The sequence below is a fragment of the Bartonella sp. B41 genome (genome assembly GCF_053795765.1).
The window spans coordinates 461,371-519,041 of record NZ_CP200037.1; the positions used below are offsets into that span (position 1 = coordinate 461,371).

45 protein-coding genes, 3 tRNA genes and 1 pseudogene (2 of these 49 only partly in view) are annotated in these 57,671 nt (G+C 34.8%); 33 read left to right on the forward strand and 16 right to left on the reverse strand.

The window, feature by feature from the left end; translation table 11 throughout:
* Window positions 1-854 carry the 5' end (the start) of an excinuclease ABC subunit UvrC gene (uvrC, locus tag V4P54_RS01880; RefSeq protein ID WP_455477461.1) on the reverse strand. The gene continues 1,132 nt to the left of window position 1, outside the view, so the window shows 854 of its 1,986 coding nt (coding positions 1-854); the start codon lies at window positions 852-854; its stop codon lies beyond the left edge, outside the window.
* 327 nt (window positions 855-1,181) lie between these two features.
* Complete coding sequence (locus tag V4P54_RS01885; protein WP_455477462.1) at window positions 1,182-2,045, reverse strand: 23S rRNA (adenine(2030)-N(6))-methyltransferase RlmJ; 864 nt, start codon at window positions 2,043-2,045, stop codon at window positions 1,182-1,184.
* Between the two features lie 602 nt (window positions 2,046-2,647).
* Between V4P54_RS01885 and serS the strand changes: the two genes are divergently transcribed.
* From serS to V4P54_RS01910, 5 genes are all read left to right on the forward strand, one after another.
* Window positions 2,648-3,925 carry a serine--tRNA ligase gene (gene serS / locus V4P54_RS01890; protein WP_455477463.1) on the forward strand — a complete coding sequence of 426 codons (1,278 nt, stop codon included), beginning with the start codon at window positions 2,648-2,650 and terminating at the stop codon, window positions 3,923-3,925.
* Window positions 3,926-4,053: 128 nt separating this feature from the next.
* Window positions 4,054-4,713: a protein-L-isoaspartate(D-aspartate) O-methyltransferase gene (locus V4P54_RS01895; RefSeq protein WP_455477464.1), complete on the forward strand. Its 660-nt coding sequence runs from the start codon at window positions 4,054-4,056 to the stop codon at window positions 4,711-4,713.
* A gap of 166 nt (window positions 4,714-4,879) precedes the next feature.
* Entirely contained in the window at window positions 4,880-6,064 is a 1,185-nt protein-coding gene (locus V4P54_RS01900; RefSeq protein WP_455477657.1) for a peptidoglycan DD-metalloendopeptidase family protein, read from the forward strand.
* Window positions 6,065-6,466: 402 nt separating this feature from the next.
* Entirely contained in the window at window positions 6,467-6,934 is a 468-nt protein-coding gene (gene yajC / locus V4P54_RS01905) for a preprotein translocase subunit YajC (protein ID WP_455477465.1), read from the forward strand.
* 452 nt (window positions 6,935-7,386) lie between these two features.
* Window positions 7,387-7,773, forward strand: coding sequence for an Mth938-like domain-containing protein (locus V4P54_RS01910; protein ID WP_455477466.1), 387 nt, complete (start codon window positions 7,387-7,389; stop codon window positions 7,771-7,773).
* Between the two features lie 614 nt (window positions 7,774-8,387).
* Here V4P54_RS01910 and V4P54_RS01915 read toward each other — a convergent pair.
* The 3 genes from V4P54_RS01915 to gltX (V4P54_RS01925) form a co-directional block, all read right to left on the reverse strand.
* Window positions 8,388-8,705, reverse strand: a complete 318-nt coding sequence (locus tag V4P54_RS01915) for a hypothetical protein (RefSeq protein ID WP_455477467.1) — start codon at window positions 8,703-8,705, stop codon at window positions 8,388-8,390.
* Between the two features lie 836 nt (window positions 8,706-9,541).
* Window positions 9,542-10,837, reverse strand: coding sequence for a citrate synthase (gene gltA / locus V4P54_RS01920; protein WP_455477468.1), 1,296 nt, complete (start codon window positions 10,835-10,837; stop codon window positions 9,542-9,544).
* Window positions 10,838-11,017: 180 nt separating this feature from the next.
* Entirely contained in the window at window positions 11,018-12,445 is a 1,428-nt protein-coding gene (gltX, locus tag V4P54_RS01925; protein ID WP_455477469.1) for a glutamate--tRNA ligase, read from the reverse strand.
* A gap of 113 nt (window positions 12,446-12,558) precedes the next feature.
* Here gltX (V4P54_RS01925) and V4P54_RS01930 point away from each other — a divergent pair, with 113 nt between their 5' ends.
* From V4P54_RS01930 to gltX (V4P54_RS01960), 7 genes are all read left to right on the forward strand, one after another.
* Entirely contained in the window at window positions 12,559-14,871 is a 2,313-nt protein-coding gene (locus tag V4P54_RS01930; RefSeq protein ID WP_455477470.1) for a ComEC/Rec2 family competence protein, read from the forward strand.
* A 243-nt stretch (window positions 14,872-15,114) separates the two neighbouring features.
* On the forward strand, window positions 15,115-15,804 hold the full coding sequence (rpiA, locus tag V4P54_RS01935) for a ribose-5-phosphate isomerase RpiA (protein WP_455477471.1): 690 nt from the start codon (window positions 15,115-15,117) through the stop codon (window positions 15,802-15,804).
* Between the two features lie 155 nt (window positions 15,805-15,959).
* On the forward strand, window positions 15,960-16,517 hold the full coding sequence (locus tag V4P54_RS01940; RefSeq protein ID WP_455477472.1) for a DUF2059 domain-containing protein: 558 nt from the start codon (window positions 15,960-15,962) through the stop codon (window positions 16,515-16,517).
* Window positions 16,518-16,713: 196 nt separating this feature from the next.
* A complete protein-coding gene (gene gorA, locus V4P54_RS01945) occupies window positions 16,714-18,105 on the forward strand; it encodes a glutathione-disulfide reductase (RefSeq protein ID WP_455477473.1) in 1,392 nt (463 codons plus the stop codon).
* A 74-nt stretch (window positions 18,106-18,179) separates the two neighbouring features.
* Window positions 18,180-19,559, forward strand: a complete 1,380-nt coding sequence (locus V4P54_RS01950) for a class II 3-deoxy-7-phosphoheptulonate synthase (RefSeq protein ID WP_455477474.1) — start codon at window positions 18,180-18,182, stop codon at window positions 19,557-19,559.
* Window positions 19,560-19,684: 125 nt separating this feature from the next.
* Entirely contained in the window at window positions 19,685-21,346 is a 1,662-nt protein-coding gene (locus V4P54_RS01955) for an NAD+ synthase (RefSeq protein WP_455477475.1), read from the forward strand.
* A gap of 10 nt (window positions 21,347-21,356) precedes the next feature.
* Complete coding sequence (gltX, locus tag V4P54_RS01960) at window positions 21,357-22,745, forward strand: glutamate--tRNA ligase (protein WP_455477476.1); 1,389 nt, start codon at window positions 21,357-21,359, stop codon at window positions 22,743-22,745.
* A gap of 44 nt (window positions 22,746-22,789) precedes the next feature.
* Here the strand turns inward: gltX (V4P54_RS01960) and V4P54_RS01965 are convergent, their stop codons facing one another.
* Both V4P54_RS01965 and V4P54_RS01970 read right to left on the reverse strand, forming a co-directional pair.
* The gene (locus tag V4P54_RS01965; RefSeq protein ID WP_455477477.1) at window positions 22,790-24,178 is read right to left on the reverse strand and encodes a DEAD/DEAH box helicase; all 1,389 of its coding nucleotides are present in this window, start codon (window positions 24,176-24,178) and stop codon (window positions 22,790-22,792) included.
* A gap of 135 nt (window positions 24,179-24,313) precedes the next feature.
* Complete coding sequence (locus V4P54_RS01970) at window positions 24,314-25,087, reverse strand: NAD kinase (protein ID WP_455477478.1); 774 nt, start codon at window positions 25,085-25,087, stop codon at window positions 24,314-24,316.
* A gap of 278 nt (window positions 25,088-25,365) precedes the next feature.
* Here V4P54_RS01970 and V4P54_RS01975 point away from each other — a divergent pair.
* From V4P54_RS01975 to V4P54_RS01990, 4 genes and pseudogenes are all read left to right on the forward strand, one after another.
* Window positions 25,366-25,442, forward strand: a tRNA-Arg gene (locus V4P54_RS01975).
* Window positions 25,443-25,809: 367 nt separating this feature from the next.
* Window positions 25,810-26,669: pseudogene (locus V4P54_RS01980) on the forward strand (aromatic amino acid lyase).
* Window positions 26,558-26,950 (forward strand): aromatic amino acid lyase, encoded by a 393-nt coding sequence (locus tag V4P54_RS01985; protein ID WP_455477479.1) that lies wholly within the window; start codon window positions 26,558-26,560, stop codon window positions 26,948-26,950. Before V4P54_RS01980 ends, V4P54_RS01985 begins: the two are co-directional and overlap by 112 nt.
* A 715-nt stretch (window positions 26,951-27,665) precedes the next feature.
* Complete coding sequence (locus V4P54_RS01990; protein ID WP_455477480.1) at window positions 27,666-29,036, forward strand: amino acid permease; 1,371 nt, start codon at window positions 27,666-27,668, stop codon at window positions 29,034-29,036.
* Between the two features lie 650 nt (window positions 29,037-29,686).
* On the opposite strand, the gene V4P54_RS01995 is transcribed toward V4P54_RS01990, so the two are convergent.
* The 3 genes from V4P54_RS01995 to V4P54_RS02005 all read right to left on the reverse strand — a co-directional run bounded on the left by V4P54_RS01995 (window position 29,687) and on the right by V4P54_RS02005 (window position 31,432).
* Window positions 29,687-29,761 (reverse strand) — tRNA-Val (locus V4P54_RS01995).
* A 97-nt stretch (window positions 29,762-29,858) separates the two neighbouring features.
* Complete coding sequence (gene cpdR, locus V4P54_RS02000) at window positions 29,859-30,221, reverse strand: cell cycle two-component system response regulator CpdR (RefSeq protein WP_455477481.1); 363 nt, start codon at window positions 30,219-30,221, stop codon at window positions 29,859-29,861.
* Between the two features lie 290 nt (window positions 30,222-30,511).
* Window positions 30,512-31,432: a serine aminopeptidase domain-containing protein gene (locus V4P54_RS02005; protein WP_455477482.1), complete on the reverse strand. Its 921-nt coding sequence runs from the start codon at window positions 31,430-31,432 to the stop codon at window positions 30,512-30,514.
* Window positions 31,433-31,700: 268 nt separating this feature from the next.
* Between V4P54_RS02005 and V4P54_RS02010 the strand changes: the two genes are divergently transcribed.
* A complete protein-coding gene (locus tag V4P54_RS02010; RefSeq protein WP_455477658.1) occupies window positions 31,701-32,198 on the forward strand; it encodes an Hsp20 family protein in 498 nt (165 codons plus the stop codon).
* 231 nt (window positions 32,199-32,429) lie between these two features.
* Here the strand turns inward: V4P54_RS02010 and V4P54_RS02015 are convergent.
* Window positions 32,430-32,506 (reverse strand) — tRNA-Pro (locus V4P54_RS02015).
* 365 nt (window positions 32,507-32,871) lie between these two features.
* On the opposite strand from V4P54_RS02015, the gene V4P54_RS02020 reads away from it, so the two are divergent.
* On the forward strand, window positions 32,872-33,222 hold the full coding sequence (locus tag V4P54_RS02020) for an iron-sulfur cluster assembly accessory protein (RefSeq protein WP_455477483.1): 351 nt from the start codon (window positions 32,872-32,874) through the stop codon (window positions 33,220-33,222).
* Between the two features lie 297 nt (window positions 33,223-33,519).
* Here V4P54_RS02020 and V4P54_RS02025 read toward each other — a convergent pair whose 3' ends face one another.
* Both V4P54_RS02025 and V4P54_RS02030 read right to left on the reverse strand, forming a co-directional pair.
* Complete coding sequence (locus V4P54_RS02025; RefSeq protein WP_455477484.1) at window positions 33,520-35,829, reverse strand: NADP-dependent malic enzyme; 2,310 nt, start codon at window positions 35,827-35,829, stop codon at window positions 33,520-33,522.
* A gap of 596 nt (window positions 35,830-36,425) precedes the next feature.
* Entirely contained in the window at window positions 36,426-40,994 is a 4,569-nt protein-coding gene (locus V4P54_RS02030; protein ID WP_455477485.1) for a hypothetical protein, read from the reverse strand.
* 745 nt (window positions 40,995-41,739) lie between these two features.
* Here V4P54_RS02030 and hfq point away from each other — a divergent pair.
* The 4 genes from hfq to V4P54_RS02050 all read left to right on the forward strand — a co-directional run bounded on the left by hfq (window position 41,740) and on the right by V4P54_RS02050 (window position 46,471).
* Window positions 41,740-41,979: an RNA chaperone Hfq gene (gene hfq / locus V4P54_RS02035; protein WP_455477659.1), complete on the forward strand. Its 240-nt coding sequence runs from the start codon at window positions 41,740-41,742 to the stop codon at window positions 41,977-41,979.
* Between the two features lie 57 nt (window positions 41,980-42,036).
* Window positions 42,037-43,374, forward strand: a complete 1,338-nt coding sequence (gene hflX / locus V4P54_RS02040; protein ID WP_455477486.1) for a GTPase HflX — start codon at window positions 42,037-42,039, stop codon at window positions 43,372-43,374.
* Between the two features lie 126 nt (window positions 43,375-43,500).
* Complete coding sequence (locus V4P54_RS02045) at window positions 43,501-45,264, forward strand: hypothetical protein (RefSeq protein ID WP_455477487.1); 1,764 nt, start codon at window positions 43,501-43,503, stop codon at window positions 45,262-45,264.
* A gap of 130 nt (window positions 45,265-45,394) precedes the next feature.
* Window positions 45,395-46,471 (forward strand): COX15/CtaA family protein, encoded by a 1,077-nt coding sequence (locus tag V4P54_RS02050; protein ID WP_455477488.1) that lies wholly within the window; start codon window positions 45,395-45,397, stop codon window positions 46,469-46,471.
* A gap of 22 nt (window positions 46,472-46,493) precedes the next feature.
* On the opposite strand, the gene argC is transcribed toward V4P54_RS02050, so the two are convergent.
* Window positions 46,494-47,429 carry an N-acetyl-gamma-glutamyl-phosphate reductase gene (argC, locus tag V4P54_RS02055; RefSeq protein ID WP_455477489.1) on the reverse strand — a complete coding sequence of 312 codons (936 nt, stop codon included), beginning with the start codon at window positions 47,427-47,429 and terminating at the stop codon, window positions 46,494-46,496.
* A 378-nt stretch (window positions 47,430-47,807) separates the two neighbouring features.
* On the opposite strand from argC, the gene glyA reads away from it, so the two are divergent.
* From glyA to nusB, 6 genes are all read left to right on the forward strand, one after another.
* A complete protein-coding gene (gene glyA, locus V4P54_RS02060; RefSeq protein ID WP_455477490.1) occupies window positions 47,808-49,121 on the forward strand; it encodes a serine hydroxymethyltransferase in 1,314 nt (437 codons plus the stop codon).
* An 11-nt stretch (window positions 49,122-49,132) separates the two neighbouring features.
* Window positions 49,133-49,615 carry a transcriptional regulator NrdR gene (nrdR, locus tag V4P54_RS02065; RefSeq protein ID WP_455477491.1) on the forward strand — a complete coding sequence of 161 codons (483 nt, stop codon included), beginning with the start codon at window positions 49,133-49,135 and terminating at the stop codon, window positions 49,613-49,615.
* Window positions 49,608-50,735 carry a bifunctional diaminohydroxyphosphoribosylaminopyrimidine deaminase/5-amino-6-(5-phosphoribosylamino)uracil reductase RibD gene (gene ribD / locus V4P54_RS02070; protein ID WP_455477492.1) on the forward strand — a complete coding sequence of 376 codons (1,128 nt, stop codon included), beginning with the start codon at window positions 49,608-49,610 and terminating at the stop codon, window positions 50,733-50,735. The genes nrdR and ribD overlap by 8 nt, the downstream gene beginning before the upstream one ends.
* Window positions 50,717-51,331 (forward strand): riboflavin synthase, encoded by a 615-nt coding sequence (locus V4P54_RS02075; protein ID WP_455477493.1) that lies wholly within the window; start codon window positions 50,717-50,719, stop codon window positions 51,329-51,331. Before ribD ends, V4P54_RS02075 begins: the two co-directional genes overlap by 19 nt.
* Window positions 51,332-51,420: 89 nt before the next feature.
* Window positions 51,421-51,879 (forward strand): 6,7-dimethyl-8-ribityllumazine synthase, encoded by a 459-nt coding sequence (locus V4P54_RS02080; protein WP_455477494.1) that lies wholly within the window; start codon window positions 51,421-51,423, stop codon window positions 51,877-51,879.
* 11 nt (window positions 51,880-51,890) lie between these two features.
* Window positions 51,891-52,358, forward strand: a complete 468-nt coding sequence (nusB, locus tag V4P54_RS02085) for a transcription antitermination factor NusB (protein WP_455477660.1) — start codon at window positions 51,891-51,893, stop codon at window positions 52,356-52,358.
* A 69-nt stretch (window positions 52,359-52,427) separates the two neighbouring features.
* On the opposite strand, the gene V4P54_RS02090 is transcribed toward nusB, so the two are convergent.
* The gene (locus V4P54_RS02090; RefSeq protein ID WP_455477661.1) at window positions 52,428-52,883 is read right to left on the reverse strand and encodes an outer membrane protein assembly factor BamE; all 456 of its coding nucleotides are present in this window, start codon (window positions 52,881-52,883) and stop codon (window positions 52,428-52,430) included.
* Between the two features lie 240 nt (window positions 52,884-53,123).
* Between V4P54_RS02090 and V4P54_RS02095 the strand changes: the two genes are divergently transcribed.
* From V4P54_RS02095 to V4P54_RS02115, 5 genes are all read left to right on the forward strand, one after another.
* A complete protein-coding gene (locus tag V4P54_RS02095) occupies window positions 53,124-53,672 on the forward strand; it encodes a YceD family protein (RefSeq protein ID WP_455477495.1) in 549 nt (182 codons plus the stop codon).
* 165 nt (window positions 53,673-53,837) lie between these two features.
* Window positions 53,838-54,902, forward strand: coding sequence for a phosphate acyltransferase PlsX (gene plsX / locus V4P54_RS02100; protein ID WP_455477496.1), 1,065 nt, complete (start codon window positions 53,838-53,840; stop codon window positions 54,900-54,902).
* Window positions 54,903-54,964: 62 nt separating this feature from the next.
* Window positions 54,965-55,939, forward strand: a complete 975-nt coding sequence (locus V4P54_RS02105; protein ID WP_455477497.1) for a beta-ketoacyl-ACP synthase III — start codon at window positions 54,965-54,967, stop codon at window positions 55,937-55,939.
* 86 nt (window positions 55,940-56,025) lie between these two features.
* Window positions 56,026-56,349, forward strand: a complete 324-nt coding sequence (locus V4P54_RS02110) for an integration host factor subunit alpha (protein ID WP_455477498.1) — start codon at window positions 56,026-56,028, stop codon at window positions 56,347-56,349.
* Between the two features lie 146 nt (window positions 56,350-56,495).
* Window positions 56,496-56,999, forward strand: coding sequence for a MerR family transcriptional regulator (locus V4P54_RS02115; protein WP_455477499.1), 504 nt, complete (start codon window positions 56,496-56,498; stop codon window positions 56,997-56,999).
* A 44-nt stretch (window positions 57,000-57,043) separates the two neighbouring features.
* On the opposite strand, the gene thrS is transcribed toward V4P54_RS02115, so the two are convergent.
* Window positions 57,044-57,671: the final stretch of a threonine--tRNA ligase gene (thrS, locus tag V4P54_RS02120; protein ID WP_455477500.1), read on the reverse strand. 1,349 nt of this gene lie beyond the right edge of the window; 628 of the gene's 1,977 nt are visible here — the last part of the coding sequence; the start codon falls outside the window, past its right edge — the gene reads right to left on this strand; it ends in the stop codon at window positions 57,044-57,046.

Sequence of the window (57,671 nt, forward strand, 5' to 3'; positions counted from 1 at the left end):
GTATGAGGGTTAATATTCTGATGGCTTTGTATATGAGAGAGAGCAGACAAACGATCACGGTATGATGCTGCTCGTTCAAAATCAAGATTTTTTGCGGCTTCTTGCATAGCTTGAACCATAACATTTTTAACTGATTGGCTTTTTCCAGAAAGAAATTTTTTTGCTTTTTTTACCAGCTCTATATAATCATTATCGCTGATTTTATGAGTACAGGGTGCAGAACATTTTTTAATTTGATGAAGCAAACATGGGCGTGTGCGATTTTCAAGAACTGAATCAGTACAGGTACGTAATAAAAAGGCGCGCTGTAGAGCATTAATTGTTTGTGCAACCGCATGTGAAGAAGCAAAAGGGCCAAAATAATGAGCTTTTCGCGTTTTAGCACCGCGATGCTTATAAAGCGCGGGTGCTCTATTGTCATCAGTAATGATGATGTAGGGAAAGCTCTTATCGTCTCGTAGTAACACATTAAAACGTGGATGCAGTTTTTTTATAAGATTAGCTTCTAAGAGTAGTGCTTCTGTTTCTGTATGAGTAACAACAAATTCCATGTGGTATGTTGCACGAATCATTTGGGTAATACGGTTATTATGTCCCTGTTCACGTCCATAATTCGAAACGCGTTTTTTTAAATTACGAGCTTTTCCGACATAGAGAACATTACCGTTCTCATCAAACATTCGATAAACTCCAGGTTTATTAGGAAGATATTTAACAAATTCGTTTATAAGGTTGGTACCTTTGCATTGGTTTTGATTGTTTTCCTTGTTGACATTTTCCCATGTAATGTTAGAGAGAAAAGGCGTATTTTCTCGTTCATTTTTGAGATAATCTATGCTATTTCTCAAAACCATTCAGTCTCTCCAGAAATGCTTTGTGTTTCCCATACAAAATCTTTTTTTATTGGGTATTCCTAAATTTATATATTTTATTTTATAAATAACGTACAACCCTTGCTAAGGTTTTTTGATTTTAGGTTATTTTCTTTGTAAAAAATTTTAACATAGTATTAAAACATCTTTTTAGTTTGCTAGCTTCATCCATTAAGCGACTTAAAAAATAAGTTTATAATGTTATAGTCTGATGAGAGACGGGTCGTGTCAAAAAAATGATCCGCGCTTCTATTTATTATTCACAACGATGTGTATTTTAAGGTGAGTGTGGTTAAGAGATAAAAAAATCTAACATAACAAATTCTCCTTTTGAATCCATTTATGGACTATTTGTGCATTTTTATCTTGTCCTAGACGAGCTATAAGGAAAGGACTAAGTTTCTTGATTTCTTTTTCAAGAAGATGAGGAGGATTGATAAGAATCATTCCACTTCCACTCATTGTAGGTGATATTGAATTTTTTCGAACGCGCATTTCAAGTTGTAAAATTTTAGGAATTCCTGTGTTACGAAGAGCATGTAGAAAGTTTTTAATTTCTTGGTCATGTTTAACAGGGTACCACAAGGCATAGATGCCACCAGAAAAACGGCGATGTGCTTTCACTAATCCTTCAGTCAGACGGAAAAAATCACCGTTTTTTTCAAAGGGAGGATCAACTAGGACAAATCCACGTTTTTCTTTAGGGGGGAGATGAGAGTTCAAGGAAAGCCAACCATCTAAGTATAGAACTTTCGTTTGATAATCACCAGAGAGGTTTTTTGCTAAGGATGCGTAGTCTTCGCGATGTAGTTCGATAGCAGTTAATCGATCTTGTTTGCGCAATAATTGACGAATAAGAACAGGAGATCCAGGATAAAGTACGATTTCTTTTTTTTCTTTATTGAGTGTGTTAATAACGTCATACCATGGGTAGAGTAGGGTATTCAAATCTTCTGGGATAGGAGATGATAGAATTCGTTGGATACCTTCGCGCCACTCTCCTGTTTTATTCGCTTCTAGGGATGATAAGTCATAAATTCCAGTTCCAGCGTGCGTATCTATAACGCGAAAAGCTTTTTCTTTGCGCTTAAGATACTCCACAATACGGGTGACAATAATGTGTTTAAAAACATCAGCAAAATTGCCAGCATGATAAATATGCCGATAATTCATAAATAAGCTCTTATCTTATATGTGATTTCGTACCATTCTTCTTTAAATTAAACATAAATATAGATTTTGCATTAAAAAAGCGTCCCTTACGCAAGGATAAAAGATAGCGTGATAAAAAATTGAGATATTAACAAAATATGAATGTGACAGATTTGCAGCCATTCTCTGTACTATTTTTGTGTATACGCGTCTGTGTATTCTAATTGTATAATTATCAAGAGTTATCACTAATTACTTGAGTTTTTATCATCCTTTATATTGGATGAAGGTTTTAGCAAACTGCTATGACAACTGAGTATTAAAATGCTAAATTTAAATTAGCATCAAAAATAAAAGTTATTGATATTTTTGCTCTTTTTTATGGTGTACAGCTTCTAAATATCTGATATTTAAGTTTTTTGATAAAAACACATTGTTATATATATACACAAACGTTTTTATATGTATATATGAGTTAATACATGTCAGCATACTACATTATTTTGAATAAATAATCTCGATTCTACACTTACTGTCTAGAAAATAAAAGAAAATACCCTTAATAGAAGTTTATATCTTGTGCGATAATAAACTAATGTAAACGATGCGAATAAGGAATTTCAATGCTTGATATTAAGTGGATTCGTGAAAACCCGGAAAAATTAGATGAGGCGCTAGCGAATAGAGGTATTGAGCCGCGAGCTAAAATGCTAATAGACATTGATCTGGAGCGCAGATTGCATGTTGCGAAAGTTCAGTCTGCTCAGGAGCGTCGTAATGCGGCTTCAAAAGAAATAAGGAAGGCTTTATCTGAATGTGATCAAAAAATGGTTCAACGCATTAAAGCTGAAGTTGAAGAAATTAAAGTCTTTCTTTCTTCTGCCACAGCAAAAGAAAAGCGGTTGACTGAGGATTTGGAAAAGGCTCTTTCAGAAATTCCCAATATTCCATTAGCCGATGTTCCAAGGGGAAAGGATGAAAATGATAACGTTGTTATTAGACATTTTGGTACTGTTCCGGTATTTGACTTTGTACCAAAGGAACATTTTGATCTTGGTCAAGATCTAAAGCAGATGGATTTTGAGAAAGCAAGCCATTTATCAGGTGCAAGATTTACAGTTCTTTCAGGAAAACTAGCACGTCTTGAACGCGCATTAGGTCAATTTATGCTTGATGTACATGTTGAGGAGCATGGTTATACTGAGGTTTCTGTTCCTCTTCTTGTTCGTGGTGAAACTGTTTATGGTGTAGCTCAGTTGCCAAAATTTGCTGACGATCTTTTTCGAACTATAGATGATCGATGGCTTATTTCTACAGCGGAGGTTCCTCTAACAAATTTGGTCAGTAACGAAATTCTTGCGGTATCAGATTTGCCACTGAGATTTTCTTCTTTAACCCCATGTTTTCGTTCTGAGGCAGGTGCAGCAGGACGTGATAATCGTGGTATGTTTCGTCAACATCAGTTTTGGAAAGTTGAAATGGTATCAATTACCACTGAAGAGCAGTCTTTAACTGAGCTAGAGCGTATGACGGAGTGCGCAGAAGATATATTAAAACGGCTTAACTTGCCATTTCGTACAGTACTTCTTTCTACTGGTGATATGGGCTTTGCTGCGCAAAAAACTTATGATATCGAGGTTTGGCTTCCTGGTCAGAGATGCTATCGTGAAATTTCCAGTTGTTCATTCTGTGGAGATTTTCAAGGGAGACGTATGAATTCTCGGTATCGTAAAGAAAATGATAAAACATTACATTTTATTCACAGTCTTAATGGTTCTGGCACAGCCGTTGGTCGTTGTCTTATTGCTATTTTGGAAAATTATCAGCAGTCTGATGGTTCGATTATTGTTCCAGATGTTTTACAGCCCTATATGAGGGGCATGCGTTGTATTACTGCTTAGTTTCAGAAGGAATACCAATCTACGTTGATTATCGATGGATAGTGTGATGAAGATGTAGAGTTTTTTCATTTTAAAAATGTTTTATGTGTGCAATGAGATATTTATTCCATTGAAGGTCGGATGACACTATGGGGAAGAAAGATATTTTACGATTTCATGAAGAATTGGCAGGGCTTGTGATCAAAATGCGCAGCAAAGGAATCGATGATGTTCGTTTTTTTGCAGCATTTGAAAAAATTCCACGTCAACAATTTGTTTCTTTTCCATGGTTTGATTGTGCTTATGATAATAAGATTATTCCGATTGAATGTGGCGAATATATAGAACGCTTGGAAGAACAACTTTTGATTCTTTCTTCATTATCGCTGAAGAAAAAACATCGTGTTTTAGAAATTGGCACGGGTTCTGGATTTTGTACCGCTCTTATGGCGTGTCTTAGTGGTCGTGTAACAACGATTGATCGTTATAAAACACTTATTAATTTAGCAAGACAAAAATTTCAAACTTTGGGAATCGAAAATATAGTTATTCATCAAATTGATGGAAGTCGTACCATTGCAGACTTTGGATCATTTGATCGTATTTTAATTTGGCCATCACGTCCTGATGAGCCAAAAGGTTTTTTAGAACTTTTGGCTGAAAATGGAATTCTTATTCAAGCTATAGGGCCAGATGACGGTGTACAAATGGTTACACGTTATACAAAAATTGGCAGTAAAGTTGAGCGATCAGAAATGTTTCAAGTACGATACCAACCTTTCATTGAGGGTATTGCGGAAGTGCTGTGATTTCTTGATTAAATAGTGATGAGCAAAATATTTCTCTTCAGTTGATAATAAATTCATTTTGATCTTATTCTTAGAATATTTATGAGTAAAATACCTTATTTTAACTCTTATGTAATATTCAGGGGCTTTAATGGGAAAAGTTGGGTATTGGTGAGTGGGCAAAACTATGTATTTAAAAGTTTTGGGTAGTGTTTTTCGTCGTAATTTTTGTGAAATATCTTTTTTAGCGATAACAGTGGTGCTTGTTGGATGTGGTTCTGGTACTGAGCGTTTTTCCGGTATATTTTCTAATCATGCGGTCTCTAATTGGGAAAATACTTCTGCAACTATATCTGCAGGTTCGCAAATTTCACCATATAGCGGTAACGGTACGATACAAAGTACAGAGCTGCCACCTATAGAATCAAGCAATGATTCATTAGACCATAATAATGTTCCATATAGTTCTCCAAGATACGGTGTGGATTCTTCTTCTAATAAAAGAATCATGGGAGCACCACCACGAAGACTTGGAACACTTTCTCGTTCACAAATAAATGCCTCTTCTGTCTTTCACAGGAATTCTTACGTTGTCCAAAGTGGGGATACGCTGTCAAGCATTTCTCAACAAATAGGAGTCAACGTTGATACGTTAAAATTAGCAAATGGTATCAATGATAATTCTATTTATATTGGCCAAATACTCACGATTCCAACGCATCATGCGGCAGAGTACTCAAGTGTTCAAAAGAATAATTTAGTTTCATCAAAAACAAAACCTTCGTTTCAGTCATCAGTTACGTCTTCCGTACAACATAAAAAAATTACCCCTGTGTATAAAGAGCCCGTAATAACCACACATTCTACAAGAATTGATAAACTTGATGCGGAGCAGAAATTTTTAAAATCTAAGAAGAGGGTACCATCAAATCATGAATCTAGGTTAGGTACAGATAGAAATACAGACAACGCCATTACCCCGCAGGCTACAGGAATTTCTAAGATGCGTTGGCCAGTTCGAGGACGTTTACTAAGCCAATTTGGACAAAAGAAAGGTACAGCGGTTAATAGAGGAATAGACATAGCTGCACCTGAAGGATCATCAGTGAAGGCAGCGGAAAATGGTATCGTTATCTACGCTAGTGATGGACTAAAGGAACTTGGGAATGTTGTTATGATTCGACATGAAGATAATATTATCACCATTTATGGATACAACAGTCAGATTGTTGTCAATAAGGGGCAAAGGGTACGGCGCGGTGACGAGATTGCTAAGTCCGGTATTTCAGGGAATGTTAAAACTCCACGTGTTTATTTTGAGATACGTAAAAATTCTGTGCCTGTAAGTCCTATAGAGTATTTAGAAAATTAATTGATAATGCCCTATTTAAGAAAATTATCCTATGTGAATTTTAGGGGAAACAATCAATTTAATATAGCTTAAATAACGTTTAAATGGAAAGGCTTGACAAATTTTAAAAGAGAATGATTAATTGGTTTAATTATGAAGAGATGAGATTATTTTTCATTATCTATTTTTAATTTAACGAAAATACTCATATTTTTCAGATAAATCTGAAAAAGGAAAAATAAATCTGTTAAAATTTTTGTTCATTACCTTCTGCCTGTGAGGGGTTTATTGCCTTTTAATGTGATTATGATTACGTTGTTTAGTTGTTGTTGTACATAGTGCTTTAAAGTAAGCTTTTTTGATTTAAAGGCCTACTTCAGTAAAAGCGAAAAATACCTGAAATTTAATCTATAGGAGATAAAAATGTTTGTTACCAACGCTTATGCTCAAGCTGCGGGCGGTGTTTCTAGTGGAACCTCAATTATTACTTTTCTTCCATTTATTCTAATTTTTGGAATTATGTATTTTTTTATCATTCGGCCTCAGCGTGCGCAGATGAAAAAGAGACAAGAAATGCTTAATGCTGTGCGTCGTGGCGACACGGTTATAACCGGAGGGGGGGTTATTGGTAAGGTTACGAAAGTTTATGATGATCGTGGAGAGCTAGAAGTTGAAATTAGTGATAACATACGCATCCGTGTTCTGCGCTCAACATTATCTGATGTGCGTGTTAAAGGGGAACCAGTTCCAGAAGAAAAATTAAAACTTGATGTTAAAACAAAAGAATCACCAAAGTCTAAAACTAAAGCTAAGTCTGTAGCAAAGGAAAATGCGAGCACATCTACAAAGAAAAAAACTGCAACAAAAGAGGGGAATTTAAAAAATAATTAAATTCTTTTACAATTAGCTTTTATTTTATAAAGGGGGTGGCTTTTTATGTAAAAGCCATTTCATTATGTAAATTGTTTCATAGTTTATAGAATGTACGACGTTTCTTTGCATAGAGTTGTTTCATTTGCAAGGTATTGGAGTGTTTGTACTTTTTAGAAAATATAGTTGTTTTATGTGATATAAGATTATTTTTTAAAGCGAATGGGATTAAAATAATTTTCCTTCATTGAATAAACGGATTTGGATAGATACTGTCTTTACGTCTTTAAAGCATCTTTTGTGTCTTGTTTTGTTTGTTGTTTTATCAGGATAGTTTTTAGTTATCAAAAATTACAATAAACATTGTTATGCAGATGTTTATTTATATATCAATATGAAATGTTGATTATTTGCTAATTTTCGGAAATGGAAGAAAGATGTAATTTTTGTTTTTAATAAAGGATAATTTACTTATGTTTCAGGCAATTCAAATTCGTGAGGCTCATTTCCCAAGACGAGAACCCATTGACTCTTATGGGAATGGTGGTTTTCGTTTTGCTGATATGTCTCATAGGGGATCCATTATTTGTGTTCCATCAGGTATTTATGGAATTAATATGGTCGGTCCTGTTCCTACTCAAGAGGATATATCTCGTGTTTTAGACGAGGCAGACAAAATTGAGATTTTATTAGTTGGTACTGGAGTTAAGTTATTACGGTTGCCAGAAGAATTACGAGCACTTTTATGGGAGAAACATATTTCATCAGATACAATGAGCACAGGTGCAGCAGTCCGTACATTTAATGTTCTTTTAGCTGAAGATCGTGCTGTTGCTGCATTATTGTTTGCTGTAGAATAATGTACTGCAATGAAAATTATAAATACTAGCCTAATAAATATAAGACAATAATTTCATTATTGATTTTATTACTTTTTTATGTTGCAAACCTTCATTCCTAGGTTAACAAAAAATCTTAACTTTAAGATTTTTCCTATATAATTATTGATATATTATTCAGAATATTGAAGTATCCACATGGAATGATACTAATCTTTTGTGACCAGAAAAACAGAGGGGTATTTGTTTAAATTAAAATACCCTTCATATTTTTAATATAATCAATATAGTCAGAAATTTTCATTCTCATTTATCGACAAGATTTTTTACATTTTAAAAGAGAATTTTTCCTTTAAATATCATCTCAATTACAATTATTGCCATCTGACACGTTGTGATCGTGTTATAGATAAAATGAGGTAAAATAGGGGAACAGCAATCTGCCAAAATCTAAAATTTTTGTTCATTGTTCAACTCCTTTCACCTATTAATAGTGTTTTTATCTTTTTGTTCAGATAGTAAACCAATGTTGACGGTAAGCATAAAAGAACATAATTCAGAAATAAAAGGCAAAAAATTTCATTTTAGATCAAGTTCTTTGATAAATTAGTTTCATAGTTTACTAAAGATTTAGGTTATGATTTGGCAGCTACCATTTCAGTACAAATGCGTATAAGTGAGCGTACTATTCCTACTATAGCAGTTATTAAACTGGATCCATGTTTGAATAAGTCATGGAAATGTTCTGGAGAAACTCTAAAAAAAGGAATGTGCGTAACAACTTTATGTACTGAAGCGCTAACCTCTTTGTTGAATTTCAAATTCATTGTAGAAGAAGAAAGAATGGCAACAGCAGGTGTTGGTTCTTTAACCTCAATACGATCAAATGCATGTGCTCCAAATGTTACACTACAACAAATTGCACAGATCCCAATAAGATATTTCATATTCATGATTTTCTCCTAATGTTATATTATACACAAAAAGTATTATATATAAATTCGTTTCGAATAGATATTGTAAAAATACAACAAACACAAAAAAAACAAAAAATATTCATAATTTGAGACATTTTATCATACATTTACTGTGAACAAATGGAAGATAAACTTGAAATTTTGTTTATTTATTGAGCATATCTTGAAATAAATTTACAATTTTTATTAAAATATTCTATTTTGATAAAATGTTGTAGAGTAAAATTTAATTCAAATAGATATTTTAAATATAATTAAAGAAAATATTGTTCTTTTAATGTGTAATTGAATAAACAATATATGTATATATATTGATATCATCAATAATAATATTATATAAATTTAAACAATATTATTATGTAGTTTTATAAAAAAGAACTGTAGCAGGTATTTCATCTTTTTTATAGAATTTTCAGAAGTTGAGCAGAGGATTTTTAGGGAAGTGATTTTCTAATTTTTTTGCAATGCTATTTTAAAAATATGTAGAACAAAATTTGTGTATGATCGCGGTATTCATCAAGTGGGAAATTAGACAAATACCATATTTATTTACAGTTTTAAAAAACCGTACGCGGAATCCTTTTATCTATTTTTTATAAAATTATTCTTTCTCCAGTAAACCTATAAAGAGCGTTGTAGATGCCATTTACACCTTTTTAAAAGATATAACCTTTATCAGAATCCATGATAATATGAATATAATTGTAATTATGGATAAACAACCCAAACTAAAGTATTTTACTCTAATTTACTGATTACATGCAATAAAACTCAATTTAACTATGGAATTTTAAAATTGCTTATTTTACTTTTTATTTTGTACGCTCATCTATAGCAATATATTCACGTTTTGTATAACCTGTGTAAAGTTGTCGTGGTCGACCAATTTTTTGTGCAGAATCCTCAATCATTTCTTTCCATTGTGCAATCCATCCGATACTACGTGCTAATGCAAAGAGAACAGTAAACATTTCAACTGGAAAACCCAGAGCTTTCAATGTAATTCCAGAATAAAAATCAACATTAGGGTAAAGTTTTTTTTCAATAAAGTATTCATCATTTAGAGCAATTTTTTCAAGCTCTACAGCAATGTCAAGAAGTGGATCATCTTGAACATTTAGTTCTTTTAAAACTTCATGGCACGTTTGTTGCATGATTTTTGCCCGTGGATCATAATTTTTATAGACTCGATGACCAAATCCCATAAGACGAAAAGGATCATTTTTATCTTTTGCACGTGCAATGAATTCAGGAATTTTTTCAACAGAACCTATGTTTTGTAACATTTTAAGACATGCTTCATTAGCTCCACCGTGAGCTGGTCCCCAAAGGCATGCTACACCTGCGGCAATACATGCAAATGGATTAGCACCAGATGATCCTGCAAGACGTACAGTAGACGTCGAAGCATTTTGTTCATGGTCGGCATGAAGAATAAATATTCGATCCATAGCTCGAGCAAGAACTGGACTTATTTTGTATTCTTCGCAAGGAACAGAAAAGCACATGTGAAGAAAATTCTCAGCGTAACTGAGATTGTTACGCGGATAAACAAATGGTTGTCCAATACTATGTTTATAAGCCATAGCAGCAAGGGTCGGAACTTTTGAAATGAGACGAATAGAAGCGATCATTCTCTGTTTTTGATCTGTGATGTCAATCGAATCATGGTAAAATGCAGACATGGCTCCAAGACATGCAACCATAACAGCCATAGGATGGAAGTCGCGATGAAATCCATTAAAGAAGCGTGCAAATTGCTCATTTACCATCATGTGTTGAATAATACGATAATCAAAATCAGCTTTTTCTTGCTTTGTTGGCAGTTCACCATAAAGCAAAAGGTAGCAACTTTCTAAAAAATCTCCCTTTTCAGCCAATTGGTCAATAGGATAACCACGATAAAGTAATACTCCTTTATCACCATCAATATAAGTTATTTTTGATTCACAAGAAGCGGTAGAGGTAAAACCTGGATCGTAAGTAAAAGCACCTATTTCTTTGTAGAGAGAAGCAATTTCAATCACATTAGGGCCAATAGTGCTTTCACGAATTGGTAATTCTATTTTTTTATCGTTCACAGTAATATGTGCTTTATTGACAGACATTAAATATTCCTTTCAGATCCTTTATCCCTAAAACAAGTACTGCTATCTCAGATAGGAATATGGAGAATTGAATTTTCCTCTACCTATACTGGTGTAGATTTACTCTAAAAGTTAGATCATGCAATCTAAAAACATTTTTTTGCAGTTTTACAAAATTAGGCACACCGATAATATGTTATATCAACATACGATTGTATTTAGTTGATCATGAATGCGGCTAAGAGATTCGTTTCGGCCCAATAATACGAGAACATCAAAAAGTCCTGGTGATGTTGTACGTCCTGTAAGAGCCACACGAAGCGGTTGGGCAACAGTTCCAAATTTAAATTTTTTTGTTTCTGCATAATATCGAAGAGTCTCATCTAGAGTTTTTATATCCCAATCATGGCATGCTTTTAAAGCGAAATAAATACCTTCTAGGATGGTTCTTCCACTTTTATCTAAAAGTGTTCTTGCTTTTTCATCAAGAATCAATGGCCGTTGATTCAAAATAAAAGAGGCATTATCAATGAGTTCACATAGTGTTTTTGAACGTTCTTTTAAATGTGGTATAGCTGATAAAAATTGAGAACGGCGTTTCTCATCCAAATTTTTAAGCATTTCCAATCCATTATCAATTTCTGGCAAAATATTAAGAGCAGCATCAAAAAGGTATTTATCACTACTTGCTCGCATATAATGCCCGTTTATAGAATCTAATTTTTTTAGATCAAAACGAGCGGCACCTTTGTTAATATCATCAATATCAAACCAAGAAATCATATCTTCAATCGAAATCAATTCATAATCACCATGACTCCACCCTAAACGAACGAGGTAATTTCGCAAAGCGGCGGGGAGATATCCCATTGTTCTATAGGCATCGATTCCCAGTGCACCATGGCGTTTTGATAATTTTGCTCCGTTTTCACCATGAATGAGTGGAATATGCGCCATGATTGGAACTTCCCATCCCATAGCATTAAAAATGACTGTTTGGCGAGCTGCATTTGTAAGATGATCATCACCACGTATAATATGCGTTATGCCCATATCATGATCGTCAACAACAACAGAATGCATGTAGGTTGGAGATTCATCGGAACGCAAAATAATAAAATCGTCTAAATCTTTATTTGGGAAGCGGATATCACCTTGAACGCGGTCATGCAAAACTGTTTCTCCATCTTGCGGTGCTTTGATGCGAATGACAGGTTTGATTCCCCGAGGAGCTTTAGAAATATCACGATCACGCCAGCGTCCATCATAACGTGGTGGACGACCTTCTGCGCGGGCAGTCTTACGCATTTCAGCCAATTCTTCATGTGAGGCATAGCAGTAATAGGCCTTGCCATCTTTTACCAATTTTTTGGCAATTTGACGATGACGTTCCGCTCGTTTAAATTGAGAAATAGGATCACCATCATAATCAATCCCCATCCAGTGTAAACCATCTATGATTGCTTTTACGGCTTTTTCTGTTGAGCGTTGTCGATCCGTGTCTTCAATACGCAGAAGCATTTTGCCACCAGTATGCTTTGCATAAAGCCAGTTAAAGAGAGCAGTTCGGGCACCTCCAATATGAAGGAAACCTGTAGGTGAAGGGGCGAAACGGGTAATAACAGACACGGATATTTTCCTCTGGATTAGGATATTAGTATTTGTAGAACTTTATAAAAGTGTCATGTTAGCATAGGTAATAAGCTATGCAACAGATGCACTACAAGTAAAGTGGGGAGAAAATGTCAAATCAGAGCAAAGTTTGTGAAAATCTATCACAAAAAAAAATTCCAAAAAGAAAAAAAATAAATTTTATCTGGTATAGTCCTTTCTATATCTTTGAGTATACAAAAAATACATGTGGTAATGAACTAAAAAGAAATTCATTCACGCTTTTTGAAAAAATAAGATTTTTTTTCTGTAAATGGTTTGTGGATTGCGTAAACAAAGAGATTGTTTCTGGTCTTTTCTTTTCATTGATTTTAGTATTTTTTTCAGTAGGCATTATCTTTTATTTCCGTTTAAGTCGAGAACCAAGCTATGAACAATTTATCATATTGATTGGCATATTTATCGGATTATCGTACGTTTTGCGCTTTTATTGGAGAATATGGCTTATAACAGGATTTTTGTTTTGTATTATCTTAGGCGCTTTAGTTGCAAAAATAGAAACATGGCGTATGTCTACGCCAATGCTGAGCGGTGAGATTATTACAACATTAACAGGAAGAATCGCTTCTATCGATTCAATGCCAAGAGGAAAAGGATATCGTTTAAACGTAGATGTTTTGAGTACAAAGAATCCGGTATTAAATCATGAGCCTAAACGGGTTCGTTTAATAGCAAGGTTTTTACCACCTAAATTAGTTGTTGGTGATGGATTATTGGGAAAAGTCAAAATTCGCGCATTATCTGGGTCAGTATATCCTGGAGGTTATGATTTTAGTTTTCATAGTTATTTTAAAGGGATTGGTGCCCAAGGGATTTATTTAGGAAATCCAATTAAGATATCAGTTCCGCAATCCAATACCATCTTAGATACAATTTTACAAAAAATTGAAAATTTACGAATGAAAATGACCAAAAGGATTGAGATGGCGATTGGCGGTGAAAAGGGGAGTGTTGCATCTGCTCTCATAACAGGACAACGGGGGAGTATTACAAACGATACAAATGAAGCGCTACGCGTAGCTGGATTATCACACATTTTATCAATATCAGGTTTGCATATGGCGCTATTGAGCAGTATGATCCTCTTTAGTATTCGGGGAATTCTAGCTTTTTTTCCATTTTTTTCATCGTATTATTCTGCTAAAAAAATTGCTGCCATTGCTGCATTAATGACCACCTTTTTTTACTTGATATTGTCTGGAGCAGCCGTGTCAGCTAGAAGAAGTTTCGTGATGATTGCTGTTATGTTGATTGCTGTATTATGCAATCGCTCTGCTTTAACAATGCGTAATTTCGCGATTGCAGGTCTAATAACTTTAACTGTTTCCCCGCACGAAATATTAGGTCCTAGTTTCCAAATGTCCTTCTCTGCAACCGCAGCATTGATTGCTTTTTTTGATTGGTGGAAAAGAATCTTATCTTTTCGACGTCAAAAAACAACGCCATCTTATGTTTGTGGCAAGGTAATTCAATTTATTTTTTTATCAGTTAGCTCAACATGCATATCTTCTTTTGTTGCAGGTGCTGCTAGTGGGATTTATGCTGCTTATCATTTTTCTAATATTGCACTTCTTGGCACTATAAGTAATGCTCTTGCTTTACCCATTATATCTCTTCTTATCGTACCATTTGGATTAACAGCAGCGTTTGTAATGCTTGTAGATCTTGAATGGTTTCCTTTACAAATTATGGGCTTTGGTATTGATCTTGTGATAAAAATATCTCATGCTGTAAAAGCTATTTCTCCTATTTTAAACTTTGGGTTTATACCACCATCTGCATTAATTTTATTTAGTATAGGTTTGGTTGGTCTGACTTTTTTTAAAACACCTATTAGATTCTTTTTTAGTTTCTTTATTTTTATTAGTTTTTGTATTTGCATGATGTACTCATCTGTACAATTAATTATAGCAAATGATATGAATTTTGTGGGTGTAGTAAATAAAAAAAAATTATATACTGATCGTTATCGTATCCCTAAGTTTACGAAGTCCATATTGGAAAAATCATTTCGTGTAGATGAGACAATCAAGCCAACAAAATATGGTCCTTCATTGCGTGAGCAATTCATTTGTGATAATCATGCTTGTACATCCACATTAGAAAACGGCTTAAAAGTGGTTGTTTTATATAAAGAGATGGATCAATGTGTAGAAGCAGATATAATGATTAAGGCATTTATAACAAGCAATCAAACATGTCAAAAGAATCCAAAAATAACATTTACACTTCAACAATTGTTATCCAGAGGAAGTGTTATGATGACTAAAAGTGGGGATATCATTTGGTCTTCTGCGGGATTTTATAGACCGTGGAATATGCACAAGAGGTATTCACGAAAATTGCACAGCTTGCTACGTTCTTCATACAATTTAAATGCATAAATACAAATAAAATAAGGGACACAAATATATTTTATTTCATTATGCTGTGATATCTTATTTTACCACGCTGTGGGCAATTAACTTTATTTAGACATGACAAACTGTTAATTACTTTATTATCATTATATGTCTCTGTTGCAATCAGCACTTTTCAGTCAGAAAGTAGAGAGAAGACCTATAACAAATTGAAGTAATAGAAAATTTGTATTGGGTATTGCTGATTTGTAAAAGGATAAGGTGTTAATGAACGTTCAAGAATTAAAAAAAATAGCGGCTACTCAGGCGCTTGAGTATGTTCAAGACAATATGCGTCTTGGCATAGGAACTGGTTCTACAGTTAATGAATTCATCCAGCTTCTTGGCAAGCGTGTTGCGGATGGTCTTCATGTGACATGTGTCACTACTTCGAGGCATTCTGAGCATTTATGTCAGAGATTTAAAGTTCCTGTCACTACTTTAGAGCAAGTACCTGAACTTGATCTTGATATTGATGGAGCAGATGAAATCAGTCCAGATATGACTCTCATTAAGGGAGGAGGAGGAGCATTGTTGCATGAAAAAATTGTAGCAGCAGCATCTCGTACTATGGTTGTAATAGCGGATGAAACGAAAATAGTAAAAACGCTTGGCGCTTCAGCACTGCCAATTGAAATTAATCCATTTGGTGTACGTGCTACGCGTAAGGCTATCGAAAAGGTAGCTAATGATTTAGGACTTTCTGGAGAAGTTATCTTACGAATGAATGGAGAAAATCCTTTTGAAACAGACGGTGGTCATTTCATTCTTGATGCATTTTGGGGATGTATTTTGCAACCAAAATCGTTATCAGATGCACTTTACACAATTCCTGGTGTTGTTGAACATGGGCTTTTTTTAGGATTAGCTTCGCGTGCCATTGTAGCAATGGCAGATGGCCAAATAAAAATTTTATAGCTATCTAATTTAAAAAAGACAGTCTACATACCCATGGTCTTACATAGCAAAGTTAATAGTTTTGTACAGCAAATTTGCATGATAAAAGGGGGAATTAAAAAGTTTAAATAGAACAACAAATTTGAATCGCAACTAACTATCAGGATAATTATTAAATGGAAAAAATATTCTCTCTTCAGCGTTGTACAGCATGGCTTAGCATAATTTTCGTCTTGATTATGAACATTGGAATAATTAACGCACAAGGCGTGGGTGATAAGCATTTAACTTCAGCTAAAAAATCTATCAAGGCTCTTCGTGCAACTGACCAATTTGATAATTTTTTACCGACTGCAGCACGTGATCTCAAAAATGAATTGACGGGGGATGATCCAAATTTGGCATCTGCTATTTCTGAAATTGTCGATAAGCAAGCACTTGCTTTAGCTAAACGGCGTTCAGATTTAGAAAAAGAAATTGCTCATGTGTACGCAAAATATTTTACTCGGGAGGAGCTTGATGCAATTGCAGCATTTTATAGCTCTGATACTGGTAAAAAATTTTTGACAGAAGCTCCAAATATTGCGCGTGACTCTTATTCTATATTTGAGACATGGCGTTCTTCTATTATGCAGGATTTGGTAAAAAACGTGAAAAATGATATGTCTGAAACGCTTCGTTTGGGTAAATCTTCTTCTCCTTCGGAATCTAGTTCCTTAGGAAAATTAAAATAGTCTTTTTGTTATCATCATAGTGCTAATGACTCATTTCTTCTTTAAGACGGCGGGTTTCCCTCCGTTTTGAAGAAGGTTGTAGCTTTTAACATTACCGTTTTTATATAAAGTATTATACTTGTGTATTTAGAGATTTCTATTTGTTAATGAGTGTGGCAGTTTATTACTACAGATGTTGTATAAAAAGGAATAATTTGTGGGATCTTTTGACTTTGATTTATTTGTTATTGGGGGTGGTTCTGGCGGAGTGCGTGCTGCGCGTCTTGCTGGGGGGCTTGGTAAGCGCGTTGCTATAGCGGAAGAGTATCGAATAGGAGGAACTTGTGTTATTCGTGGTTGCGTTCCAAAAAAGCTCTATGTTTATGCATCACAATATTCTCAAGAGTTTATGAAGAGTACTGGTTTTGGGTGGGAACATACGACTCCAATTTTTCATTGGGAAAAATTAGTTAGAGCTAAAAATAAAGAAATATCAAGATTAGAGGAGTTGTATCGTGAAGGGTTAAAAAATAATAATGTTCACATCTACGAAAGTCGCGCCGTGTTTGTAGATGATCACACACTAGAGCTTGTTGCGACGGGTGAAAGAGTAACGGCTGAAAAAATTTTAATCGCGACTGGCGCAAAGACTGCACCAAATACCACTATCAAAGGTGGTGATTTATGCCTTACTTCGAGTGAAGCATTCGATCTTAAAAAATTACCAAAATCAATAATAATTATTGGTGGTGGATATATTGGTGTTGAATTTGCTAATATTTTTCATGAATTAGGTGTAAAAACAACTTTACTCCACAGAGGAGATTTGATTCTTCGTGGCTTTGATTATGATTTGCGACAGTTGCTTAGTAATTCAATGATTGAAAAGGGAATTTCTATTATTTATGGAGTAACAGCTTCTCAGATTAAAGTCGCCGGTGATGGTTATAATGTTATCTTATCTAGCGGAAATATTATTAATACTGATCAGATTATGTCTGCGGTTGGACGTGTACCAAATACAATTGGTTTAGGACTTAAACGTGCAGGAGTTGAGTTGAATGAATTTGGTGCGGTTGTTGTTGATGAAAGACTAACAACAAATGTACCTCATATTTGGGCTGTTGGTGACGTAACAGGCCATATACAATTAACACCTGTTGCTATCCATGATGCAATATGCTTTGTTAAAACCGCATTTGAGAATATCTCCAGTGTGCCTGATTATAATTTAATTTCAACGGCGGTTTTTTCACAACCAGAGATTGGAACGGTTGGTTTTTCAGAAGAAGAAGCAGCACGTCGTTATAAATATCTTGAAATTTATCGCACTGTTTTTCGGCCTATGCGTAATGTTTTATCTGGTAGTTCAGAGAAGATGTTTATGAAATTGGTTGTAAATGGTGAAAGTCGTATTGTTGTTGGTGCTCATATATTAGGAGAAGGTGCTGGTGAGATGGCTCAGCTTATTGGAATATCGCTTAAAGGAAAATTAAGAAAGGATGTATTCGATGAAACTATGGCGGTACATCCAACTATGGCTGAAGAATTGGTAACTATGTATCAGCCAAGTTATACATACAAAAACGGAGAAAAAGTAGAAAATTGAACAGTAAGTTTTGTAGTAAATAAAAACGCTCTTTGTGGTACATAATTATCAAACAGAGTTCTGGAGAAAATATAATGATAAAAAAATGGGCACCTGACTCTTGGAGAGCAAAGCTAATTAGGCAAGTTCCAGTTTATCCAGACAAATTTTCGTTAGAGAATGTTGAACGGAAGTTATGTGGTTATCCTCCTTTAGTTTTTGCTGGTGAAGCTCGTGATTTAAAAAATGAATTGGCGGCAGTTGCAGAGGGGCAGGCTTTTTTATTGCAGGGTGGAGATTGTGCAGAAAGTTTTGCAGAACATGAAGCTGATAATATTCGCGATTTTTTTCGTGTGTTTTTGCAAATGGCTATAGTTTTAACTTTTGGAAGTTTTAAGCCTGTTGTTAAAGTTGGTCGTATTGCTGGTCAATTTGCGAAGCCACGTTCTTCTGACATAGAAAGTAAGGAAGGAATTGAGCTTCCTGCTTATCGGGGAGATATTATTAATGGGATCGAATTTAGTAAAGATTCCCGTACTCCTGATCCACAACGAATGTCTATGGCTTACCGTCAATCAGCAGCAACACTCAATCTGTTGCGTGCTTTTTCACAGGGTGGGTATGCTAACTTAGAAAACGTTTATACATGGATGTTAAGCTTTGTTTCGAATAGTCCTCAAGGTGAACGTTATAAGTTGCTAGCAGAACGTATTTCTGAAGCAATTAATTTTATGCGTTCCATAGGAATTACGTCAAAAACAAACTTTTCTTTACGCGAAACGTCTTTTTATACGAGTCATGAAGCACTTTTGCTTTGTTATGAAGAGGCTTTGACACGAATTGATTCGACCTCTGGAGATTGGTATGCAACATCTGGTCATATGTTATGGATTGGTGATCGTACGCGTCAAATTGATCATGCACATGTTGAATATTGTCGTGGTATTAAAAATCCTATTGGATTGAAGTGTGGTCCTTCTATGGAACCTGATGATCTTTTGCGTTTGATTAGTGTTTTAAATCCAGAAAATGAGTCAGGTCGATTAACTCTTATAGTGCGTTTTGGCTACGATAGGATTGAAAATTATCTTCCAAAATTAATTCGTTCAGTTAAAAAAGAGGATCATAAAGTTATATGGTCATGCGATCCTATGCATGGCAATACGGTTACTGTAAATGGATATAAAACTCGTCCTTTTAATTATATTTTAAAGGAGGTGGAGAAGTTTTTTTCAATACATCATGAGGAGGGAACTTATCCAGGTGGTATTCATATTGAGATGACTGGTCGTAATGTAACTGAGTGTACAGGTGGTGCTCGCGATATTTCTGCAGAAAATTTGTCTGATCGTTATCATACACACTGTGATCCAAGGTTAAATGCAGATCAAGCGTTAGAGTTGGCTTTTCTTGTGGCAGAACTTCTTAAAAAAAATCGCGCTATCAGCCCGTTATCTGCTGTCGTAAATGGTTAAACAGAAGATTATAATAAGCATCTATGTTATTTTAGTATTCATGAGAAAATAGATTAAAAAAAAATTTTTTGATACTAGAAACAAAGCTATGGTTGTTAGATTTGTGTGAGATGATAAAAGAGCTTATGAAAAACGATTTTCGGGTAGCAATTGCTCAGTTAAATCCTGTTGTTGGTGATATTGAAGGAAATTTTTCTCTTGCAGAAATGGCATATCATCAAGCTAAAACAGAAGGGGCTGATCTTGTTTTATTTACGGAGCTTTTCATAAGTGCTTATCCACCAGAAGATCTTGTTCTTAAACCTGTTTTTACAAAAGAGTGTAGAAAGGCTGTTGAAAAATTAGCACAGGTAACAAAAGGAGGTATCGGAATTATAATTGGTGTTCCTTTAAGGTGTGGTGATAGTATCTATAATGGTGCCGTACTTCTTGATAAAGGACAGATAGTTGCTGAGATTTTAAAATTTGATTTGCCAAATTATGCTGAATTTGATGAAAAACGCGTATTTTCTCTTGGTTCGCATCCTGAAATTGTTGTTTATCATGGAATAAAATTAGGAATATTGATTTGCGAAGATATTTGGAATGATTTTTCTATTTGTACGGAACTTGGGAATAAAGGGGCAGAGATTATTCTTGTTCTTAATGGATCTCCTTATAATCGTGGTAAAACACAAGAACGTATTAAAATTGTTCGTGCACAAGCTATCCAGTCTGGCATACCAATTGTTTATGCCAATCAAGTTGGTGGGCAGGATGAGCTAGTTTTTGACGGGGGATCCTTTGCATCAGATGAACGAGGTAAAGTAGTGTGTCAAATGAAACATTTTGAGAGCCATATTGCTTTAATCGGTTGGCAACGACAATATATTGGGTGGGAGTGCATTTCTGGCCCTAAAGAAAATCTTTTTAGTGGTTTAGCAGCCGATTATCAGGCTTGTGTTTTAGGTTTAGGAGATTACGTTAATAAAAATTGTTTTAAGGATGTAGTTATTGGTCTTTCTGGGGGAATTGATTCAGCGCTTTGTGCTGCAATAGCAGTAGATGCTCTTGGTTCTAAGAGGGTGCGTACTGTAATGATGCCTTATCATTATACTTCGCAAGAATCACTGCGGGATGCTGAGGATTGTGCCAATTTTTTAGGATGCCATTATGAAGTAATACCGATTGTGCAAATCGTTGAGGCTTTTTTGAATACAGTATCTCCTTTTTTCATAGGGTTGTTATCTGATGTTACAGAAGAAAATCTCCAAAGTCGTATACGGGGTACTATTTTGATGGCTCTCTCAAATAAGTTTGGTTCAATGGTTGTAACAACAGGGAATAAGTCAGAAATGGCAGTAGGATATGCGACACTTTATGGTGATATGAACGGAGGATTTAATCCTATTAAAGATATTTATAAAATGCAGGTTTATGCATTGGCAGAGTGGCGAAATAAGCATTATTTACAAAACTTTTTGGGTCCAAAAGGAGAGGTAATACCACTTAATATTATAAAGAAAGCGCCTTCCGCAGAACTTCGGAAAAATCAAAAAGATGAAGATTTTCTTCCTCCTTACCCTATTTTAGATGATATCTTGCAATCTCTTGTAGAACATGACATGAGCATTGGCGACATTGTTAAACGTGGGCATTTAAGAGAGACGGTTGAGAAAATTGAACATCTCCTTTATTCAGCTGAATACAAAAGGCGGCAATCTGCACCTGGTGTTAAAATCAGTTCCAAAAATTTTGGTCGTAGCCGTCGTTATCCAATAGTCAATCGTTTCCGTGATAAGAGTTGAGCGTTATTAAATGATAAAAGTTCGTTTTGCCCCATCACCAACAGGCCACATTCATATTGGGAATGCTCGTATGGCATTGTTTAACTGGCTTTATGCGCAGGCGAACAATGGATCATTTATTTTGCGTTACGATGATACCGATCTTGAGCGTTCTAAACAAGAATATGTTGACGGCATTATGGTTGATCTTGCATGGCTCGGTATAAAGCCAGATGAAATTTATTATCAGTCTAAGCGAGTAAATCGATATAATGAAATTGCAGAAACTTTAAAACAGAGTGGTTTGCTTTATCCTTGCTATGAAACGGCAGAGGAATTGGAGCTACGTCGTAAAATCCAACTTTTGCGCAAACGACCTCCGATTTATGGCCGTGAAGCGTTAAAATTGACACAAGAGGATAGGTCAGCCTTAGAATCTCAAGGGCGTAAACCTCATTGGCGTTTTCTTCTTCCTAATTTTGAAGCCAATCCATTCCAGTCAAAGAGAACAGAAATTTATTGGAATGATGTTGTAAAGGGAAAGCAGACAATTGATTTATCTTCCCTTTCAGATCCCGTTTTAATTCGTGAAGATGGGAGCTATCTTTACACATTGCCTTCTGTGACTGATGATATAGACATGGCTATTACACACATTATTCGTGGGGATGATCATATCACTAATACAGGTGTACAGATTGCTCTTTTTGAAGCTCTTCATACAAAACCGCCGATGTTTGCTCATGTTAATTTATTAGCAATGGCTTCAGGAAAAGGGTTTTCAAAACGAAATGATGATCTGTCCGTTCGTTCATTACGTGAAGAGGGAATTGAATCTATAGCTGTTCAATGTCTTTCTGTTTTGATTGGAACTTCAAAAAATGTGCAGCCTTATCCCAATCAGGCAACTCTTTTAGAGCATTTTAGTCTTCAAGATACATCAAAATCGATTGCAAAATTTGATATCACGGATTTGCTTTCTTTAAACAGCCATCTTGTTCATGAATTAACTTATGAAAAAGTTAAAACTCGGTTGAAAAATCTTTCTATTGATGGTGAAGAAGCAGAATATTTTTGGAATGTGATAAGAGGTAACATTGACAAAGTAAATGATGCTGTTTTGTGGTGGAAAATTATTCATGATGATCATAGTGTTTACACAATTGCACTTGAAGATCGTGCATTCGTGCGTCAATCTGTCGATTTATTGCCTAAAGGTGTGTTGAATGATGAAAGCTGGAAAGTGTGGACAACAGCATTAAAAGAAAAAACAGGTCGTAAGGGAAAAGCCTTGTTTATGCCATTGCGTAAAGCTCTTACGGGAATGGATTCTGGCCCAGAAATGGGGCAGTTTTTACAACTTTTGGGACGTGAAAAAATAATACAAAGATTAAGTAGTCAAGTAGAGGAAAAATTATAAAGTTTACTCGCCTTTTATGTGCACTAGAAAAGCAAAGCTTCAGTTTAAGTGCGGATTTTTATAAGCATAAAAGCTGGAATATCATCTCCAAATCCAAGAGAGGTATTGTTTTTATTTTTACAATGATAGCGTTGTTCCGATGAGTTTTCCTTATTAGTTTTATTACAATCTTCTTTTTTGTCTTTAGAGGAATTTTTGGCTTGTCTAGTATGTTTTTTGGGAATATCTTTCTTCAGTGACTTTGTCTTAAAAACGACACTATTCTCCTGATCATCAGGTATTAAAGTAGATAAATCTCCATTAAGCCACTCAATTTTTTTATTACTTATTTCTTCAATAGCACTAACATATTTTTGATCCTCTTTTGCAACAATCGTAAAAGCTTTTCCACTGCGGTTTGCACGTCCTGTACGACCAATCCTGTGAATGTAATCTTCAGCATTCATAGGAACGTCATAATTGAATACATGACTCACTGCTGGAATATCCAGACCACGTGCAGCAACATCAGAAGCAACAAGAAGCTTAAATTTATTATTTTTAAAATCGGAAAGCGTGTTCGTTCGCGAGTATTGATCCATATCTCCATGAAGCGCTCCAACGCTAAAGCTGTGTTTGACAAGGGATCTAAAAAGTTCAGAGATGTCTTTCTTCCTATTACAGAAAATAATAGCGTTTTTCAATTCGTTACCTTCATTATGAATGAGATCCCGCAAAACAGCTCTTTTATTCCATGCTTTACTTCCAGATTTAACAAGCCATTGTGTAACCGTTGTGGCCGTTGAAGATGCTTTTGTAATTTCTATCGATACAGGAGAATGTAAAAATTGTTTTGTTAATTTTGCAATTTCTGGCGCCATTGTTGCCGAAAAAAATAAGGTCTGACGAGTAAAGGGAGTCAATTTACAGATTCGTTCAATATCAGGAATAAAACCCATATCCAACATGCGATCAGCTTCATCAATAACAAGGATTTCAACACCCATTAGGAGTAATTTACCACGTTCAAAGTGATCAAGAAGACGTCCTGGTGTTGCTATGAGAACATCAGCGCCCCGTTCAAGTTTACGATCTTGGCGTTCAAAAGAAACACCACCAATCAAAAGTGCAACATTTAAACGATGGTTTATCCCATACCTATCAAAATTTTCTTCAACTTGAGCTGCAAGTTCTCGTGTTGGTTCTAATATAAGAGTGCGAGGCATCCGTGCTCTTGCACGACCTTTTTCAAGCAATGTGAGCATAGGTAAAACAAAAGAAGCAGTTTTACCAGTCCCTGTTTGGGCGATTCCTAAAACATCTTTTTTTTGCAGTACATGGGGAATTGTTCCACTTTGAATAGGTGTTGGAGTTGTATACCCCACGGATTTTACTGCTTCAATAACCTTTACAGAAAGACCTAAGTCATCAAAACTGTTTGAAGGTGATACCATTTTCTTATCAATTATTCTGCTTTAAACCTAGTTATTTTAGTGAAACTAACCATTTCACATTATTAGGAATGGTTAAGACGCATTTACAAAAAAGTCAACTATAGTGACTGTATCTGCATAGTAAACATACTATAATTAATAGCGAAATTGTTCCGACAAAATTCTTTCATCCCATGAATGATTAGAATCGAAAAGAATAGAAGCTGTTACTTCAGTTGCGGATGAAATGGTAACTGAATGCACGGATTTTACTTCTACATTATCTGCTGCGGCATTTACAGGGCGTTTATCGGGTTCAAGCATATCAAAACGCACTGTTGCAGTATTTGGAAGCAATGCTCCGTGCCAGCGTCGAGGGCGAAAGGGACTAACAGGTGTAAGTGCCATAAGAGGAGCCATAAGGGGTAAAATAGGACCTTGAGCTGATAAATTATATGCTGTAGATCCTGCAGGTGTTGAAATGAGAATACCATCACAGCTTAATTCTTCCATGCGTATCTTATTATCAACACTGATTTGAATTTTAGCCGCTTGATAAGATTGGCGAAATAGAGATACTTCATTGATTGCTAGCGCTTCAATATACCCTTGAGATTGAGATTCTGCAATCATGCGTAAGGGATGTATTTGTTCTTTATGTGCTGCAGCAACGCGATTAGGTAGTTCCTTCTTATGGAATTCATTCATAAGAAATCCCACAGAACCTTGATTCATACCATAAATAGGCTTTCCTGTGCTCATAACATCGCGCACTGTTTGCAACATTGTTCCATCTCCGCCAATTGCAACAACAACATCAGCTTCTTCAAGAGAAGAATGACCATAAATGGAAATTAACTCCTTGGTAGCGTTTATAGATTCTTTTGTCTCGGCAGAAATAAAATGAAAGCGGTTTGGCAATGTGATCATTAAAAACTATTCCGATATCTCCAATTTGATTTTGTAGCTTATTTTAAAAAGATTTCGAAGCTGTATATAAAAATTCTTTTTACAAAAGAAAAGATCTTCATAAAACAATTTATTTTAAGTAAATATAAAAGCAATAAAGTATATTGGTCGGATAATAAAAATCGCATACTTTACGTTAGTATCTAGAGTATGTATTTTTTTATGAAATAGGAATTCATCATTGAAGATAAAAGCACGATCAGTTAAAAGGCCAGAATTGCTTTTATAATTTGTTTTAAGCACCCGTAGCTCAGTTGGATAGAGCGCTGCCCTCCGAAGGCAGAGGTCACAGATTCGAATTCTGTCGGGTGCACCAACAATTGTAAAAAAGTATAGTCAATTAGCCTTTTTTTGTTTTAAAACCTATCTGCCAACTCATTTTTGATGATATGAAATATTAGGATGGCTTTTGCATAATTCTTGGAAAAGTGATTATCTAAGATATTCAACGTGATACAAGAAGATTTTATTGAATAAAAAAGATATTTAATTTGATTATTATATGGTTAATAAATGCTTTATGAGATTTCATATGGAGGCTGTATTTTTGAGAAATGAAGCTTTTAGTTTAACGGATTTATGTTGCTGCATGAAGCGTTATGAGGGAATTATCCTGTTTTTTGTTTTATAGCTGATCAATGATGCTATGCATCAAATTTCAAGAAGAATTAAGAGAGAAAATTATGGCTATTGTGCTAAATCTTGAAAATGTTACGCTTCGTGAACTAGAAACTATTTATTGGAACGGTGAAGTAGGCAAACTCCATGATAATACACATGTGAATATTAAGAAGAGAGAAGATCGTATTGCTGAAGTTGTTGCAGGAGGAGAGCCAATTTATGGTAATACTGGTTTTGGTAAATTAGCTTCTGTTAAAATTGATGTAAGCGAAGTAGCAATTTTACAGAGAAATCTTATTTTGTCACATTGTTTCGGTGTTGGAGTGCCTTTAGCCAATAATATTGTGCGTTTGGTAATGACATTAAAGCTTATTTCATTAGGAGAGGGGTTTCATGTGTTTGTCTAGAGATAGTATCTTTGTTGGAAAATATGCTTGCAAATGAAGTAATTCCTATTATCCCTGAGAAGGGATCTGTTGGAGCATCTGGTGATCTTGCTCCCCTCGCTCATAGCCTATTACCTTAGAAGCAAAAGAAGGTATTGCTCTTAAATAATGGAACACAAACATCAACAGGACTTGTTCTTGCAGGCCTTTTTCGTGATTATCCTGCGTTATGTAGTGGATTCCTCGCGGGCGCATTAACAACGAATGCTATTATGGGTTCAACGGATCCATTCCATTCTGATATTCACCTGTTCCGTGGCCATTATAGACAAATTGTTGTATCGCATACACTAAAAAAACTTGCGGAAAGTTCAGTAATTCGGATTGTACATTTGTGTGATGATCACCGAGTTCAGGATCCTTATTGTATACGTTACCAGCAACAGGTTATGGGGGAACATGTTTTGATATTCTTGAAGCAGCAGCAAAAACGCTTATTATTGAAGCAAATGCAGTTACGGATAATCCTGAAATAGGATCAATTTTTCAAAGACGCGTTGCTCTTATGGTGTGTCCAGTTATTTCTTATGGGATTCCAGCTTTTTTAGCTCAAAATGCGGGTCTCAATTCTGGTTTTATGATTGCTGAAGTAACAGCAGCTGCTTTAATGTCTGAAAATAAGCAAATGGCATATCCTGCATCTGTTGATTCGATACCAACTTCAGCAAATCAAGAAGATCATGTTTCAATGGTTTGCCATGGTGTACGTCGGTTATTTACAATGAGCGAAAATATTTTTAGCATCATTGCCTATTGAAACGCTTGTTGCAGCTCAAGGGATTGAATGCCGCGCTCCATTAAAGACAAGTTCGTTATTACAGTCTGTTGTAAAGCGGTTGCGTGAAAATATTGATATCCTTGAAAATGATCGTTATATGGCTCCAGATCTTATGAGGGGCATTTACTTGTTAATAAAGGATGCTTATTATCTGTTTTACCAGAGAAAATTTTTCCGAAATTGGAACTAAGATAACATCTAATTTTTGATTAATTAGGGAAGAAGAGCGCTTATTTTAAGATTTTTTAGAAGGGTTTTTTGATTCTATAACAGTATTACAAATACAATGTTGCAATGATACAAAATATTTTTCTCATTCTCATTGAGGAGGATAATCTTAATGGTGCTTGCTCCCAGATTTTTTTTTTGCTAAACGCAACGCACGTTAAATTTAAGCACTGTGAGGATACATTAAATAGTGTCATCATGAAAAATTTCTTCATCATAGACAGCTTTTAGATTGTGAGGACAAGAAGGAGATAGAATCTTTTTATGTCCTGTTCCTATCGCGTTGAAAAGTAGGTTACTTTATAACTCAGAAGGTTATGCTGAATTTTTTGTAAAAAGAAGAAAGCAAGATTTTACGACATTGAATTTATTGAAGGCTTTTATATTTTAATTGGCTTCAATGCTTACTTAATTAATGAATTTTATTTTTATGGAGGGGATGGTGGTATTTTAAAGAAGGAAGCAAATGTTAACAAATGAACTGAAACGGGGTATGAGTAAGCGACAAATCATCTTTTTAGCTCTTGGCTCTGCTATTGGAACAGGTCTTTTTTATGGGTCTGCACAGGCAATCAATCTCGCTGGTCCGAGTGTTCTTGTTGCTTATTGCATTGCTGGTTTGGTTATCTTTATGGTTATGCGAGCTCTTGGTGAGATGATTATTCATAATCCGCTTCCTGGTTCTTTTGCTCGTTATGCAGCAAGGTATATATCACCATTGGCTGGATTTTTAACAGGATGGACATATGTTTTTGAAATGATACTTGTTGGCTTAGCTGACATTACAGCTTTTGCAACCTATATGGGGTTTTGGTATCCTGATGTCTCTCCTTGGATATGGGCACTTAGCATTACACTAATTATTACTGGAATCAATTTGGCAGCTGTGAAAGTGTACGGAGAGTTAGAATTTTGGCTGTCTTCTATTAAAATAACAGCTATCGTTGCTATGATCATTTTAGGAATGGCAATTATTTTATATAGTTGGAGTCCAAACCATACTTTTTCTTCTGTTAGCATTCAAAATTTATGGAAAAATGGTGGTATTTTTCCAAACGGTTTGTTCGGCTTTTTAGCTTGTTTTAGTGTTGTTGTTTTTACTTTTGGTGGCATAGAAATCATTGGAATGGCTGTAATGGAAGTTCAGAATCCTTGTCAGACCATCTCAAAAGCAATTAATTCCACTCCTATTCGTATTTTGTTGTTTTATGTTATGGCTTTAGCTGTTTTAATGTCACTTTATCCTTGGAATAAGATTGGTCTTATGCATAGCCCTTTTGTTTCAATTTTTGAAAGTCTTGGAATTACATCAGCAGCTAATATTCTGAATGTTGTTGTTGTTACAGCTGCTATTTCAGCAATGAATAGTGCAATGTATGGTGCTTGTCGTATGATTCATGGGCTATCGCAGGAGGGGTATGCATTAAAAAAATTTCAGTATTTATCAAAAAATGGTATACCAGTTTTTGTTATTTTATTGATTTTATGCATTTTCCTTCTTGGTGTTGTTCTAAATTATTTTTTTCATGATAGACTTTTTTTTCTCATTGCAGCAATGGCGACTTTTGCGACAGTTTTTGTTTGGATGATGATCCTATTTTCTCAGATTTTTATGCGGCTTAAAATGTCTAAAGAAATGCAACATAATTTAAAATTTCCAATACCTTTTTGGCCAATTGGATCAATTTTTTCTATTTTATTTATGATCTTTATTTTTGTTTTGTTGTGGTTTTTTGAGAATACACGAACAGTTTTAATCGTAGGTGTTATTTGGATTTTTTTACTTATTATATGTTTTTATGTACTTAAATTCTATAATTTTAAAAAAGATGCGTGAAAATACAAACAAGGATTATAGCAATGATAAGCAACAGGTAATAATATCCTATATTCTCGATAATAGTTGCTTTATGGTTTTGAAAACGCTTTTGGTTATTATTCAAATATTGTAAAATTTGTACAATAATAATAGTATACACACAGACTAAAAAATCTTTTGCTAATAATAATAAAAGAAAAAAATGTGATGATAATATATCATATTAAATATTACTTATTAAAAATAATTATGTATTAGTTATTTAAATAGAATATATTTTAAATATAGGAATTTAAATTTATAAAAATCTACTTCATTAATCCTGATTTTATATATCAATTTAATAATCAGATAATGCTATCTTTATTTTTTATAACGTTCACATAATAATTATCTCACTTTAACATAAACGACTTTACCTTTTTGGGGTATTACAGAGTGGGATCTTGATGGTATAGGTAAGAGAGTTCTTAGGGTACAGAATGATAAGCATTTATGGTCAGGGTTCAGATAATGAAGCATAGATGCGAACGGGTTAAGAGATTACCTATATGCTTCAAGCGTTTTTCAATTAAAAAAGGGATAAAATCGCACCAGTATAGGACTTTAAGATAGAAAATATGTAAATCCCTATTCCTTTATTAAAAGACAGAAATAACGAATACAAATGGTGGGCGTGACAGGGATTGAACCTGTGACCTCTACGATGTCAACGTAGTGCTCTCCCGCTGAGCTACACGCCCATCCGATGATGCTGCATACACCACATAGAATTACAAACGTCAATGCCTAATTTTATTTTTTATTTAACTAGACACTAACAATTTTAAATATGTCTTTTCAGGCAGCGATAAGTATTTTTTCGACTTCGTTAACTAATTCACGTAAGTGAAATGGCTTAGAGAGCACTTTTGAATCAGGTGGGGTATCACTATTTGAGTTTAATGCAACAGCTGCAAATCCTGTAATGAACATTACTCGTAAGTCAGGATCAATTTCAGTTGCACGCCGTGCTAGTTCAATTCCATCCATTTCTGGCATAACAATATCCGTAAGTAAAAGAGAAAATGGTTCCTCTTGTAAGCGTTCATATGCACTGGCACCATTGTCGAAATCTGCGACTTCGTAACCTGCACGTTCTAAAGCTTTTGCTAGAAAGCGACGCATATCATTATCATCTTCTGCAAGCAAGATTCGTTTCATGATTATGTTCCAATTGCTCCATTCGTCAGAGTTTTTTCACACTTTTCCGTACAATACAGCGTATTTATGAAAAAAGCGATAACATGCTCATAATTAGAATGAATGGTAAAATAGTTAATTTTTTCGTATTTATAAAGGATATAGAATATTAATGTTAAGTTTCTTAAATCTAAAGTACGTATGATTTAAAAAAAGGGAAATAAAAATAAGATTATTCAGCAATGCAATAAAAATACGATTTAAAGTTTTGTTTTGATAGCTATGTACGATTATAATCATATTACAGAGTGTTACATTATGGATTTTCTATAAGAAATGAATGCATCAAATGCTGCCCAAAATTGTTTTTTATAGCGTTCTCCGTGTATGATCGCGCTAAGCTCAGCACCTACAATTGTAATGCTGTCTGTTAGATGTGTATTCTGGCATAATCTTCTTCCTTCAACATTATTTGCAATATTGTTTTTATTGGCTAGGACAAATAGTGTGGGAATTCTTAAGCGTCCATCAAGTATATTTTTTTTTACAATACTAATTGCATTCAGTGTTGATGACATCCATCGGAATGTTGGGGTAGGTAACAAAAAATTAGAAGATAAAGACATCTCATTGGTATATTGGAATTGCATATTTTGTTGTTTTAGTTGTTGTCTGCCTTTAGCTGGCAGAAATCCAAGACCTACATCAGAAAAAAATTGCATCAATTTGTGTTGAAAGCTGTTTGCTTTATAGCCGAGTGGAGCAAAAAGAGGAGAAACGCAGAGCATTTTATTAAAGAAATTGTTAACGATATCCAATCCGCTAAGAGCTATCAAGCCTCCCATGCCGTAGGCTAATATATAATAGGGTGGGGGACAGTTAGGATACACGATATTTTGAAGAAATTTATCTAAATCATTGATATTATTATTGATATTAAAATATTTGTGCCAATTTTGTTTCGTTGTGTTAGTATGCGATACTTCTCGACCAAACCAGTCAAATATTGCGGTGTAAAAACCGCGCTTAGAAATTTCACTCATTGGCAAAAAATATTCTTCTATAGCATTTACATAACTTTCTAGAATAACAACTGTCCCTTTATAGCTTTCTGTTTTAGGGCGTGTTATTGCAAAACGAATTTCACGATCAATGGCTATTTCAAAGCAGCTATTATGGATGTTGAAAAGGGGTAAATTCTGATCTCTGAAGTAATGAAGAGGTGTTTTCAATTGACATCCTTTACAGTGTATTTTCTACCATTTAGTGCAAGATAACGCAAAAAGAAGGCTTTAATTATAATGAATGTGCAAGAGAAAAGATTATATTTTTTTGTATGTTTTTACAAATAAAAACACAAAAGAGTTGAAATAGGAAAGAAGGATTACCAAATAGACGGTGTGGTCGCCATAATGGGGCTGCTGGTTCATGATGAAGTTTGCATTTGGAACCCCCTTTTGTGAACCAAAGGTAATAGTCGCTCTAAAGGAGGGCAATATTATGCGTCAAGTAGATTTTTCACCATTTTATCGTTCAACAGTAGGTTTTGATCATCTTTTTAATAATTGGTTTGATTCCAGAACACAGCCTGACGATATTTCTTCTTATCCACCGTATAACATTGAGCGTTTAACAGAAGATTCTTATAGAATTTCTATGGCTGTTGCTGGTTTTTCTCAGAATGAAATTGATATCGAAATGCATCGTAATTTACTTGTCATTAAAGGAGAGAAAATTTCTGAAAATGATGATGAAAAACGAGAATTTCTTTATCGAGGCATTGCTTCGCGCGCTTTTGAGCGGCGTTTTCATTTGGCTGATCATGTTAAAGTTACTGGAGCAGAACTTTGTGATGGTCTTCTTCATATTCAGCTTAAAAGAGAAATGCCAGCTGAGCTAAAACCAAAAAAAATAGCCATTCATGCATCCCCATATGTAGTAAAAAATAGCAAAGAACAAAATGTGTGTGCAGAAAGCTTAGAGATTGAAAAAGCTTAGAAATTGTAAACTTGTTTAGATAACAAAGCAGCGCGAGATACAGATCTCGCGTTTTTATTACTCCCGTAAAGAAGAGTTTCGATTATTTCTGTACAAATGCATAACAATTATTTTGTTGTGTCATTGTTATGAGTCGGAAGAAGTTTTAAAATCTCATATATTACATAACAATAAGCACTTGGTCCAGAGAAACATTATGCTTTTCATTTTCCGATAAATTGTTTTTTTAAATGGTCGGAGCGGCGGGATTTGAACCCACGACCCCTTGACCCCCAGTCAAGTGCGCTACCAAGCTGCGCTACGCCCCGATCCGTGTAAAATGACTAAACAAGCATTTTTTTAAAAGCAAGAAAATAAGACATCAAAATTTAAAATATTTTTCTTTCTATTTTAAGGAGAAGCTGTAAAAAACAGCACTTTTATAATGCGATAATTTTTTATCGATTATTGAGTTATTAAGTTTAATCATCTGAGTACTGATTTAGAATCAGTTCCTTATCTACCATGTGAACAAAAAAAATAAAACAAAGTTTTATAAATGCATTGTCAGGAATAAAGACTAAAATGTAATAATATTTTAGTTTATTTACCATTATTTTATTTTAATATGTCGTGCTGAAAAATTGTAAATGTAGTTGCTTAAGGTTCTTATTGAGCAAGGAAAGAGTAAAAAATGAGCCGTTTTTCTGTGATAGAATTGACAGAAGCAGCAATTGATCGTGTTAAAGCCATTATGGATGAAAAAGATGCTTATGGTATTCTTCTTGGTCTTAAGAAAGGTGGGTGTGCTGGTATGGAATATACCGTTACTCTTGTAAAAGAGAAGATTCCAGATGCTGATGTTGTTGAAATTGATGGTGCTCGTGTTTTCATAGCTAAAGATGCAGTGTTATTTTTATTAGGAACGCAGGTGGATTATGAAATGACAACACTTCGTTCTGGATTTGTATTCAAGAATCCTAACCAGGTTTCAGCATGTGGATGTGGTGAATCGGTAGAACTCCGCCAAAAATTACAAAACTAGTTAAACAAAATTACGTTTCGTAATATTTTATTTAGTAATATAACTTTTTTGCATATCAAGATATATTATTATTAAGATTTTTTAATACCAAAACAATTTCTAATAGTTTTTCCATCAATAATTATGATTTTACCAAAAATATTACTATGTCTCATCGATAAAAAAACTCTCCTCTTTTTTTAGAAAAGAAAGCCTAATTCATAACTTGTTGCTTTTTATATAAAAAATAGTTTACAGTATATGAGATGATGAATTTTAAAGTTTTAAAAATTCTATTTTAAATTCATTGATTCGACTCTAAATTTTATTTCTATTCGCAGCAAGAACTGCGAGAACTGTCATATTAACAACTCCCCGTGAAGTCACTGAGGGTGTGAGTATATGAGCAGGACGTGCGGCACCAATTAAGATCGGGCCGACATGAAGTGCATTTGTTAAACTTTTCAATATATTAAGCGTTATATTTGCAGCATCAAGCGTTGGAAAAACAAGCAGATTTGCTTCTCCTTTAAGCCGTGAATCAGGGAAAACACGATCACGAAAAATCTTGGAAAGTGCTGCATCACCGTGCATTTCTCCATCAGCTTCTAAATGTGGATATGATGTAGTAAGAATCTCGGTTGCACGGCGCATTTTACGTGCACTTTCTGTGTTTTTAGAGCCGAAGTTTGAGTGTGATAACAATGCTGCTTTTGGTGTTATACCAAATGCTTCAACTTCTTGAGCTGCTAGTACTGTCATTTTTGCTATCTCTTCGGCTGAAGGATCTTCATTAACATAAGTATCTGTGAGGAAAAGGGTTCCGCGCGAAGAGATAAGAAGACTAACAGCAGAAAAATGACTAACCTTAGGATCTAGTCCAATAATTTGTTCAATTAGTTCAAGGTTACGCTCAAAACGTCCTTCTAACCCGCAAATCATAGCATCAGCTTCGTTACGCATAACAGCTAACGCTGCAATTGCTGTCGTTGACGTTCTGACAATCGTTTTGGCGACGTCAGGTGAGACACCACGTCTCCCTGTGTAATGAAGAAATAAATTCACATAGTCACGAAAGCGCGGATCATCTTCTGGATTTATGAGCTCAAAATCTGTACTATGACGAATTTTTAAGCCAAAGCGTTTTAATCTTGCTTCCACCACGTGTGGGCGACCAATAAGAATTGGAATTGCAGTTTTTTCTTCAAGAACAATTTGTGCAGCACGAAGCACGCGTTCATCTTCTCCATTTGCAAAAATAACACGCTTGCGCTTTGCTGTTTTAGCTGCTGCAAAAACGGGTTTCATTGTTAAACCAGAACGGAACACAAAGCGATTGAGGATGTCATGATAAGCGGCCATATCTTTAATTGGTCGCATTGCTACACCGGTTTCCATTGCTGCTTTGGCAACAGCAGGAGCAATACGTAAAATCAGGCGTGGATCAAAGGGTGATGGAATTAAATAATTTGGTCCAAAACTTGGTGGTTTTTTTGAATAGGCACGTGCTGCTATATCCGAAGATTCTTCACGAGCTAGAGATGCAATAGCATAGACTGCCGCTGTTTTCATTTCTTCATTAATTGCAGTAGCTCCGACATCTAATGCTCCACGAAAAATATACGGAAAGCAAAGGACATTATTAACCTGATTGGGATAATCAGAGCGTCCTGTGCAAATCATGGCATCAGGCCGAGCAGAACGTGCTTCTTCTGGCATAATTTCTGGTGTTGGATTAGCAAGTGCTAAAATTAATGGGTTAGGAGCCATTTTTTTTAAATGTTCTGGCTTCAAAACACCACCTGCTGAAACACCCAGAAAAATATCAGCATTATCAATGATTTCTGACAACGTTCGTGCATTAGTTTTTTGCGCGTAACGGATTTTCCAAGGATCCATAAGCGTTTTACGTCCTTCATAAACAACACCATCTAGATCGCTTAGCCAAATATTTTCTATTTTTGCTCCAAGGCGAACCAAAAGATTAATACAAGCTAAAGCAGCAGAGCCTGCGCCAGAAGTAACTATTTTAGCATTTTCAATTTTTTTCTCAGCAAGATTTAATGCATTTAATATAGCAGCAGAAGCAATAATTGCAGTTCCATGTTGATCGTCGTGAAAAACTGGAATATTCATTTTAGCACGAAGTTTTTCTTCTATTTCAAAACATTCTGGAGCTTTTATATCTTCAAGGTTAATACCACCAAATGTTGGTTCTAGTGCTGATATGGTTTTTACCATTTGTTCAACATCAGGTGCATCAAGTTCAATGTCAAAAACATCAATATTTGCAAATTTTTTGAATAAAACAGCTTTTCCTTCCATAACTGGTTTTGAAGCAAGTGCTCCAATATTTCCTAATCCAAGAACAGCAGTTCCGTTTGATATAACAGCGACTAAATTAGAACGAGAAGTATATTGAGCTGCGAGATTTGGGTCTTCATGAATTGCTAAACATGGTGCAGCAACACCAGGAGAATAAGCAAGTGCTAAATCACGCTGATTGTCGAGAGGTTTTGTTGCTTGGATTTCTAATTTTCCAGGTTTAGGATACTGGTGATAAAAAAGAGCTGTGCTATCGAGTTCAGTTTTGAGTAAATTAGAGTTGTTATTCTTTTCTGTAGACATTTTTCTGATATCCAGACTAATATAAATTTATTGTAATCTTCGAGATCTTTGAGAGAGTTCTATTCACTAACATTCGACTGACGTGAATGAAAAAACGCTGATATAAGCGATTTCTGGATTATCAAATCAACTTTATAGATCACGTTGGCTGCATGAATTAGCAGTTTCACTGATATTGGCATTATTATTTTATCTTTCTTTTGTAAAATTTTGCAAAATTATAATAATATCATTATTGATTATCACATTACCAATCTGTTATTTTTTTTGCAATATTTTCAAAATAGAGAGACCATACAAAAGATAGGTTAGCTTTTTTTTCAATGATCATTTCATAGGCAGGGGAGACACTTTTAATTTGATAAACAAAACCAAAATTTATCTAACACCTATATACTAAAATTAAGAATAGAAAAGGAGACAGCAGTGGTAAAAAGAAATTTAGAACATCACCCATGTCGACCAAAATCTCCAAGGCCACACTTGTAACAATCCTGCATCAATTATTTATAAAAACTTCAATATATAATTTTTGTATCTTAATACAGTAAATAAAAGTAGAACAGCTTCTTTTTGTTTTGACTATCTATCTTTTATCACTGAATTCGTCCACTTGCATGAGCAAGCATAGTATAAACCTTTCCGGTATTAGATATCAGATATTTTCGAATTGAGCTGATATCACCAGAATTTCGAGATACATCATGTAATAATTTTTCAAAATCCACAATATACATATCAACAGAACGCTTAAAATCAACATCACAAGCGTATTTCTTTCTGATCTTTTCAAATATTATTTTGCCATTTGAGGTATAAAGTTGTTCCTCCACAATATTAATTTGTCCGCGACGATAATGATTCCATAACTCAACAACGGCGTCATGATTAATTGCTTGTAATATGCTGATTGCGAATGAACTAAGCGATCCACCTGTGGGACGTGTCTTCGTTTGTGCCGATGAAAAAATAGGATCATTAATGGGTTCCTCATACAACTCTTCTTCACGCGAAACTCTTTTCAGGAGATTTGATACCCATTTATTTTGCCTTTTTTTGCTTTGCTCTTGTTGCAAACTAGGCTTAGGAGGTACTATTTTTTTAGCCTTTTCGTGAACAGTACTATACTTCCTATTAGGAATTGGTGAGGAAAAAACATCCGGTACAAATTTATTCCGCAAGATTTGTTTATTATTTTCTCGTTCTTGTGCAATATTTGAAAAATCTTCTAATGGAGCAATTTGTTCATTTGTGGTGTTGCAAATAGCTTTTGTTGTCTCTCTTGTTTTTTCAGGAAATTTTTGAATATTTTCATTTATATCATTATTAATTTTTGAAAATTCAGAACGAATTTCATCAGCTGAGCGGCGTATATCCTCCGCTGCTTCTGCAAAGCGTGTTGAAGCTTCCTGAATCACATGATTAAGAGATTGTTGAAATGAATGTGCAGAATTACGTACATTTTCATCAGTGCGTTCAGACACTATATTAAGAATATTTTCATAATAGCCAACAAGCTGGTTTATTTTTTCAGTTTTTAAAACAAGATCATCACTTAACGCAGATAAAACTTTATGTTTTTCTTCAAGCGTAACGCTGAGAGTATTTTCGGATTGTGAAAGAACATGAACAGTTTCAGAAAGAGTTTTAACATGTTCACCAAAATTGCTGGTTATATGACCAATTTTCTCAAATGTATTTTTTGATAATCCTTGTAGAATTTCTACATTGTTGTCAAGTGTTTGACTTGAAGATGACAAACTTTCTGCCATTCGATTAGTATTGTGAAGAAAATTATTTGTAGTTTTATCAAAATGACCTTCAATATTTTGAACTGCTGATATCAAAATATTGCTGCTATCATGGATGTTATAGATTGACTGGTTCAATTTTTTTAAGGTAGACGAGACGTCATTGACAAGATTTTCTTTCACAGTCATTACAGCTTGAATGGTTTCAGAATTAGCTTGTTCTAAGGCATTTACTAAAGATTTGTTATGCTCATGAATTCTTTGCTCTGCATTTTGTGTTGATAAGGACAATTGCTCACTAACATGCTGTGTTAAATAGTTAATTGATTCAGTCGTATTCTGAGCTGTTTGATTCAGAGAATTAGTTAATTCTGTTAATTTTTTAACGTGCTCCGAAATTTTATTCTCTGTCTGACTTTTGGCTTCTTCTAAGCGATTACTTACTTCAGAAATCTGGTATCCTAAATTGTTTTTAAGATCCTCCATGGAATGGTGCAAAATATTACAACGTTCGCTCAACACTTGTTCAATTGCTGTGGCAGAAGTGAGAATTGTTTCATTCAACAACGTTTGTGCATTATGACCTGCCATCGTAAAAGCTTCTGCAGTATGAGCTGTCTGCTCAGACAGAACAGACAGAACTTTTTCACTGGTCTCATAAACGGTTTGTTTAACGTTTGATACAATGCGATTACCAGACTCCGCGATAATGTCTTCTGCTTTCTCAGCAATATGAGCAACAGATGAAATTATCTGTTCACCTCTAGAAGAGAGCGCATCAGAAGCTTCAACAATTTTATTATGCAGATCACTTGTGACGGTATTAACTGAATCCTCTAATGTAGTACGTATATTATCAACACTTGATTCTAGCGCATACTGAACGGCTTGGCTTTGTTCGTTATTAAAAATAATGGATGTTTGTAATGCATCAGAACGTTCTTCAAGAATAGAGGTTTGCGTTTTAACAGCCTCACATACTCGATCAAGCTTTTCAGACAATGTTTCTTCTAATGTAGAGGCACATTCAAAAATCTTGTGGGCACGAATCTCCAAATTTTTGTCAAATGATTCCATATGTTTTCCAAGGGCTCCAAAGAATGTATCATGAGACTGGAACAGTGTATCTTTTAAAACTTCGGTGTGACCTTCAAGATTTTTTATATGCCCTCGAACAGTTTCAGTAATATTTTTATGATTAGAAACAATTGCATTTTCAACTAGATCGATCTGTTGCCTTAATGCCACATCGACACGTATATCACTTTTTTCTATAAGATTATGTATTGTTTCCATACGTTGTTCAAGCGTACGCGCCTGATCTGCGAGAACTTCATTCAGAGAAAAACTGTTAATGGCTAAAGAATCACGTAGAGCATCAGCACGAATATCAATATTTCTAGCCTGCGCTTCTAAGGCATCTTTTGTTGTATTGCAGCTTTTTGCGATAATTTCCTGCAGTTTTTCTGTACATTGAACTATACTTGTAACATGATTATCGGCATGCTTATCAAAGATTTGAACATTTCCTATTAAGACATTCTCGATGTTTGAGGTATTTTGAGCTAGGATATCAATCTGATTGCTTAATGTATCGGCGATTTTGTTTTTTCCTTCATCGAGTACATTTGCTATCATTGCTCGTTGATCAGCAAATTGAGATTTAAAATCCCGCGAGCGTTCTTGAACAATATCAACAATTGCATTATCAACATTTTTAATTTCTTCTCTCAGTATTTCTTTACTTTTGTCAATTGCAGAAAGGATATTGTCGCGTCCATTTGTGAAAGCATCATTAATATCCGACGTTCTTTCTCTCAAGCTTTTATTAATTTGCAATGTGTGAGATTCCAAGAAATTACCTAATTTTTCAGCATTTTCTTTTAGGTCTTGACTGCGATTAATAAAGGACTCGATTATAGACTCACTATGTTCTCTGAGAGAAAGATCAACAGTTGCTAAACGGCTTTCAAAAGCTTTTATTGCTTCTGAAGTTATGTCATCAAATTTAGAAGAAAGTTTGTATGCTCGCTTGCCAAGCTGTTCGATTTTGTCGTCAAGCTTTTGCAAAGATTGATTATTAAGATCAATAATTCTCTTATCTAATGTTTTAAATTTTTCATCGACGTTGTGCAAAGTTTGATCTGTTGCAGCTTGTATATGCGTTGCAATTTTAGCGATTTGCATTTCAGCTTTGACTGCCGTTTCACTAAAGGTTCTTTCTATTTTTTTTTCATTATTACCAAGATGTTCTGAAAAATTATTAACTTTTTTCTCGAGATCATAGAAAAATTCTGTGTTCTTTTGTTGAATTTGTGCTGTTGTTTTATTAAATTTTTCAAAAAGATCATTCGTTACACCATCGCCTGCACAAGAAAGTTTTGCAACAAGATCTTCTCCTTGCGCTTGCAATGTTTGAGAAAGGGTTTTTGCAAGCTTTCCAACATTAGTTGCAATTTGCGATGTGACTAAACCAAATTCATCACTTAGCTGTTCTTGCGTTCCTTTGATCGTTGATTGCACACGGTCAGCATGGTTTAATATAGCCATACGTTCATTACTCAGTTCTTTTATTAGCGCATGCATGCGTGATTCATTTTCAGCATAAGCTTGTTCTAAACTATGAACTTCACCTTGTATGATAGCTTCAAGTTCGACGGCACGTTTGAGGGTACGCTCAATTCCCTCATTCATTGCGGCAACTTCTTTACGGACAGCTTGTCCTATCGCGACGGTTTGTTTTTCAGATATAATTTGTGGCTCACTGAGGCGTTGTGCAGCATTTGCCATTAAAATAGCAATATTGTGCAATTCATTTGAACGCTTGGTCAATTGAGAAAATCCCCAAGATATAAAAATAGGAACTGCTGTTCCTATTGCTACAGCCAATCCAGTTGGAGATGTAAAAAAGGAAGAAAAATTTGATAAAGAACTAAGTCCAGCGGGAGCTAGCTTATGAGCAATAAAGATACCTCCTACTGCCCATAACGCACTGAGAGCCGTTGTGCTCCAGTAAATCCGTGAAATAGAGTTTTGTTGTGATAGCTCAAAATTTATGGGGAGGGTTGTATCATCATTGGCGGCGAGAAGTTGTTTAGACAACAACGTACTATGTACAGTTCCTCCAGAAAGATCAGTTTCATGTTTTTGAGTAAAAGGTTTTCCAGAATCCGATTCATTAGCGACGGTTTTATTTTCAATCTGCAAGGTAGGCGTTGAAACATCATTTTCAGTAAAAATATCTTCTTCTGGCATCGTAATTTTTTGAACCAATTCATCTACATTAATAACATTCTTTGAATCACTTAGTGATATCGTTTCGGATAACGTGTCATTAAAATCAGAATCCATAGCTTTTGCCAGAGCTTCTTCAACTTCAATTTCAAACGTTTGTAATTTGGTTCTACGTGCCATACTTGCCTCGTACTTTACAGAAGGAAAAGAATCCCCGTTCCTTTTCAGACATTGTCACATACTAGCTGTTAATTATTTAGAAAGGAATACGTTCAAGGCAAAAATTTGAAAACTTATAAAGATAAAGTTAACGTGGATTTTGCTATCTATACAAATATGATATAAAATATAATAAAAACAATTAAATAATAAATTACAAAAAAACAAAAAGGCTGTTTACAATTTTATTTTATGGGTAAAATCAGAGGCTTTTTATGTTCGAATTTGTGATGTTTTGATTTTCTTAGAAATTATGATCATTTGAAATGTTTTTGGAGTACAGTCACATTTACACACAGGATCTCATGTATATATATCTTAGCGTAATTTGATTGATAAATTGACGATTTGTACTCATTTCTGTTAACTTTAAGTTGAGAGATTGGATACTGACCTTCTTTCAAAAGATTCATATTATTTTAAATGCGTGAAGTTTTATTTTATCTCAGATAAGTATCAGAATTTTTGTACTTTTTTGTCAAGTTTATATTTGACAAAAAAGTATAAAAGGTAAATGTCAGAAAATTTTCATATCTGATGATTTATTTCGTTACATATGATAGCCATTATTAGAAATGATGTTTTTGTTATCGATGATAGGCAGTATTTATTAAATTTTAATACTGTAACGTTGACAATTATGCATTTTTCATTCGATATGCATGTATGGATATTTAATACAATTCGAGATAAAGGTGTAAAAATAATGCCAGAACGATCACAACACCTGCAAGATATATTTTTAAACACAGTGCGTAAGAAGAAAATTTCTCTTACAATTTTTCTTGTTAATGGCGTTAAATTAACAGGAATTGTAACGTCATTTGATAATTTTTGTGTTCTTTTGCGTCGTGATGGACATGCGCAACTGGTCTATAAGCACGCTATCTCCACAATCATGCCTGGGCAGTCTGTCCAGATGTTTGAAGGTGAAAATTCTGAATAAATAAGCCACATTAATTGTAGATTTCTTATCACCTTGTAAGGTATTGTGTAAGTTATCATGATGGATAAAAATGGGAAATCTGCAGGTTTTTTTTCTCGAGTTACAGGTCGAGTGCGTACTGTTGTTTTAGTGCCTATTTTCCATGAATATGGAAGTGAGAATATTTCGCGCGAATATTCAGTTTCTTCTCGGGTTAAAGAGGCGTTAGGATTGGCGCGTGCTATTAATCTAGATGTTATTCATTATGAGGTAATTAATATTATTATACCGCGTCCAGCAACCTTATTTGGGCGTGGTCAAGCAGAAAAATTTGTTCATTATATTTGTGATTATAATATTGATCTTGCAATTGTGGATAATTTTTTAACGCCAGCACAGCAGCGCAATTTGGAAAAATTATGGAGTTGCAAAGTTATTGATAGAACGGCATTAATTCTTGAAATTTTTGGAGATCGCGCTCGAACAAAAGAAGGAGTCTTACAAGTCGAATTGGCGCATTTATCCTATCAAAAAAGCAGATTGGTTCGTAGTTGGACACATTTAGAAAGACAGCGTGGTGGTCGTGGTTTCTTAGGTGGTCCTGGTGAAACTCAAATTGAAGCAGATAGGCGTCTTTTACAAGATAAAATTACTCGTATTCGTCGAGAATTAGAAACAGTTGTTAAAACACGAACTCTTCATAGATCAAAAAGAAAAAAAGCATCCTATCCTCTTGTTGCTTTGGTAGGATATACAAATGCAGGAAAATCAACTATCTTTAATCGTTTAAGTGGTGCAAATGTATTAGTAAAAGATATGTTATTTGCAACACTTGATCCAACTATACGCAGGGTTACTCTTCCGCATGGGAAAACTATTCTTTTATCTGATACGGTAGGTTTTATCTCTAATTTACCAACGCACTTGATCTCGGCTTTTAAAGCAACACTTGAAGAAGTAGTCGCAGCCGACTTAATTCTTCACATAAAGGATATATCAGATTCTGATCATCATGCACATGCACAGGATGTTTTAGAAGTTCTTTTAAGTCTTGGTATAAATACTGATGATACAAGACGTATCATGGAGATTTGGAATAAAATTGATATGATGGACAAACATGCACTAAATATTTTATCAACAGGTGAAAAAATTTTGCAAAATTCTAAAGCAATGGTATCTGGACTCACGGGGGAGGGAATAGATCGGCTGTTAATAGCTATAGAAAAGCGAATATTTGGAGAAATACAAAGCGTTGAGTGCACGTTGAGAGCTGATGAGATGCGGCTTATTGATTGGTTTTATGAAAACTCCAGTGAAGTAGTGCGAAAAGGACATGATGATGGATCTGTTACCATTAGGGCCGTGCTTACTTCAGAAGCAAAAAAACAACTTGATCGTATAAAAAAAATATAAATTAAAATTTTTTTGTATGTTGCTAAATGTTTTTTATCTCACATTAATAATACTAAAAATTAAGAAGATAGTTACTACTTTCTCTTAAGTAAATAAATATTAAGTATTTTGTTGGTTTAAGTAAATATGATTTTAAAGTGTGATAAGAAACATTCTATACACAAAATGTTGCGAAATAGTTTAATTATTTTACTATTAGCATTATTATGTCTGTATTTTGTTTTGTTATATTACTTTATAAAACCGCAGATTTACAGAGCTACTTTAACATTTTCATTATCTGATTCCGTTGGGAAAATATTACCTATTAATGAGCAAAATGATGCTATCGCATTTTTATTTTTGCAACCTATAATTTTAAATTATTCAAGTAATAAGGACTTTTCTTCATCTAACTCTCATAGGAGAAACTTTTGTGAAAATCTTCATTTATCCCGTAATGGTGATTTAATTGATCTTTCTTTTGAAGCTGAAACTGTGAATGCCGCTCGTTATGGATTAGAATCTTGGTTTACTATATTTTCAAAAACAATTATTGCAGCAAATAAAAAAACATTATTGGCGGATAAGAAAGCCGATAGACAGTATAGTAGTGCTGAAATACTAAACATAGTAAAAAAAATTCGTTTATCTATTGATTCCTTTATACGCTATGATGCAAAACAAACGGAGCTCAATGATCTTTATGTACAATTAACGGAAGCAACTTTAGCACGTATTCACTTAACAAGTTTGAATACAGCCATTAAAGCATTGCGTGAAAACGGAAAATCTTTGTTATCTTTATCATTTATTGCAAAAAATTCAGCGGTTTCTGCGCTAGAGTCCAAGCGTAATCTTTTAGAAACACAAAAAGCGCATATGGCTGTACAATTAGGTTGGACGCATCCTCAAATCAGGGCAATGATTGCAGAATCAGAAACTATTTCTAATCAATTAGATAATAAAATTTTACAAATTGTTCATCAAACTCATTCAGATGAGATTATTGCTAGGGACTTTGAAACGCAGATAAAAAAAAGGATTGGCCTTTTTGTAAAAGATCAGTCTAAATCTTTGGATAAAATATTTAGTGAATTAGAGAATAAAATAAGAGAATTTATAGATACACAAAACAATAAAGTTAGTAATTCTTCTTCGTTGTCAAATATAAAAATTCGTTTGGTCATTCCGACAACAGTAATACCAATTTCTTTTATAGCTATTCATGGAAAAACTATTATTTTTAGCATATTCGGAATCTTAGCAACTATCTTAGGTAGCATATTGTTATTGCGGTTATACTTTGAAACAAAAAAAAAATCACCAGAAAAAAAAGATTCTAAAAATGATAGGAATGTTTTGGTGTCTAAGGAGACAGAAAACTTTGAAACTTTTGTTACAATAGAAAAATTATCCAATTTTTTAATGTGGCGTATTCCAATAGTTGTTTCTATAATTGGTCCAGAAGCTGCACGAACAGCAGCGAAATTATCTCTTCATCTTATAAAAGAAAGAAAAACGATCCTATTGGTAGACATTTCTGGTCAGCAAATAGAGAAAGTGATTGGTCCACATAGAGGATTGAGCGATATTTTAACGGGAAATGCGCAGGTACATGATGTTATTTATCGTGATTATGACACTGGAGTTGATATTCTTCCACAAGGTTTAACAAGTTTTGTTTGTGCTCAAGATTTTTCAAACAATATTCCTAGATTATTTCAAGAATTAAAAAAAGAATATGATTTTATTATTTTAGAAATAGCTGATGAACCTAAATATGGATTTGAGCAATTTGCAAAAATAACAGATTACTATATTTGCAGTGTTTCTCTTAACGAACAGAGTTGGATGGTGCGTATGGTGAGTAGGTTCACAAAAACTGTTTATCGTGTTATCGTGTCGTAGATATTGCAAAATAGGAATGTTAATTAAAATGTTTAGCTTGCACATTCGTTGTTTGTTAAAGTTACAGCGTTGGGTGGTTTGAAAATTATTTTTGTCGGGGATATCTGGGATAAATGTCGGGTAGGTGGAGATGACAGCACAGAAATTAAATAATGTCGCTTTGACACCGTTGCAAAAAAAACATCGAAAGCAGATACAAGCGTGGCTCTATTTTATTGTTTTTCTTTGTTTGGTTATTGTTTTAGCGGGAGGTGCTACTCGCTTAACAGGATCTGGATTATCTATAACCGAGTGGAAACCAATTCACGGTATAATCCCACCAATTGGTGAGGATCAATGGCAAGAAGAGTTTTTAAAATATCAACAGATAGCGCAATACAAAGTGCTTAATTATGGTATGACTTTAAGTGAATTCAAGGCAATTTTTTGGTGGGAATGGGTGCATAGAGCCCTTGGGCGTCTCGTTGGATTTGTCGCTTTATTTGGTTTAATTTGGTTTTGGATTACAAAACGTATTGAAAAGAACATCCTTCTTCCACTCTCTATTGTACCGCTTCTTATTGCGATCCAAGGTGCAATTGGTTGGTGGATGGTGGCATCAGGTATTGGACAAAGTAGCCTGACAAGTGTCAGCCAGTATCGTTTAGCATTTCATCTCATAACAGCATGTTTTATCATTATTTTTGTTACCTATTTATCTAAAGGGCTTATAGAAAAACAGGAAAAACCAGCAAATCAGATGATTCAACATTTTGCAGGATGGCTTGTTATTTTCATTTTGATTGAGATTTATTTAGGTGCTTTAGTCTCTGGGATTCATGCTGGTAAAGTTTACAATACATGGCCGCTTATGAACAGTCAAATTATACCTGATGGGTTGTTGAATTATAGTCCAATTTGGCTTAATTTCTTCGAAAATCCTTTAACAGTTCAATTTAGTCATCGCTTTTTTGCGTATTTTTTAGTTTTTATGACGGTTGTTCATGCTTTGTATGTGCGGAGAAATATTCCACATTCTTCTCATTCTCGTCGTGCATTTTCTATATGTGTTATGGTTATTTTTCAGGCGTTTTTAGGTATTGTTACATTGTTAAATGAAGACCCAATAAGTTTGGCACTTGTGCATCAAAGTGTTGCATTGATTGTGTTATGTTTTTCAGTTATGCACTGGCGAGCAACGAAGGGGTCTTGTTGCATCATTGAATGAAAATTTATCATCCCAGAAAATATCAGCCATCTGAAAGCATGAGATTGAGATTTTGAATAACAGATGCAGATGCGCCTTTTCCTAGATTGTCTAACAGAGCACATAAATTGAAAATATTTTCACTTTTGTTACTAAAAATAAAAATCTTCATTCCGTCTTTATTGGCTAGATATTCTGGGTCAATCTTGGAAAGAGAATTGGTTTCATCTTGTGATGCGACCGATATTGTGTCATGCCCATCATAGTGAGCATTAAAGATTTCACGTAGATCAGAACAGTTAGCTGATTTTGTGAATAGATTACAGTGTAGTGGAAGATTTACAACCATTCCCTGAGGAAAGCGACCAACACTTGGAACAAAGACTGGTGTTTGATTAATTTGCCCATACATCTTAATTTCTGGAACGTGTTTATGTTGAAGATTGAGGCTATAAATAAAATAATTCGCTTGAATATGATCTTGTCGAGATTGATTTTCTATTTGCTCAATCAATTCTCTACCACCGCCTGTATAGCCAGATATTGCGTTAATTGAGATTGGATAGTAAGCGTCTAGTAAACCTGCTTCACGAAGTGGTCGGATTAAGCCAATTGCGCCAGTGGCGTAGCATCCTGGATTAGTTACGTATCGCGCAGCTTGAATACGTTTTTTTTGTTTTGCTGTCATTTCAGGAAAACCGTATACCCAATTTGGAGCAATACGATGAGCTGTTGAACTATCAATAATTCTAATTTTTTTATTATTTTTTAATTGGTTAACTGTTTTATATGAAGCATCATCTGGAAGACATAAAATAGCAATATCTGTTTGGTTAAGACAATCTTGTCGAGTATCAAAGTTGTGCCGATCTGTATAAGAAAGAGAGATTAGTTTCAAATCTGAACGCTCAGATAACCTCTTTTGTATCTGTAACCCAGTTGTTCCATGTTCTCCATCAATAAAAACTTTTGCTGTCATTCCATCTTCCTTGAATTAGTTTTTTATTACCATATTCAAATTTTTATACTGTAAATCAGTTCAAATTATTTTCATCCTAGATTATTTCCAACTTAAACTATTTCTAGACTAAGTTTACTGAATTTATTTAAGTTATGGATAATTTTATTGATAAGGAATATGAAATGGGTAATATGCTAGCATAAATCGCATATTCACTTTGCATTATTTATTTTTGTGAGAAAAAAATCCATTTAGATTGTAAAATAGATTATAAAAAATAAGAGAAGTGTTTGTTGTATTTTCATTTTTTAATAAAAATAACTCAAAATATTTGGTTTGCACGGTTTGCTGTGTTACTGTTCGCTACTTAATTTTTAGAATGTTAGGATGTATTTTATGACTGAGCAAGCAGAGAGCGCACGAAAGTGCTTTTTTAATGATAATTTACATACTGTTGATGTCGCGGTTTTTGATGCAATAAAGTGTGAATTTGAGCGTCAAAAAAGTGAAATTGAACTGATTGCATCAGAAAATCTTGTTTCAAGAGCAGTTCTTGAAGCACAAGGATCTATTTTAACCAATAAATACGCAGAAGGTTATCCAGAAAATCGCTATTATGGCGGTTGCCATTATGTTGATCAAATCGAAAAATTAGCAATTGAACGAGCCAAAAAATTGTTTGGTGTTTCTTTTGCAAATGTTCAGTCTCATTCAGGAAGCCAAATGAACCAAGCCGTGTTTTTGTCATTGCTTCAGCCTGGAGATACATTAATGGGATTAAGTCTGGATTCTGGTGGCCATCTCACACATGGATCTCGCGTTAATATGTCAGGAAAATGGTTTGATGTTGTTTCTTACGGTGTACGCGAAGAGGATCACCTTCTTGATATGGAAGAGGTTGAACGCTTTGCAAAAAATTACAAGCCAAAGCTTATTATCGCAGGAGGAACCTCTTATTCACGGATTTGGGATTGGAAACGGTTTCGTGAAATAGCAGATGAAATTGGATCTTATTTGATGGTTGATATGTCTCACATTGCAGGTTTGGTTGCTGGTGGAGTTCACCCTTCACCTATACCACATGCACATATTGTGACTACAACAACACATAAATCATTACGCGGTCCTCGTGGTGGTATGATATTAACGAATGATGAAGGCTTGTCTAAAAAGATAAATTCAGCTGTTTTCCCAGGTCTTCAAGGAGGGCCTTTTGTGCATGTAATCGCTGCTAAAGCAGTGGCATTAGGAGAAGCTTTACAACCAACGTTCAAAGATTATATTGCTCACGTTGTTTTCAATGCTAAGGTTTTGGCAAAGAGGCTGCAGGGTAATGGTTTTGACATTGTTTCTGGTGGCACGGATAATCATTTGTTATTGGTTGATTTGCGTTCTAAAAAATTGAAGGGAAGATCTTCAGAATTGTCCTTAGGACGAGCTGGTATTATTTGTAATAAAAACAGTATTCCTTTTGATCCTGAAAATCCTTTTATAACCTCGGGTATTCGTTTAGGTACACCAGCTGCAACAACACGTGGATTTTCTGAAGATGAATTTATTCAAGTAGCTGATTTTATTTCAGAAATTCTTGAAGGTCTTAAGATAGCAAAAAGTGATGAGAACAATGCAGTAATTGAAATGAGAATCAGGAAGAAGGTGAAAGATATGACAGATAATTTTCCTCTTTATTCTAATCTTTGCACCTGTTAAAGGTATAGAAAATGCGTTGTCCTTATTGTCAATACGAAGATACACAAGTTAAGGATTCACGTCCCGCAGAAGATGGAACAGTGATTCGACGTCGACGCGTGTGTTCTGTTTGCGGTGGGCGTTTTACTACATTCGAACGTGTTCAGCTTCGTGAGCTATTAGTTTTTAAGAAAAGCGGTCGGTGTGAGCCTTTTGATCGCGATAAATTGATGCGATCAGTTGACGTGGCTGTGAGAAAACGCAATATTAATCCTGATTATATTGAACGGGTAATCTCTGGTATTGTCCGCCAATTAGAAAATTTGGGAGAGCCTGAAATTGCTTCAGAAAAAATTGGGCATCTTGTTATGGAAGCATTAAAAAACATTGATGGTATTGCTTATATTCGTTTTGCTTCTGTTTATCGAAATTTTCGCGATCCAAGCGATTTTCGTAATATTATAGATGAACTATCAGAAGGTATAACGGATACAGAAGCCTATTTTAATGAATAAAAAAGCGCAAGATGAGCGGTTTATGGCAGCGGCTATCCGTTTGGCAGAACGTCACATCGGTCTTACTGGTGAAAATCCTTCCGTTGGTGCATTAATTACGCGGAGTGATCCTAATTTAGGCACATCTATTGTTGGATATGGAGTGACAGCTGTTCACGGGAGGCCACATGCTGAAGTACAAGCTTTACAAATGGCTGGTTCTTTAGCTCGTGGTGCTACTGCTTATGTTACTTTGGAGCCTTGTTCTCATTACGGTAAGACTTCACCGTGTGTTAATGCACTTATTGATTCAGGTATTTCACGAGTTGTTGTTGCTCTTACTGATTTGGATAGTCGGGTTGATGGTCGTGGTATTGCCCTTTTGCGCGCGGCTGGCATCAATGTTGTTGAGGGAGTCTTGGCCGAAAAAGCTTTTGAAGCTTTATGTACTCATTTGTACATAAGAAAGATGAAGCGGTGTTCAGTTACTTTAAAAATGGCAATTTCTGCAGACAATGGCGTTGGGAAAAAGGGGCAGGGTAGGATAGAGATTAGTGGAACAATTTCACGGACTTACGCCCACATTTTACGGGCTCAAAATAATGCTATTATTGTTGGTATTGGAACTGTGTTAGCGGATGATCCACAATTAAGTTGCCGTCTGCCTGGGTTAGAAATGCGTTCTCCTACTCGTATTATTTTAGATAAAGATTTACGGATTCCACTTTCTACAAAAGTTGTTCAAACAGCAAACAAAATTCCAACATGGGTTATTTGTGATAAGAGTATTTCAAAAAAAAATAAAAAAATAGCGTTAAAACAGTGTGGTGTATCTGTCTATTCAGTAAAAGTAAACAATGGTGATATGTCACCACTTCGCATTTTACAGCTGCTTTATAAACATGGAATCAATAGTGTTTTGCTTGAGGGAGGAGTGAAGACAGGAGAAAGTTTTTTAAATTCTGGTTGTGTTGATCACGTAATATGCTTTTATGCACCTATTTTTTTAGGAAAAGATCGTATTGAAGCTCCTTATTTTGAAAATTATCTTTCAGAATTTAATAAAATTGAAACGAGAATGTTTGGAAAAGATCATTTTTGTAAATGGAGGCATAAGGCATTATGTTTACAGGAATTGTAACAGATATCGGCCTTGTTGAAGACATTCAACCATTAAAACAAGGCATACGTTTAAATATTTCTACGCACTATGACGTAGAGAGTTTAGAAGTTGGTGCGTCAATTGCATGTTCAGGGATTTGTCTGACAATTGTCGAGAGAGCACAAAAACAATCTGTCACGAATTGGTTTGCGGTGGAAGCATGGGAAGAAACATTGCGATTAACCAATCTTTCACAATGGAAAAAAGGGACTTTTGTTAATTTGGAGAGATCACTTCGATTTGGTGATGAAATTGGTGGGCATTTAGTTTCTGGTCATATTGATGGTTTAGCTGAAATCATTGATCAAAAAAATGAAGGTGATGCATCTCGTTTTTATCTACAGATTGCTCCTCAATTTTCGCCTTTTATTATAAGTAAAGGCTCTATTGCACTTAATGGAACGTCTCTGACTGTTAATTGCATAAAGGATAATATTTTTGATGTCCTTGTTATTCGACATACATTGGAAATGACAATTTGGGGACAGGCTAAAATTGGTGATCAAGTTAATTTAGAACTTGATCAAATTGCTCGTTATGCTGCCAAACTTTCTGATTTTAGTAACAAAAAATAAATAGATTTAAAGAGTTTATTGTATCTTTTAACATTTTTAATCATCAAAATTTAAATTTTTTGTTTATCTTATTTAATAAGGTTTCCTCCATGGTAAAAATAATACGTAAAAATTCACATTTGTTAATTGTTGAAGCGCGTTTTTATAATGAAATTTCTGATGCTCTGCTCGCTGGTGCAGTAAATACTTTAAAAAAATCCGAATCAAGCTATGATATTGTGACAGTACTAGGGGCACTAGAAATACCAGGTGCGATAGTTTTAGCTGAAAAAAATAGCAAAATATCTTATGATGGTTATGTAGCGCTTGGTTGTATTATTCGAGGTAAAACATATCATTTTGAAATTGTTGCTAATAATTCTTGTCGAGCATTGATGGATTTAACTGTCCATAAGCACTTGGCAATTGGAAATGGTATTCTGACCGTTGAAAATGAAAAACAGGCATGGGAACGCGCAAAACAAGATAAAAAGAATAAAGGTGGTTTTGCCGCGGAAGCTGCTTTATGCATGATTTCCTTAAGAAAAAGATTTGGAAAGAATCATTAAATATGGCTGACATGGCTAACACGAAAGAAAAATATTTTCCACGTTCTGCTAATAAACGTGGGGCGGCAAGGCTTGCAGCAGTGCAGGCACTTTATCAAATGGATATGGTTGGTACAGGTGTTATGGAAACAGCAGCTGAGTATGAGGCTTATCGTTTAGGAAAAGATATTGATGGAGATCAATATCTTGATGCTGATTTTCAATGGTTTTTTTCTATTATAGATGGTGTCGTAAATGATCAAAAACAGCTTGATCCTATGTTGCATCAACAGCTTTCAGAGGAGTGGCCACTTTCACGTCTTGATTCCACACTACGAGCGATTTTACGTGGTGGTTTATGGGAGTTGATTAATTGTCGAGGTGTGCCTGTTGCTGTTATTGTAAGTGAATATGTTGATATAGCAAAAGCATTTTTTGAAGGTGATGAACCAAAGCTCGTTAACGCGGTCCTTGATGGTATAGCGAAAGAAATTCGCTAAAGGAAACAACAACAATACAAATCTCATTTTTATTGAGATTTGTGTATTGAAAATTAGAATCTGAAAACTTTATAGATCTTTGATGATTTTAGTTAAGAAAGGTTGTTCTTCAGCTTTAGCAGCTGGTGTTGTTCGTGAAATGAAATCAAATATTTGACCATCTTGCAATCCATAATTGGCTATCTTAGTAACTTGTTTATCTTTATCAAAATAAATGGCTAAAATCTTACGATCGACGATTTTAGCTTTCATGAACTGTACCCCACGATATCGAACTTGTGAGATGTAATAAAAAACCTCATTATTATTATATTCTGTCTTTAACGAAGGAGTTCCTAAAGTTAGCATAATCTGTTCTTGACTTGATCCAACAGAAATTAAACTAAGGGTATTCTGATCGAAGACGTAGCCTTCCTTATATGTTTGATTCAAACCCGAGGAATCAACCAACCTACAGCCAGCAATCATTATCATGCTGGCCATTGAAAAACCAACCCATAACTTGCATCCGAGCAAGGACACCATCCGAGGTACTTGAAACAACGATATCTCCATCTTCTACTTAGAATACATGACAAAAAGGTAATCCCGAGTTTTTTTTAATTTAAGCTTAATCTACCATAGCTTACGTCGAGGTTCCTTGCTATAAATTAAATTATGCCATACAGGATTCTTTTAGAAAAGAAAAAAATGTAATTCGTATGAATTGACATATCTGAATAAAAGAATGGCATACATTATGCTTCTGTTTTTTTGGAGTTTGCAATGGGCGTTCAGAATATTTCTCAAATGAAATTTGCTTTGTCTTATCCAGTTTCAGTGCGCTCATTACCCACTAAAGGCATTAAGGCGCGTATTTGTGCTGATCAGAAAGAATGTATACATTTGGCCTATAATCATGATTTAGCAGAGGTAAAATTTTGTGAAGGAGAATTCCATATTTTTCCTTGGAAAAGGCGTGGGGTACGCGTAAAAGGTTTTTTTCGAGCAAAGATAATACAGTTATGCGTTGTTACCTTAGAACCATTAGAAAACACTCTCTATGAAGATATAGAGATTGTTTTTATTCCACAAGATTCAAATCTAACCAAGCCCAAAATATTTGAAAATACAGGTGAATTGTTTTTAGATTCTGATGGGTTGGATACACCAGAAATTTTTCATGGAGATAAAATTGACATTGGTGAAATTATGGAGGAATTTTTTGAGTTATCAATTAATCATTATCCACGCAAAGAGGGTGCAAGTATGGATATAATTGAAAATTCAGATGAAATTGGACAAAAATCATCACCATTTTCTGCTTTGAAATAGCTAGCTCTGATTGTAAATACGTAAAAAAATTGTCAATTGTATACCAATTGACAAATAATGTTTTTGCGAAGAATTTTTGTGTAATACGCTTTGTAGTTGGTTGTTCGATGACAAAATCGTAATATTACTTTAGAAGCATAAATTAAAAATGTAGGATGTGTAGGCGTGATTAAAATTTCTGTAGATTTAATGGGTGGGGATCACGGTCCAGAAGTGACGGTTGCAGGAGCAGCAATTGCGCAAAAACATTTGCCAAATATTTATTTCTTGTTTTATGGGGTGAGTGAAATTGTTGAGCCAGTTTTAAAAAAATATCCTTGCTTGGTTGCCGTATCGAGATTCTATCCTACAGAAAGTTATACGCGTATGGATGAGAAGCCAAGCCAAGCTCTTCGCGCTGGAAGAGGTAAATCATCAATGTGGTATGCGATTGAAGCTGTCAAAAATGGTGAAGCTGATGCTTGTATTTCTGCCGGCAATACTGGTGCTCTTATGGCAATGTCTTATTTTTGTTTAAAAATGATGGCTGAAGCTGAGCGTCCTGGAATTGCAGGAATTTGGCCAACACTTCGAAGTGAAAGCATTGTTTTGGATGTTGGTGCAACAATTGGAGCATCTGCCAGCCACTTGGTTGACTTAGCAGTTATGGGAGCTGGTATGTTCCGTGCCTTATATCATGTAGAAAAGCCTAGTGTCGGTCTTCTGAATGTAGGTGTTGAAGAGGTTAAAGGGCTTTATGCAATTAAAAAAGCAGGAACTATACTGCGTGAAGTACAATTAGAAGGATTAGAGTATAAGGGATTTGTTGAAGGAAATGACATTGGAAAAGGAACTGTAGATGTGGTTGTAACGGAAGGGTTTTCTGGTAACATTGCTTTGAAAACAGCAGAGGGAACTGCACGTCAGATAGGAGAAATTTTAAAAACTGCTATGTGCAGCTCCATTTTTTCATATCTTGGTTATTTTTTATCGCGGAGTGCCTTTCGTACATTGAAATACAAAATGGATCCCGATAGGGTTAATGGTGGAGTCCTTTTAGGCTTAAACGGTGTCGTCATAAAAAGTCATGGCGGAGCTAATGCGGATGGTTTTGCTTCTGCTATCCGTGTTGGTTATGAGATGGTTAGTAATGGACTTTTAAAAAAAATAACCGCTGATTTGCGGCGATTTCATGAAAAAAAAACAAGACTATTTGACAAAGAAGATGAAGATGAATCGATGATTGGTTAAAAAGTCGTATGATCAGTGTTCATAATACAAGATTAAAAATCTCAGGAAAAGGTTAAAATCGAATGATTCGATCAGTTATGTGTGGTGTTGGAAGTGCTTTGCCTAAAAAAAGTTTGTCGAATGATGAGATTGCAAAACTTGTTGAAACATCAGATTCTTGGATTTTTCAACGTACAGGAATACGTCAACGCTATATTGCCGATAAAAATGAGACGACTGTTTCTTTAGGAACTAAAGCAGCTCAAGGTGCTCTTGCAAATGCCGGTTTAACGATAAAAGACATTGATTGTATTATTTTAGCAACTTCTACACCAAACCATACTTTTCCTGCATCTGCTGTTGAAATTCAACATGCTTTGGGAATGAATCACGGGTTTGCTTTTGATGTTCAAGCTGTTTGTTCTGGTTTTATTTTTGCTGTAACAACGGCAGACACTTATTTACGCAGTGGAGCAGCAAAAAGAATTTTAGTTATCGGATCCGATACATTTACCCGAATTTTAGATTGGAAAGATCGTACGACATGTGTTTTGTTTGGTGATGGTGCAGGTGCCATCATTTTAGAGGCGCAAGATGCTGTAAGTAGTGTTTCCTGTGATTGTGGCATATTATCTTCAAAATTACGCTCTGATGGCATGTATATAAATAAACTATACGTAGATGGAGGTCCTTCTACAACACAAACTACGGGTCTATTACGCATGGAAGGGCGAGAAGTTTTTAAGCATGCTGTTGGCATGATAACAGATGTGGTTGATGAATGTTTCGCTGCTGTTGGAATGAATTCTTCGCAATTAGATTGGTTTGTTCCTCATCAAGCTAATAAACGTATCATCGAAGCGTCAGCCAAAAAACTAAAGATTCCTATGGATAAAGTTGTAATTACTATTGATCAACATGGTAATACGTCGGCGGCATCCGTACCTTTGGCTTTAGCGACGGCTATTCAAGATGGAAGAATTAAAAAAGGGGATCTCATTATGCTAGAGGCTATGGGAGGTGGGTTTACATGGGGAGCAATTCTTATTCGTTTGTAAATTTATAGATACTTGACCGTATTTAAATAAAACGTATAAATCACTTTGATATATTATAATTTTAGATATTTGAACGGGTAATTATAATGGCAGGTAAAACAGTAACGCGTGCAGATTTAGCAAGCGTGGTTTGTAGAAAAGTGGGCTTGTCACATACTGAGTCAGCAGCTTTAGTTGAGCTAGTATTAGGTGAAATTTGCAATTCGCTGATAAAAGGTGAATCTGTTAAATTATCCTCTTTTGCAACTTTTCAGGTTCGCAATAAAAATAAACGTGTTGGACGTAATCCGAAAACAGGTGTTGAAGCAGCTATTTCACCACGACGTGTGGTAACATTCAAGGCAGCAAATGTACTTAAACAAAGGATTTTAGACTCACACCGTTCCAGACAAAAAGATGATGTCATATAAGCGAACTTTTTTGTAGTATTATTGCGAAATTCTTTAAAGAATTTTATATTTGTTACAGTCCTATTTTTGAACAGTCTTATTGAGAAATTGAGTCTTGGTTAGCAGCTATAAAATCATTTATATAATTTTAGGTAGGGTATTCCAAAATGGATAAGAGCTCCGATGCTTTTCGCACAATTAGCGAAGTGGCGGGGTTATTAGAGCTTCCGCAACATGTTTTAAGATTCTGGGAGACTCGTTTTTCGCAGATTAAACCAATGAAGCGTGGTGGTGGGAGACGTTATTATCGTCCAAATGATATCAATTTACTAAATGGTATCAAACAGTTACTTTACAGTCATGGTTATACTATAAAAGGTGTACAGCGTCTTTTAAAGGAAAATGGCATTGCTTTTGTTGTTTCACTTGGCAGTGGCGATATTGATGCTATAAATGCTGTGATAGAAAAGAAACATGTGAAACAAATATCAGAAATCACTCGTGATAAGCCAAAAAGGTCTTCTTTTGGGCTTTTGGGTTTTATGAAAAATGAAGAAGATGCATCTGTTGGAGCTGTTAGCCTTTACAAAGACAAGACGGATAAGGCTCTGTTACAGGAGGCTCTGTTTGAATTAATCGAATGTAAACGTGTTCTTGACAGGGAACGATGACGCTAAAAATTTTTATTTCACAATTTTTTTATCTTTTACTTATTTTAAATATTAGCTGGGAGACGCAAATCTGGCGGCGTTGCTTCATCTGAAAGCTGTTTTATTACTTCTTCGACAGATAAAAAATTCTGATTTGTACTTCCTAAACGACGCATACTTACACTATTTGTTTCTGATTCACGTTTACCGCATGCGAGAATTACGGGAACTTTTTGTAAAGAGTGTTCACGTATTTTATAATTAATTTTTTCATTACGAAGATCTACTGCTGCCAAAAGACCAGCAGCCTTGATTTTTTCCGTTATTTTTTTTGCATATTCATTCTCTTCAGAAGTAATTGGAGCAACAACAATCTGTTGAGGAGCGAGCCAAAGCGGCATGTGCCCAGCAAAATTTTCGATTAATATTCCAAGAAAGCGCTCCATTGATCCAAAAATTGCTCGATGGATCATAACAGGTTGGCGTTTTTCTGAATTTTTGTCAACATAAAAAGCCCCGAAACGTTCAGGAAGATTGAAATCCACTTGTGTTGTTCCACATTGCCATTCGCGACCAATTGCATCTTTCAATGTATACTCAAATTTTGGTCCATAAAATGCTCCTTCACCCGGAAGAATACTTGTTTTGATGTTTCTTGAAGATTCTTTCGCAATTGTATTGAGAACAGATATC

What these genes read in the sequence shown, in the direction of transcription:
- V4P54_RS01885 (WP_455477462.1), bottom strand. Translation starts at nt 2,045, where the DNA reads ATGAATTATCGGCATATTTATCATGCTGGCAATTTTGCTGATGTTTTT.
- serS (WP_455477463.1), top strand. Translation starts at nt 2,648, where the DNA reads ATGCTTGATATTAAGTGGATTCGTGAAAACCCGGAAAAATTAGATGAG.
- V4P54_RS01895 (WP_455477464.1), top strand. Translation starts at nt 4,054, where the DNA reads ATGGGGAAGAAAGATATTTTACGATTTCATGAAGAATTGGCAGGGCTT.
- V4P54_RS01900 (WP_455477657.1), top strand. Translation starts at nt 4,880, where the DNA reads ATGTATTTAAAAGTTTTGGGTAGTGTTTTTCGTCGTAATTTTTGTGAA.
- yajC (WP_455477465.1), top strand. Translation starts at nt 6,467, where the DNA reads ATGTTTGTTACCAACGCTTATGCTCAAGCTGCGGGCGGTGTTTCTAGT.
- V4P54_RS01910 (WP_455477466.1), top strand. Translation starts at nt 7,387, where the DNA reads ATGTTTCAGGCAATTCAAATTCGTGAGGCTCATTTCCCAAGACGAGAA.
- V4P54_RS01915 (WP_455477467.1), bottom strand. Translation starts at nt 8,705, where the DNA reads ATGAATATGAAATATCTTATTGGGATCTGTGCAATTTGTTGTAGTGTA.
- gltA (WP_455477468.1), bottom strand. Translation starts at nt 10,837, where the DNA reads ATGTCTGTCAATAAAGCACATATTACTGTGAACGATAAAAAAATAGAA.
- V4P54_RS01930 (WP_455477470.1), top strand. Translation starts at nt 12,559, where the DNA reads ATGTCAAATCAGAGCAAAGTTTGTGAAAATCTATCACAAAAAAAAATT.
- rpiA (WP_455477471.1), top strand. Translation starts at nt 15,115, where the DNA reads ATGAACGTTCAAGAATTAAAAAAAATAGCGGCTACTCAGGCGCTTGAG.
- V4P54_RS01940 (WP_455477472.1), top strand. Translation starts at nt 15,960, where the DNA reads ATGGAAAAAATATTCTCTCTTCAGCGTTGTACAGCATGGCTTAGCATA.
- V4P54_RS01950 (WP_455477474.1), top strand. Translation starts at nt 18,180, where the DNA reads ATGATAAAAAAATGGGCACCTGACTCTTGGAGAGCAAAGCTAATTAGG.
- V4P54_RS01955 (WP_455477475.1), top strand. Translation starts at nt 19,685, where the DNA reads ATGAAAAACGATTTTCGGGTAGCAATTGCTCAGTTAAATCCTGTTGTT.
- gltX (WP_455477476.1), top strand. Translation starts at nt 21,357, where the DNA reads ATGATAAAAGTTCGTTTTGCCCCATCACCAACAGGCCACATTCATATT.
- V4P54_RS01965 (WP_455477477.1), bottom strand. Translation starts at nt 24,178, where the DNA reads ATGGTATCACCTTCAAACAGTTTTGATGACTTAGGTCTTTCTGTAAAG.
- V4P54_RS01970 (WP_455477478.1), bottom strand. Translation starts at nt 25,087, where the DNA reads ATGATCACATTGCCAAACCGCTTTCATTTTATTTCTGCCGAGACAAAA.
- V4P54_RS01990 (WP_455477480.1), top strand. Translation starts at nt 27,666, where the DNA reads ATGTTAACAAATGAACTGAAACGGGGTATGAGTAAGCGACAAATCATC.
- cpdR (WP_455477481.1), bottom strand. Translation starts at nt 30,221, where the DNA reads ATGAAACGAATCTTGCTTGCAGAAGATGATAATGATATGCGTCGCTTT.
- V4P54_RS02010 (WP_455477658.1), top strand. Translation starts at nt 31,701, where the DNA reads ATGCGTCAAGTAGATTTTTCACCATTTTATCGTTCAACAGTAGGTTTT.
- V4P54_RS02020 (WP_455477483.1), top strand. Translation starts at nt 32,872, where the DNA reads ATGAGCCGTTTTTCTGTGATAGAATTGACAGAAGCAGCAATTGATCGT.
- V4P54_RS02025 (WP_455477484.1), bottom strand. Translation starts at nt 35,829, where the DNA reads ATGTCTACAGAAAAGAATAACAACTCTAATTTACTCAAAACTGAACTC.
- V4P54_RS02030 (WP_455477485.1), bottom strand. Translation starts at nt 40,994, where the DNA reads ATGGCACGTAGAACCAAATTACAAACGTTTGAAATTGAAGTTGAAGAA.
- hfq (WP_455477659.1), top strand. Translation starts at nt 41,740, where the DNA reads ATGCCAGAACGATCACAACACCTGCAAGATATATTTTTAAACACAGTG.
- hflX (WP_455477486.1), top strand. Translation starts at nt 42,037, where the DNA reads ATGATGGATAAAAATGGGAAATCTGCAGGTTTTTTTTCTCGAGTTACA.
- V4P54_RS02045 (WP_455477487.1), top strand. Translation starts at nt 43,501, where the DNA reads ATGATTTTAAAGTGTGATAAGAAACATTCTATACACAAAATGTTGCGA.
- V4P54_RS02050 (WP_455477488.1), top strand. Translation starts at nt 45,395, where the DNA reads ATGACAGCACAGAAATTAAATAATGTCGCTTTGACACCGTTGCAAAAA.
- argC (WP_455477489.1), bottom strand. Translation starts at nt 47,429, where the DNA reads ATGACAGCAAAAGTTTTTATTGATGGAGAACATGGAACAACTGGGTTA.
- glyA (WP_455477490.1), top strand. Translation starts at nt 47,808, where the DNA reads ATGACTGAGCAAGCAGAGAGCGCACGAAAGTGCTTTTTTAATGATAAT.
- nrdR (WP_455477491.1), top strand. Translation starts at nt 49,133, where the DNA reads ATGCGTTGTCCTTATTGTCAATACGAAGATACACAAGTTAAGGATTCA.
- ribD (WP_455477492.1), top strand. Translation starts at nt 49,608, where the DNA reads ATGAATAAAAAAGCGCAAGATGAGCGGTTTATGGCAGCGGCTATCCGT.
- V4P54_RS02075 (WP_455477493.1), top strand. Translation starts at nt 50,717, where the DNA reads ATGTTTACAGGAATTGTAACAGATATCGGCCTTGTTGAAGACATTCAA.
- V4P54_RS02080 (WP_455477494.1), top strand. Translation starts at nt 51,421, where the DNA reads ATGGTAAAAATAATACGTAAAAATTCACATTTGTTAATTGTTGAAGCG.
- nusB (WP_455477660.1), top strand. Translation starts at nt 51,891, where the DNA reads ATGGCTAACACGAAAGAAAAATATTTTCCACGTTCTGCTAATAAACGT.
- V4P54_RS02090 (WP_455477661.1), bottom strand. Translation starts at nt 52,883, where the DNA reads ATGGTGTCCTTGCTCGGATGCAAGTTATGGGTTGGTTTTTCAATGGCC.
- V4P54_RS02095 (WP_455477495.1), top strand. Translation starts at nt 53,124, where the DNA reads ATGGGCGTTCAGAATATTTCTCAAATGAAATTTGCTTTGTCTTATCCA.
- V4P54_RS02105 (WP_455477497.1), top strand. Translation starts at nt 54,965, where the DNA reads ATGATTCGATCAGTTATGTGTGGTGTTGGAAGTGCTTTGCCTAAAAAA.
- V4P54_RS02110 (WP_455477498.1), top strand. Translation starts at nt 56,026, where the DNA reads ATGGCAGGTAAAACAGTAACGCGTGCAGATTTAGCAAGCGTGGTTTGT.
- V4P54_RS02115 (WP_455477499.1), top strand. Translation starts at nt 56,496, where the DNA reads ATGGATAAGAGCTCCGATGCTTTTCGCACAATTAGCGAAGTGGCGGGG.